The sequence below is a fragment of the Streptomyces sp. NPDC031497 genome, from assembly GCF_055580905.1.
On record NZ_JBVIKO010000021.1, the window covers coordinates 1 to 57,404 of the forward strand.

The following is a 57,404-nucleotide window of genomic DNA, read 5'->3' on the forward strand; positions in this document are numbered from 1 at the left end:
CTCCGGCCGCTGGGTCTCTATCGGCGGCTCCATGAATGTGTCCACGTCGTCCGCGAGCGCTATCACCTCGACCGGGTCCACCCCCCCCCCCCCCCCCCCCCACCTCCCCCCCCCCCCCCCCCCCCCCCCCCCCGAACCCGTTCATCACCGGGACGGCCGGGTCAGTTCCCGTTCCAGCCCGGGACCGTCTGCAACACCTGCTCCGCGACCCGTTCGAGAGCCGTGTCGTCGGGCAGCACGTCGTCCTGCCGCCAGATCGCGACCTCGAACGTGCCCTTGCCGTCGTCCTTCGCGTGCTTCGAGACCAGGAGGCAGCGCGCCGTGCCGCCGGGCCCCGTGGTCGCCTTCCCGCCGCCGAGGTTGAAGCCGATGGAGATGGTCGGGCTGGAGTAGAGGACGGCCGGGTGACCGAGGACGGTCGTCTTGCGTGCGCCGCCCATCAGGTCGCCGACCTCGGCGACGGACAGGTCGTCGTAGGACGCCGACAGCTTCACGGAGTACGTCTTCAGGGTCACCGTGGCGTCGGGCGAAGGGATCTTGGTGCCCCCGGCGAGCGTGATCCAGTCCCCGCTGCCGCTGGCGGTCTCGGCCTGTTCCCGCGGTGTCCCAAGCAGGGCCGGCAGGTCCGGGCGGTTCAGCGCCTTGCACAGGCGTGCGCCCGAGACATAGCGGGCGGGCAGCCGCTCGGTCGACTTCGAGCAGGCCGCCGGTTCACTGCTCGCGTCCTGCGGGTGGACGAACGCCTTCTGAGCCCACAGGACCCCCACCACACCCAGGAACACGGCCACCGCCGCGATCGCCTGAACGACCGGTCTGCCTTCCTTTTCAGGCTCACTGAATCCTTCGGTCATGCCCCCACCCCCACTGTGCGTCCCCTGTGCGCGGTGGAGCCTAACTGATGTTCGCGGTACTGAAGTTCACGGGGATGGCACGGCCCGCTCAGGCTCCTCGGTGGCTGCGGATTCCCCCGGCGGTGTTTGATGGCGGCAGCACGCTCCAGGCCGGAGGAAGCAGAGGTGGACGCGGTGGCCGACGGACGGGTCGTCGAGGCGGGCGGGAACGCCCTGGTGGTGCGTCGCGCACCGCGGGACCGGACGCGGGCGGCGGTGCTGGTCCTGCACGGCGGGCAGGAGAACGGGCGCCGGCCGGCGCGCCCCTGGCAGCCGGCGGCCCTGCGCATGCGTCCCTTCCTGAGCTCCGCCGCGTCGGTCTCCTCGCCCCGCGACGTTCTGGTCGGCCAGGTGCGCTACCGGTACCGCGGCTGGAACGACGCCGCCGACCCGCTCCAGGACACCCTGCGCGCCCTCGACGAGCTGCGTGGCCGGGCGGGGGACGTGTCCGTGGTGCTGGTCGGCCACTCGATGGGCGGCCGGGCGGCGCTGCGCGCGGCGGCCGACCCCGCGGTACGCGGTGTCCTCGCGCTGGCGCCCTGGTGCCCGCCCGCCGACCCCGTGGACGATCTCACCGGGACCCGGATCGTCGTCCTGCACGGCGACCGTGACCGGGTCACCAAGCCCGCCGAGTCGTCCGCGTACGTACGGCAGGCCCGTGCGGCGGGTGCGCAGGCCGGAATGGTGCTGCTCAGGGGCAGCGATCACGCGATGCTCCGCCGCAGCCACGACTGGCACCGGGCCGCGGCCGCCGCCATCCGTCGACTGCTGCGCCCCGAACGTGATCTGGAGGGCTGGACGGCCGAGGCCTGTGGGGCCGATGAGCCGCTTCTGCGTTGACGCGCGCCCTGATAAATTGCGGCGCCCCCACGCGGCATCCACTCCAAGGACGGCTGATGTCGATCACTAAATTCGTCAGGCTTGTCACGTACCTGACAGCACCACTCATGGTTCTCGCCCTGTCCGGCACCGCCCCGGCGACCGCCGCACCACGGTCCGCCGCCCCGGCACCGTCCGCGTCCGCCACCGGCACCTGGCAGCCGCCCCTGTCCACCCGGGGCCGCTACATCGTCGACGCCGCCGGGAACCGCTTCCGCCTGAAGGCCGCCAACTGGGACGGCGCCCAGGGCTCCTGGAACGGCAGCGGCAGCATCACCGACCCCGCCGACCACCACGCCGGCCAGGACTCCTACGGCATCCCCCTGGGCCTGGACCGCGCATCCCTCCCCCAGTTGATGTCGGACTTCCAAGCGCTCGGCATCAACAGCATCCGGCTGCCGTTCTCGAACGAGATGATCCATACGACGACCCCGGTACCGGACGCGGCGGTCACCGCCAATCCGCAGCTGCACGGAAAGACCCCCCTGGAGGTCTACGACGCAGTCGTGGCCGCCCTGACCGGCGCGGGCTTCGCCGTCATCCTCAACAACCACACCAACACCTCCCGCTGGTGCTGCGGCATCGACGGCAACGAGCGGTGGAACAGCAGCCAGTCGACCCAGCAGTGGGCCGACGACTGGGTCTTCATGGCCCGGCACTACGCGGGCAACTCCCGTGTCGTGGGCGCCGACCTCTACAACGAGGTACGCCGCGATGTCCTCAACGACCCCGACTGGGGACTGGGCGACGACCACGACTGGTACGCGGCCGCCCAGCTCGCCGCCGACCGCATCCTCACCGAGGCCGCTCCGAACCTCCTCATCGTCATCGAGGGCATCAACTGGACCGGGCTGCCGGTGGACGGCCTTCCGCACGACCGCCCCACCCTCGCCCCCGTCCGCACCCTCTCCCACACCCTGGTCGACGCTCACAAACTGGTGTACTCCGCACACTTCTACGGCTACACCGGCCCCCACCACAGCGGCGCCACCGGCATCGGCGAGACCAGTGACCCCCGCTACCAGGACCTGACCCGCGACGAGCTGTACCAGGTCCTCGCCGACCAGGCCTTCTTCGTCACCACCGAGGGAAAGCACTACACGGCACCGGTGTGGATCAGCGAGTTCGGCATCGGCGCCGGCGAGACGGGTACGGCCGCCCGCACCTGGTTCGGCAACATCACCGACTACTTCGCCGACCACGACACCGACTTCGCCTACTGGCCGCTGGTCGGCTGGGAGGGCCACGACGACTGGGCACTGCTGCGCTACGACACCGCCGGGCACCGGTCCGGCCTCCTCGACGGCGGCGACTGGCGGGCCACGGCCTGGGATCACCTCGTGAACTCCCCCGGCCGCACCGGCTACATCGAGCCGGGGACGACCTGGCGGATGCTGGCCACGGACCACGGCGACGCGGTCCAGTCCCTGCGGGTACGGGCGGGCGGCGACTGGGACTCGGGCGCCTACAAGGCGGTCTGCCCCGACGGGCTGCGGCTGATCGGCCTCGCCCACTCCGGCGGACGCGGCCTGTGCACCGACGCGACGACGGGCGATCTGCGGGCCACAGGCAACGCCCAGACGGTCGTCACGGACGAGCGGTACGTCCCGGCGGGCGGCGACTGGGCTTCCGGGTACACCAAACTCCAGTGCCCGGCGGGCCAGTTCGCGATCGGCTACAGCCGTCGCGGGGAGCGGGTGTCGACGCTGCTGTGCGCGCCCGCGCGCGCCGCGTTGAGCGCGAGCGGCCGCACGGTGTGGTTCGACCGGTCCGACAACCGCCCCGCGGACGGGGCGGGCGACGACTTCGCCTCCGGCGCCTACAAGGGCCAGTGCGCCGTCGGCGAGTACATCGCCGGAGTCGCGTTCACGACCCGGGTGGGCAGCACGCCCGGGCCCGCCGCCGTGCTGTGCGCGCCGGCGCCGTCCTGACCCCGTCCGTCACCGGCCCGCCGCCACCCGGGTGACGGCGGGCCGGCCGCGCACGTCCCAGAAGTCGTCCTCGTACTCCGACGGGTGCTCCCCGGCGTCCGCCGGCGCAGCCGCAGCGATCCAGACGACCACCACGGGCCGGTCGTCGAGATGTTTTCCGCTCCGGCGCCTGGCCGGCTCGGTGCTGCCGCCCCCATCCGACTCCTCGTCTTCGGCTTGGTGACCGGCCCTTCGCCGTTCGGTCGCCGCACGGCCCTTCGACAAGGGGCTGTGCGACGAATCGGCGCGGCCCCGTCCGCTCAGGGCACGCGCGCCAGTCCGCCGCCCGGGGCCGGTACCGCCAGGTCGTCGTGGTGTGCCGGAGAGTCGGGGTGCTCGGCGGTGGCCGTGAGGACGGACTGCTGGAGGCGGCGCAGTCGTGCCGAGGGTTCCAGGCCGAGGTCCCTGACGAGGAGGGTGCGCAACTGCTGGTAGACGTGGAGCGCCTCGCCGCGCCGGCCCGAGCGGTAGAGGGCGAGCATGAACTGGGCGTGCAGGTTCTCGTGGGTGCGGTAGCGGCTGGTCAGGACGGTGAGTTCGGCGAGCAGTTCGCGGTGCCGGCCGAGCCGTAGGTCGGCCTCGATGCGCTGGTCCAGGGCGCACAGCCGGCTCTCCTCCAGCCGCCGCGCCTCCATGGCGAGATGGGCTCCGGTGTGCACGTCGGCGAAGGGCGGCCCGGTCCACAGGTCCAGCGCCTGGCGAAGGGTACGGGAGGCGTCCGCGAAGTTCTCGTCGTCCATGGCCCGGCAGCCCAGTTCGCGGAGCCGCTCGAACTCCTGGATGTCGCTGCGGCCGCCTCCGGTCGCGAGCAGGTAGCCGCCGGGCAGGGTGGTGAGGATGTCCTTCGCGGAGGGCGCGTCCGCACCATCGCAACCGGCGCTCCGGCGCAGTGCCGTCGCGATGAGTTCCCTGAGCTGGAGCACATAGGTCTGCAGAGTGGTGCGGGCGCTGCGCGGTGGGGCGCCCGCCCAGAGTTCCTCGACGAGGGTGGGGACGGGGACCATCTGTCCGGCGCGGAGCGCCAGCAGGGCCAGCACCTGGCGGGGCTTCGGCGCGGTCGGGGCGATGGAGACCCCGTTCTCCCGCACGTTCAGTGCGCCCAGCAGCCCGATGTCCACACGCGTCTCCCTGTTCCTCTCACCTGACACACCGCCAGTAGAAAACAGCACAAGCGGTCTGTCAACAGACCACCCGTCAGCCTGCTTCCAGTTGACGGCCGCAGGGTGCCACACCTCCCGCTGGAAACGCCGAAGTAGCAGCTCCACGCCGTCTTGCCAACGGCCGCCGGAGCGGGACGGCGCCGGCCGGACGGTTCGGACCGAGCTGAGTGCCGTAAAGGTCCAGACCGGATAACAGCCTGAACGAAGCCATTCGGTCGGTTACTTGACCGCGGATCAGGTCGGCACCAGGAGACGGCCCGCGGGCGCTCGCCCAGCACCGTGCCACGCGTCCGCACCTCGGGACACCTGTTGGCACGGAGCACGACCAGTCCGTACGCGGACCAGCGGTCCGAACTGCCTTCGACGCCCCGGGCGGTGGGCGAAACCCGGTGACCGCCGTCGCCGTCCGGTCCTGTCGGATCGGTGATCATCGGCGGCCGTCCGCCGCACGTCAATGACATGATCGAGCCCGCTTGTCGTATGATTCGACCAAGTTTTGGCCAACGTGCGTAGATATCGTTTCCGGGATCCGCCCCATGGGAGAGACTCACCCGCGGAGGGGGGACGAGCACGGCCGAGTCACGCCGGGCGTGCCATCCCGCAGTGTCGCGTCGCCCAGGGGAAGGCGGCGAGCAGACCAGCGGAGGGATCCATGACGGAGTCGCTTCCGGGGCAGCACCCTGCCCAGGAGCAGGCGTTCGCCGGGCACGGACGGCCACCGGTCGTCGTGATCGGCGCCGGGCCGTACGGACTGTCGGTGGCCGCCCACTTACGGGCGGCGGGGGCACCGGTCCGCGTCTTCGGTGATGTGATGGGCAGTTGGCGGCATGCCATGGCCACCGGAATGTTCCTGAAATCGACGCCGGCCGCCACCGATCTGTCGGCACCGGAGCCGGGCGGCCGGCTGGCGGACTTCCGGCGTGAGCACGGTGAGCCGGAGCTGACCGAGCTGACCCCGATCCCGTGCGACGTCTTCGTACGGTACGGGCAGTGGTTCCAGAAGCGGTACGTCGGCGAGGTGGAGTCGGCCCGGGTGACGGCGGTCGAGCGGCCCGGGTCCGGAGCGGGCTTCGTGGTCCGGGCGGACGACGGACAGGAGACGGCGGCCTCGGCCGTCGTGGTGGCGACCGGTCTGAACGGACTCGCCCATGTGCCGGACGAGTTGCGGCACCTCACGCCTGAGGGGCCAGGCCCCCGGGCGCCGGTGTCGCACACCAGCCAGCACACCGATCTGTCCGCGTACGCGGGCCGGCGGGTGGCGGTCGTCGGCGGTGGCCAGTCCGCGCTGGAGAGTGCCGCGCTGCTGCACGAGGCGGGCGCCGAGGTGCAGGTCCTGGTGCGCGAGCGGAAGGTGTTGTGGGGCATGACCCCGGACCTGGCCCGACCCTGGGTTCAGCGGCTGACCAAGCCGGCCTCGCCGCTGGGCACCGGCTGGATCCTGGCCGGGGTCTGCGCGGCACCGGGCGGCGTGCGATGGTTTCCGGCACCCGCGCGGCTGCTGCTGTTCCGGCGGGCGCTCGGCCCCTCGGGCGGCTGGTGGCTGCGGGAGCGGGTGGTGGGCGTCGTTCCGGTGCATACCTCGCGCCGGGTCGCCGGTGCCGTGCTGTCCGGGCCGGTGGTACGCCTGGATGTCGCCGGTCCCGGGGGCGAGCGCGAGTCCCTCACCGTCGACCACGTGCTGGCGGCCACCGGTTACCGGCTGGACCTGGACGCGCTGCCCTTCCTCTCCCCCACGGTGCGCCGCGACGTGGCGTGCGTGCCGGGTTCGAGGGCTCCCGCACTGCGGGGGACGTTCGAGTCGTCGGTGCCGGGTCTGTACTTCACGGGCTCGCTCGCGGCGCCGATGTTCGGGCCGATGATGCGGTTCGTGGCGGGCACGGAGTTCGCGGCCGTCCGGATCGCCCGGCACATCGGCAGCTCCTGAGCAGCGGAATTCGGTTGCGGCGGGGCCGGTGAGCCCGGTGAGCTGGTTCCATGGACGGTGCCGTGGAGCAGCCGCGACGGGCGCGGGCGGGCGGCGACCGCCCGCGGGCGCGGCGACCGGCCCGGTGGCACGGGCCGGCGCTGCTCGGCGCCCTGATGCTGGCCGCGTTCACCTTCAACACCGCCGAGAACCTGCCGGTCGGCCTCCTGGAGGTGATCTCCGCGGGTCTTCGGGTGTCGCTGCCGGTGGGCATGCTCGGCCTGTACTCGGTCGGCGGCCGTCCGGTCGCGGCGGTGGTGTCTTCGGTCCTGATGGGCGGTGCGCTCGGTCCGGTGTTCATGGCCGCCCAGAACGCGATGCTGCACTGCGCCCCGGGCCGCACGGACATGGCTCTCGCGGCGAACTCCGGCTTCTACAACGCCGGTATCGCGGCGGGTGCCGCGCTCGGCGGGCTGATTCTGCCGTCGGCCGGGATACGGGCCGTGTTCCTGGCGGGCGGGCTGCTGACCGCCGGGGCCTGCGCGGTGCTGCTCGGCGGCAGGCTGCCGCGTGCTGGACGCGCGGTCAGCCGACCTGGGTGAGCGGGCCTGCGGCATCGGGCGCCGGTGTGTCGTCCTCGGTGGCCGCCAGGACGGACTGGCGCACCTTGCCCAGCACGGCCGAGGGTTCCAGGCCGAAGTCGCGTACGAGGGTGGTGCGCAGGCGCTGGTAGGCGGCGAGGGCCTCGCTGCGGCGGCCCGAGCGGTGCAGGGCGAGCATGAGCTGGCCGCACAGGCTCTCGTGGGTGGGGTGCCGGCTGACCAGCACGGTGAGTTCGGCGATCAGCTCGCGGTGCCGGCCCAGCCGCAGATCGGCCTCGATGCGCCGGTCCAGGGCGCACAGCCGGCTCTCCTCCAGCCCCCTGATCTCCGCGCGCAGACAGTCTCCGGCGGGGACGTCGGCCAGGGCCGGACCGGTCCACAGGTCGAGCGCCGTACGCAGCAGCCGGGCGGCCTCGCGATGGTCCCCCGCGTCCGCCGCCCGGTACCCGCTCCCAGCGAGCCGCTCGAACTCCCGGACGTCACTGGTGCCTTCACCGCTGTCGAGCAGATAGCCGCCGGGTACGGTGCGCAGCACCTGTTTCGCGGTACGTCCGTCCGCGCCGCCGCCCGTCCCCGCCGACGCTCCGGCGATGAGTTCGCGCAGGTGCATGACGTACGTCTGCAGGGTGGGGCGCGCACTGCGCGGTGGCCGTTGCCCCCAGAGTTCCTCAGTGAGCGTCGCGACGGTCACGGCCCGGTCGGCGTGCAGGGCGAGAAGGGCGAGCACCTGACGCGGCTTGGGCGCGGTCGGGGTGATGGAGACGCCCATCTCGCGCACGTCGAGCGTGCCGAGTATGCCGATGTCCACGCCGTCCCCCTGCCCGTCCGCCACTCGGGTGCTCCGAGGCGAGTCCCGGGCACCCGAGTCAAAAACGGCATGGCCGGTTTGTCAAACCGAACACCCTCGACTTTGTCGGCTCTTGACTCGGAGTCAGGAGTCGGACAGCGCGGCGCCCGCGAACTCGCTGTCGTGCGCGGCCAGTTGGGGAAGCACCAGTGACCAGAACTGCTCGACGTGCTGTGGTGAGATCCGGTCACGGTCCGCCGCGCCGAGCACCTCGAACCCGACCGTCGCGGCGACTATCACCGCGGCGACCCGGTCCGGCGCCACGCCCTCGGCCAGCTCCCCTTGCTGCTGGGCCCGCACCAGTTGTTCGCACACCCAGGTACGCCACCAGCAGCCGAAGCCCATGCCGTTCTTGCGGGAGGGGTCGACGCTCAGTTTGAACCCCGCGCGAACGACGACATCGGTGGCGACCGCGACCAGCAGTTCCCGGGTGACCGCGATCAGCAGGTGCAGCGCGGAGGCGGCCGACGGGCGCCGGTCGGCGACCATGTGCTCGATGGTCCGCCGGGCCGCGCCCTCCACCTCGACCGCGAGGGCGTCCTTGCTGGGAAAGTGGAAGTGCAGCGCTCCGGCGCTCACTCCGGCCCGCCGGCTGATCGCGGGCAGCGAGGACATCGCATAGCCGTCCTCCGCGAAGATCTCGGCTGCGGCATGAACGAGGGCCTGGCGGGTTCGGGCCGCCCGGAGCTGCTTGACCATCGCGTCCCCCTGTTGATCCGGGCGAATCCAGAATTGGACGGTCCGATTCCCCCTGGGCCTGCAACATTGCGATTCGAGAACCCTAGCAAACAGCATGGCTGGTAGGTTTGTCAGCGCTCTGAGGGTGGACGGAGGACCCCGGCGGCCCTCCCGCATCATCGGGAGCACGGCGCTCCCCGCACAACAAACCGGCGAGGTGGTTTGGTCCGGGGCGGGTCAGGCCTCGGTGGCCACCAGCGCTTCCCGTTCCTGTCGCCGACGCTCGACTTCCTCGACGACCCGGGCGCCACGGTCGGGCGCGGTGTCCAGCCGGATCAGGGCCGCGGGAGTGGCTATGGCCGGCAGGACGTGGTTGTAGAGGACGGAGATACGGTCGTTGAGATCCGTCCAGTCGGAGACGACCTCGGACATGAACTGGGTCCCGATCCAGGCCCCGAGGAAGCACTCCGCGGTCTCCTGGGGCGTGACGTGCGGCAGTACCTCGCCGCGTTCCTTGGCCTCCACCAGTTTCTCGGTCACCACCTCGGTCCAGGCGGGCCAGGCACTGCCGAACAGCGAACGCCCCTGAAGGTCCGCCGACAGCCGTATACCGGCGAGCAGGATGACCTCCTTGGGGATGCGGTGGGCCAGCGTCATGCCGATGTCCACCCACTCCTGGAGCTTCAGCTCGCGCGGTACCCAGTAGTCGTCGCTGATCTGGGCGTTGATCACGCCCCGCGCGAGGGCTTCCTTGGAGTCGAAGTGGAAGTACAGGGCCCCCTTGGTCACTCCGGCCCGCTCAAGGATCTCGGCGATCGTGGCCGCCGTGTATCCGCGCTCGGCGAAGACCGCGGCGGCGGCCTCGACAACAGCACGGCGGGTCCGAATCGCACGCTCCTGACGCGCCATGGGGACCCCTCCTCGGTCAAAACAAAACCGGACGTGACGTACCTTACCCCAATCGGGGGCCGGTATTTCGGCCGCACAGGGCCGATTCCCGGCCGGTCCCGCGGCGGCGCCGGAGCGTCGGCGCGGGACTCGTCGGGCAGTTCACCAGGCGGTGCGCCCGCCGTCCACGGTAAGTGTGGCACCCGTGACGAAGCTCGCTCTGTCGCTGCACAGCCAGGCGGCGGCCTCCGCGACCTCCTCGGGGTCGGCGGCGCGTGCCTGCGGGGCGGAGCGGTAGGCCCGTGCCTCGTTCTCGGGCGACTTGGCGAACCAGTCGTCGATCATCTCGGAGCGGGTCAGGCCCGGGGCGATGGCGTTCACACGGATGTGGTGCGGGGCGTACTCGACGGCGGCGGCCTTGGTCAGTCCGATCACCGCGTGCTTGGAGGCGATGTAGGGCGCGGCCGTCGAGGAGGCGACCAGGCCGCCCACGCTGCTGGTGTTGACGATCGAGCCGCCCCCGGACTCCAGCATGGCCGTGATCTCGTGGCGCAGGCAGTTCCACACGCCCCGCACGTTGGTCTCGGTGACCCGCTCGTAGTCGGCGTCGTCGATGAGGTGCATCGGGGTCTTCGGCAGCGCGACGCCCGCGTTGTTGAAGGCGGCGTCGAGGCGGCCGTAGCGCTCGACGGCGAACTCGACGGTCCGGCGCACCGCTTCGCCGTCGCGTACGTCCAGGGTGCGGTGGCTCGCCTCGGCGCCCTCGGCGCGCAGCTCGTCGGCGAGGGCGCGCAGCTTGTCCTCGCGGCGGGCGGTCAGGACGACGGTGGCGCCCTGCCGGGCGAAGACCCGGGCGGCGGCCGCGCCGATACCGCTGCTGGCGCCGGTGATGAGCGCGACCCGGCCGGCCAGCGCGGCTCCTTCCGCTGCGGTCACTTGGCCACCTCCGAGGCGGTGGAGAGGGAGTCGGCATCATGCCAGAAGATGTCGAGCCCGGCCTCCCGGTCGAGGGTGCGCAGGCGGTGTTCGTCGATCTCGGCGAGGCCGCCGACCAGGTGCCGGACGCCGAGTTCGCGCATCAGCTCGCGCTGGAAGCCGTGCTCGAAGGTGCTGGGGTGCCCGACGAACGGCACGTCCAGTTCCTTGGCGTGGCCGGCGAAACGGGCCACGTCGTCGATGAAGAGGACCTGGTGGCGGTCGAGGCCGAAGTGGTCCTCGGCTATCTCCCGGATGCCGGGTCGGAAGTCGTTGGTGCAGATGTAGTGCGGGGCGGTGAACAGCTGCTCCCAGGCGCCGAGATGGCGGCGGAAGTGGTCCTCGTCGAGGCCGCCGTAGCAGACGACGTCCAGACCCAGGGCGCGCAGCCGGTGCAGGAGTTCCTCGGCGCCGTCGAGCGTGCGGACGGGGTGGGTGCGCAGGTAGTGCTCGCGTTCGGCGAAGTAGTCGGTGATGGCCTCCTGCTCGCTCACGTCGGCGCCGGTCTCCTCCAGCAGCACCCGGGCGGCGGCGAGCCGGGACTGGGAGAAGAGCCGCTGTTCCAGCTCCCGGGTGTACGTACCGCCGTACTTGAGGACGAGGCGGTGCAGGACGGGGCTGAAGCTGTCGTTGAGCAGGACGCCGTCGATGTTGACGGCGGCGAGGCGCAGGGTGCGCAGTGGTTCCATCGGGTCTCCCTCTCGCGGGCCGTTCGACCATCATGCAGTGACTGTCGGGACCGGGGCGGCTCGGGTGCCTCGGCGGACGGTGAACTCCCCCGGGAGATGGCCGAAAGAGACCGCTGGACAGGTTTTGCCGGAGGCGAGCCGGGCTCGTCACCCACCCATAACCGGCCGTCGAGATCTGCCAGTTAGTCCGTTTTTCGCCGTGCCTTCAGCTTGATTGAGCGCGAAAATACTTGGCCAAACCACCACTGAGCGGAGTCATGCATGGATGGAGTCCAACCACGCTTGGCGAATCCTTTACCTTGTGGCCGACCCGAGAAAACCGGTAGGTCCGTATCTTATAGGCGTCGAACAGAGCTTCAGCCAGCGAAGAGCTTTCCGACGGGGGGTTGTCGATGAGCCTGTCCGCCAGCGAGATCGGAGTCGGTCTGCCCGCACTGCCCCGGCTGACCACCACGGTTCCCAAGGAGTACGTCCACCGGGCGTCCCTGGCCGAGGTGTTCCTCAGTGGGTGTACCGCGCAGGACGACGGGCTGCGGTTCTCCCTCACCGGACAGTGGCCACGGGCCCACACCTTCTTCAACAGCGCCGACGGTTCGAGTCACGATCCGCTGCAGGCCGCGGAGACGTTTCGGCAGGCCGGCATGTTCGTGACGCACGCCGAACACGGCGTACCGCTCGGGCATCACTTCGTCCTGTGGTCGCTCAGCTGCCACACCGATCTGACGCAGCTGCGGATCGGCTCCCGGCCGACCGACTTCGAGCTGGAGGTGACGTGCCCGGACACCGCGCCGCGCGGCAGGGCGTCCGCGCGCCGGATGGGCATAGGGTTCGCGCTGCGCCGGGACGGCCGGCCCGTGGCCCACGGAGACGGGCTGTACTCCATCGTCACGCCGTCCGTCTACGCGCGTCTGCGGGCCAACCGGCCCGCGAAGCAGGCGACTTCGGCGGAGCCGACGGTCGGGGCCGACCCGATGCCACCGTCCGCCGTGGGCCGCACCTCCCCCGCCGACGTGGTGCTGACGCCCACGGACAGGCCCGGCCGGTGGCTGCTGACCCCGGACCTGGCCCATCCGATCCTGTTCGACCACGGCGGTGACCACCTGCCCGGCATGGTCCTGCTGGAGGGTGCCCGCCAGGCCGCCTGCGCCCGACTGGCACCTCGCGCGCTGATACCGGCGAGCACCTCCACGACGTTCGACCGCTACGTCGAGCTCGACAGCCCGTGCTGGGTGGAGGTGACCGGGGTGACCCCTGGGGGTGACGGCACGGTGACCGTGCAGGTCGTCGGCCGGCAGGGCGGCGAGACCGTCTTCACCTCCACCGTGCACGGACCCGTCGCCGGCTGAAGGCGCCGCGAAACGGCCGCCGCCGGGCCCCGGTTCGGGACCCGGCGGCGGCCGTCGGGCTCGTCAGTGCCGGTGACCGAGGGCGCCCCGGTCGTCGGCGTCCCGGCGGTGGCCGAGGGCGTTGCGGTCATCGGCCTCCCGGCGGTGGCCAGGGACGTGCCGCTCGTCGGCGTCCCGCCGGTGACCGAGGGCGTGGCGGTCGTCGGCGTCCCGGCGGTGGTGCAGACCCCACGAGGCGGAGTCGACGTAACGTCCGTGGTCGTTGCGCAGGGTGGCGGTGTCGGCGCCGTGGTTCCAGACGGACTGGCGGCGGTCCTGGTACAGGTCCGTCAGGCTGTCCCGGCCCTGCCCGGTGTGGACCCGGACCGTGGTGCGGCCGGCCAGCCGGTAGTGACGGAAGGTGTAGCTGTTACCGTCGGCGTCCGACAGCGTCCAGCCGCTCAGGTTCACGTCCCGGCGGGCGGTGTTGGTGACGTCCACCCACTCCCGGTTCAGGGCACGGCCGGAGAAGACCGCACGCCCCTGCAGGTCGTGCTGGACGGCGCTGATGACGACCGCGTCGCGGGGCGGATTCGCGGGGTGCGTGGCGGCGGCCGCGGCGGCGGGCAGCGCCACCGCGCCCACCAGGACGGCCGCCACGGCGGTGACGGAACCGAGACGACGGGCGGTCGCGAAGACGGATACGGACACGAGGTCCCCCTTTACGGGGTTCGGGCACACCCCGACGCGTGCGGTGCGAAGCCGCGGTTCACGAGGGAGCGTGTGGTGCGAGGCGACGGCCGGGCGGCCGCGCAGCCACACCTTGCAACCGGGCGGCGGGACAGGCGCGGCGCGCACCACGCCCGTTACCGATCTTTCGCGCGGCTATGACCCTCGACTGTAATGTCCATTTATTTATTGAATGCACCATTTTGATCCGCCGCGAGGCCCGACCGCCGTGCAGGGAGCGGGTTCATGGCGCCTCTCCGGCCCCACCCGCACCCCGGCAAACAGGGTCCTCTCACCCGAAAGTGAGTAACAGTCAGCGGCCGGTCGGACCGCCGACAGAAGTTGATCTTCTGGTCGTCATATGGAATTCCCCGATTGGTCGGCCGCGACAGGGGCGCGGGGAAAGCGTTTGCCACTACGTTTTGGGTTGCCTTTTTTGGCATGCTCACACCCTCTCGGCGCACACCTCCCCGTAGGAGACACCCCCATGCGCAGACTTGTCGCCTGTCTGGCGGCCGCGGTTGCCGCCCTCGGCGGGCTCACGGCGACGGCCACTCCGGCCGCGGCGGCCGGCTCGGGCACGTTCAGTGTGCTCACGTACAACGTCGCCGGACTTCCGGAGTCGCTGTCGAGCGCATCCACACCGCGCGACACCAGCACCACCGAGATCGGCCGGCGGATCGCGCCGTACGACATCGTCAACGTCCAGGAGGACTTCAACTACCACGCGTACCTGTACTCGACGGACACCCATCCGTACCGCACCGCGACCAGCGGCGGCGCGGGTATCGGCAGCGGGCTGAACACCGTCTCCGACTACGCCTGGGACGGCGACGACTTCGAGCGCGTCGGCTGGAACTCCTGCCAGCTCGACTCGGGTGACTGCCTGACCCCCAAGGGCTTCACCTTCATGCGCGAGCGCCTCGCCGAGGGCGTCTACGTCGACTTCTACAACCTGCACACCAACGCGGGTACGAACGACGGCGACGAGGCCTCCCGGGCCGACAACCTCAGCCAGCTGACATCGTTCATCAGCACCCACTCGGCCGGGAACGCCGTCGTGGTCATGGGTGACACCAACACCCGCTACACCCGCACCGCCGACACCATCGCGGAGTTCGCCTCCGCCAACGGGCTGACCGACGCCTGGGTCAAGCTGATCCGCGGCGGCAGCGCACCGGCCAAGGGCAGCGACACCCTGCTCTGCGACCAGACCGGGGCCACCGTGCCCAACACGTGCGAGGTCGTCGACAAGGTCCTGTACCGCAGCAGCAAGCTGGTCACCCTCAACGCGACCTCGTACAACAACGAGCACGCCAAGTTCCTCAACGACGACGGTCTGATGCTCTCCGACCACGACCCGATCACGGTCGGCTTCTCCTGGTCGCAGAACCCGGACTTCCAGCTCAGCGACCAGTTCGGCGGTCCGCACGGCGACTACTACCAGGACCTTCCGAGCGTCCCGGCCGCCGCCCGCGCCACCAGCATCTCGCTGCGCTCCGGCTCCCGCGTCGACCAGGTCGGCATCACCCTGGGCAACGGCACCACGCTGACCCACGGCGGCACCGGCGGCACGGCGTCCTCGCTGACGCTGGGCAGCGGCGAGTACGTGACCACGGCGTACCTGTGCGAGGCCAAGTACAACAACACCACCCGCATCTTCTACGCCAAGTTCACCACCAACCTGGGCAACACCCTCGCCGGTGGTACGACGACCTCGGACTGCGTGACCCGCACCGCGCCGACGGGCTGGCAGATCGCCGGCTTCCACGGCCGCTCCGGTGACGAGCTCGACAAGGTCGGCTTCATCTACACCAAGCGCTGACCACGCCCCTACGGCCGGCGAACGTCACGAACGCTTCGCCGGCCGTACGGAGCAGCCGTACGGGACCGTCTGCTGGTCGGCAGGCTCGGTCCGACCAACGCCCGTGGCATGCCCCGGCGCGCGTGCCCGTACCACAGCGGGCCAGACCGTCTCCATCGCCCCGGGGTCGGCGTCGTAGGCCCCATCGGCCAGAAGGGCGAGCCGCGCGTACTCAGCCGCCGGCGCGGTCCTGGCGATGCGGGCGACCCTGAAACGTACGGCGGCTTCGGGGTCGTGCAGCCACTGCTTCACCCGGCCGGGGAGCCTGGCAGCCGGGGCGCGAAGGGCGAGGGTCACCGCCGCCTCCGCCGGGCAGGCACGCGCGAGCGCGTGTGGCTCGGCTGCTTCGGCCGCGAGCAGCAGGTCGAGATCGGCCGTCCACTCGACGGACGCGTCACCCACCAGGGCCGCGGCCATGGACCGTACTTCCGGGTCGCGGTCCGCCGACGAGGGGCGGACGACGTCGAGGCCCGGGGCCAGGAGCTCCGCCACGGCGGTCTCCCGGCCGCCCCAGACGTCATACCGCCAGGGCAATGAGGGTCGCCGCCCTCGTCTCAGGGCGCGAAGTCCGGGTCCTCCAGATCCACTGTGAGCGTGTTGCCCAGGCTGTTGGTGAACGTGGCCAGAGATCCGTCGACGGAAACCTGTTCGAAGGGGTTGGAGTCGCTGAGGAACACCAGCCACACGACGTCGTGGTCCTTGTCGAACCGGGCGAAGAACCCGTCGGCGCCCAAGGCCCCCTCGCCGCAGCCGACGTACCCGGAACCATCCTGCAGTGCCGCGACGCGGTCGGGAGGCGCCCCAACCTGGGTGACATGATCCGGACTCGCCGCCAGCAACGCGTCGAGGTCGAGTGGTTCTCCGAGTTCGAACCAGGACAGTTCGTCGCCGTCCACCTGCGCGCTGCGAGCCGACCCGTCGGCGCGGTACAGGCCGTCCCACGCCGGCGCCTTGCCGCTCCGCCACAGCTCGACGATGGTGGTGGGGTTCGCTGTTCTCACCTCATCTCACCTCTTCTTCTTGTTCGAGACGTGCTGCGGCCGATCCGGCAGGCCCTCATACGGTACCCGGCAGCCTTCCTCGTCCCGGTTGCGCGGATCCTTCATGCGTATCTCGAAGCTCTCCTCCCAGCTCGCCCCGCTGGTCTTCGCCGGATTGGCGGCCGACGGGTCCAGCCTCTCGACGCGTACCCGGTAGGAGGGGTCCTCTGCGCGGACCTCTCGGGCCGCGTCCAGGCGCCGGTTGTCGTAGCTGACCAGTTGACCGTTGCGTTCGATCACCTTCAGCGCGGTGCCCGGCCTGCTCCAGTCCCAGTCGCCGGACCGCATGGCCTCCGCGTGGTTGTTGGGCGAGACCGTCCGCTGGGAGAAGTTGATCTGGTTCGGATCGACCCAGTCGCCCTCATCGTCGGGCTCGGGCATGCACATGCCCTGGTCGGTCCCGTCGCCGTCACCCGCACCGGAACCGTCCGACGCCGTCTGGGGTCCGGTGGCTCCGTCGGGAAGGTCTGCGCCGCCTCTTGGCAGGCAGCTGCCCGGGGTGCCGCCGCTGCCGCACTGGCCACCGGCCGGGGCGCTGCCGTTGATCCGGGGGGCCGTCGGTTTGGCCGCCGCGTCCGTGTCCACCTTGACCGTGTGGTCGAGGTCGATCAGCGGCTGGGCGTCGATCTTCCAGGTGTGCTTGGTGGGACTGTTCCACCAGTTGTAGGCGGTGGTGCCGTTGTCGTAGTAGGTCCACTGACGGGTGGTGGTGTAGCTGTAGGAGTCGGTGCGGGTGTACAGGTAGGTGTCGTCGAACCACTTGGTGGTGGTCTGCCAGGAGGTCGTGGACGTCGTCGTCTTGGTGCCGGTGACGATCGGTTTGGTGGGATGCGGCGGCTGCTTGGTCGGGGTGTCGTCGGGCTTGGTGTCGTCGGCGGGTGAGACGACGTACGGATCGTCCGAGTAGTCGCCGAGGGACGTGGTGCCCGACGCGGCAGCCTGTCCGAGCAGGTACGTTCCCCCGACCACGACGGCCACGCCGGCGATGATCACGACCTCTTCGGGGATGCCGGCCACCACGACAACGCCCTCGACGACCTCCGGCGCCACATCGACCACGGCCCCCGCCGCCGCGCGGGTGATGGCTTCGGCGGCTTCGACGACGTCACTGCCGGTCACCGCTTTCAGCGGATTCAACAGGGTGCCCAGGCTGAAGCGTCCGGTGGGGTCGGAGAGGCTGGTCGGGTTGGCGTTTCCGTAGAGATACGCGTTGGCCGACGTGGCGGAGGTGAGGTGGGTCGCCTCCGGGTCGTGGGAGGCGAAGGTACCGGTGGTGGGGTCGTACCAACGGGCTTCGGCGGAGACCCGGCCGGTGGTGTCCGTCCAGCTGCCCTGGTAGCCGACGCTCGGCTGCGAACCGGACGTCTGGGCGGTCACGTTGCCGAAGGCGTCGTAGGCCCGCGAGGAGGAGACGTCGCCGAAGTCCAGGCCCAGTCCGGCCACCACGTCGCCGTGGCTGTCCTCCATCAGGCGCTGGGCGGAGTCGGTGCCCTTCTTCGCGGACAGCGGAGTGCCGTCCTGGGAGCGGGCGTAGGTCCAGGTGCCGTCGCTGCTCGGTTCTGCTTCGGTGCCGCCGTAGGTCAGGTGCTGGGCAGTGGTTCCGGTCGCGGCGGTCAGCAGCCGGTCGAGGCTGTCGTAGGAGTAGGTGTGCTGTCCGTCGCCGACCAGCCGGTCGAAGGAGTCGAAGACCGACGCCGTGTCGGTGGTGGTGCCGGCGGTGGTGGTGCTGGTTCTGGAGAGGGTATCGCGCGCGGTCCAGGTGTAGTGGGTGCTCGTGTCGCCGGGTCCGCTGGTGGAGGTGACACGGTTGCGTTCGTCGTAACTCGCCGTGGTCTTACCGGTGGTGGTGTCGGCGGTGCCGGTCCAGGAAGTGCCGGCCTTACGGTTGCCGACCGCGTCCCAGGTGTAGTCGGTGCCGGTCGGAGTGGATCCGGTGGCCGAGGCGAGGGTGGCTGAGCGGGTGAGCCGGTTGTCCTCGTCGTAGGTGTTGGTGGTGGTGCCGGCGGCGGTCAGATGACCGGAACGGGTGGTGGTGAGCAGGTTGCCGTTCTTGTCCCAGGTGTAGGCGAGCGAGCTCTGCTGGTCCTGGAACGGCTCGGCGGGGACCACGGTCTCGGATGTGAGCCGGCCGAGCGCGTCGTAGGTGAGGTTCCGTGTCGGGTAGGAGCCCTCGCCCGCGGCGGTGCCCGTGATCTGCTTCACCTGGCCGGCGGCGTCCCGGTGGTAGGAGACGGTGTCGCCGGTGACGCTGTCGCTGAGGCTGCCGACGTCCTCCAGGCCCGTGTAGCCGTAGGTGACGGTGGCACCGGGGTCCTGCTGCACACTGAGCCGACCGAGCGAGTCGTAGCGGTAACTGGAGCTGCCCTGCGGTCCGTTCGCGCTGACCAGCAGGTTCCGGTCGTCGTAGGAGTAGGTCTCGTCGGCGCCGGGCGCGCCGGCCGTGATCGTGCGCCCGTCGGCGTCGTAGGAGAAGGTGCGGCTCGCGGTCCCGCCCTCGGCGCCGTTGGCGGCCTCTGCGGTGACCCGGCTGAAGCCGTCGTAGGTGTAGGTGGTGGTGACGCCGCCCGGCTCGGTGACGGTCTTCGGGCGCTTGAAGTCGTCGTAGGTGTAGCTCGTGGTGCGGTCGGCCGTGCTGGTCTGGCCGGTGGTGGCGGGCTCGACCCTGGTCAGCGGCAGTCCGTTGGTGCCGTAGGTCTCGTAGGTCGTGTGCGCGTCGGCGTCGGTGACCCGGGTGGCGTCGCCGAGGACGTCGTAGCCGACGGTGGTTACCGGCGCGGCGGCCTTGGTCCCGTCGGCGGCGGTGGGCGCCGGGTCGGTCAGGGAGGTCAGCCGGTTCTCGGCGTCGTAGGCGGCCTGCCAGACGTTGCGGTTCGGGTCGGTGACGGCCGTGGCGTTGCCGGCAGCGTCCACCGTGTAGTCGGTACGGGCGAGTTCCGTGCCGTCCTTGTCGTGGTTGACGACGGCGCTCGGGCGGCCGGCCAGGTCGTACTCGGTCTCGGTGTACCGGCCCAGCGGGTCCGTCGTCCGGATCAGCCGGCCGGCCAGGTCGTACTTGTAGTTGGTGGTGTCCCGGCCCGTCTCGGACTGCGAGGCCAGCTCACCGGCCGCGTCGTAACCGTACTTGGCCTCGAAAGTGGTCCCGGAGATCGTCTGCCAGCTGCGCAGCAGTTCACCGAAGTCGTCGTAGCGGTACTGCGTGATGTCCTGGTCGGGCGTGGCGGTCCCGTTGCGGACGACCTCGTCCAGGGTCTGCGCGCGGTCCATGTCGTCGTAGGTGTGCAGGGTCTGCGCGCCGGTAGGGGTGACGCTGGACAGCAGGTTGGAGTTGTCGTCCCAGGCATAGGTGAAACCGCCGTAGGACAGGTTGGTGTTCCTGTCGTACGGGGTGGCGGTGTGGACGCGGTTGCGGGAGTCGTACGTGAACACCGTCCGGCCGGACCGCACGGTCTCGGTGAGTACGTTGCCCGCCCAGTCGTAGGTCCAGTTGCCGCTGTCGCCGTCCGGCTTGCTGCGCGACGCCAGGCCGCCCCGGGTGTTGTAGGCCATCGTGGTGGCGGCGCCCGCGGGGTTGCGGATCTGGGTGTTCTCGTCGAAGGCGTTGTAGGCGTAGGTGGTGACCGGGGAGGATTTCACGGCCGCCGCGCCGGTGCCGCTCTCGGTCATGACCGGCGGGTCCGTCTTCGTGGCCAGCCGTCCCATGGCGTCATAGGTGAAGGTCGTGGTGTACGCCGGGTCCGGTGCGGCGGTGGAGGTCAGGGACGCCACCCCGCGCGGGTCGGTGACGGTCAGCACCCGGCCGAAGGCGTCCCGGGTGTACTGGGTAACCAGGTCCTTGCCGGTGGCCAGGTGCACACCCGACTTCAGCAGTGCCCCGGTGGTGGTGTCGTAGACGTTGGCGGCCGACTCGGTGCGGGTCCCGTCAGTGGTCGAGGTGCCGGTGAGCAGCCCGGCGGGGTCGTAGCTGTAGGTGGTGGCCCGCTTCAGACCGGCCGGATCGACGGTGACCTTGGTGTTCTCGTTGGCCGCGTCGTACCCGTAGGTGGTGGTGCGGGCCGCGCTTCCGCTGCCCTGTGTGTCGCTGGTGAGGTTGCCGGCCAGGTCGTAGCCGTAGCTGTGGAGCAGGACGTCGCGGCTGGTCGCCGGGGTGTCGGGGTCGACGTGGGCGATGTAGGTCTGGGTGAGCGGCAGGTCGTCGTGGGTGTAGGTGTACGAGACGACGTGTCCCTTGGCGTCCCAGTAGTCGGACAGCCGGCCGGCGTTGTCGTAGTCGTACGCGCTCAGCCGCACGTTGCGGGTGGCCGCGCCGGAGACGCCGGGGGTGTCGGAGTACGCGGGCATGCCGACCGCGGAGAGCTGACCGCGCGAGTCGTACGTGTAGTGGGTCTGCACACCGTTGGCGTCCCAGGCGTCCGCGACATGGCCCGCGCCGTCGTAGAGCCGCCGGGAGAGCTGATGACCCTCCTGGACGGTGCCGGTCAGGCGGTCCTGGGCGTCGTAGGTGTAGGTCTGGACCCGGGCGTCGTCAGGATCGCCCTCCGCCACGAGGACGTCGTCGGACTTGACGGACGCGAGGTTGCCGTCCTCGTCGTAGGTCCGGGTCACCGCCGACTGGTCGTTCAGCCCGAGGATCGGGTTGTAGACGTAATCGCCCTGCTCCGCGGTCACGCGGCCGTGCGTGTCGTACGCGTAGGACGTGGTGTAGCCGGTGCCCCCCACGGTGGCGGACACCGTCCGGTACTTGACGGTTCCGAGCGGGTTGTAATAGCTGTTCACGACGCCGCCGGCCGGCGTCTGCTCCATGGTGCGGTCGCCGTAGCGGTCGTAGCCGTAGCGGGTGACATGCCCGTCCGGGTCGGTCACGGAGGCGAGCAGGCCGCACGGCTGGGTGCTGCCCGCCGGCGCGGCGGGATCGTTGACGACCGCGGGGGCCGTACCGCCGTCGCAGGTGTACGCGTAGGTCGTCTTCGCGCCGTTCGGGGCAGCGGCGGTGGGCGGTGTGGTGCGGCTGCGCAGCAGCTCACCGCTGTACGTCATCGTCGTGGCGTGGTGGTTGCCGTCCGCGACGGACAGCGGGTTGTGGTACGCCGTCGAGTCGTACTCGTAGTGGGTGTTGACGATCGTCCCGCCGGTGTCGCGGTAGCGGTTCTCGTCCTGGAGGCGGCCGCTGATCGAGTCCCACAGGTACTCGGTGATGTTGTCGTTCTCGTCCATCAGCGAGGCGACCCGGCCGAGGACGTCGTACTGCCAGCTCCTGGTGTTCCCGTGCGTCGGCGTGGTGCCGCCGCTCCAGCGCGCCCACAACCGGCCCAAGTCGTCGAACTCGTACCAGAGGTTGACGCCGGTCGGATCCGAGGTCTCCACCACCGCCGTGGCGTTGGTGTCGGCCGCCGGCGGGTCCATGCGGTGGTAGAACCAGGTGTCCCAGCCGCCGCTGACCAGGTCGGATGGGGTGCTGAGGGTGTAGAGGTAGTCGCCCTGGTAGGTGAGCTTGGTGGTGTTGCCCGTCTTGGGCTTGTCCACCTGGGTCAGCCGGGCGACGGTGTGGGCGGAGTCGGTGGCACCGTAGGTGTACGAGGTGCAGCGCGGGGTGGGTTCCGCGTCGCAGACCTTCTTCAACTGGTCGCCAGAGTACGTGTAGTTCCAGGTGTAGTAGCGGTCCGTCCCCGTGGCGTCGGAGCCGGCCGATACCGAGGTGATGTGGTTGCCGGTCCACGTCAGGTGGAGCGAGCGCTGTGACGGTGTCTGGCTGATCTCGGTGATGTGGCCGGCGGTGGAGGTGAACGTGAGTTTGCTGCCGTCCGGTGAGAAGTAGGCGGCGATGGGCGACTTGCCGGTGCTCCCGGCGAACTCCGCGGAGCTGCCGTCGGAGAAGCGCAGCCAGGTGACGGTGGTGCCGAGCGTTCCTTCGAACTTCACCGAGTCGCCCTCGCCGTACGAGGGCGCCCAGGTGCCGTCGGGGTTCTTGCCGAACTGGATCTGCTTGCCGTCCTTGAACGTCACCTTGGCCCACCCCTCCGCGGTGGGCTGGACCGCCATGTCCAGGAGCGACGACCAACCGGTGCCGAACGCGCCGGAGAAGGTGGAGGCGCTGTTGTACACCCGCTCCACCGCCAGCGGTTGTTCGCCGCTGGGCACCGGCAGGCTCAGGTCGGTCTCGTCCCGCGTGTAGTTGCCCGCGAAGAGACTGACGCCGGCCGGGTCCAGGCTCGCGGCGTCGACACCGTACTGCGCGCCGCCCGCGGCCGGCGTGACGACCGGGGTGAAGGAACTGATCTCGGACCAGGGGGCGGTCACCGAGTCCTTGACTCTGGCCCGCCAGTAGTAGGTGGTGTTCCACTTCAGGTATCCGGCGGGGACCCGCCAGACGGCGGCCGCGGCGAAGCTGTCCCCCATGGTGACGGTCTGCCAACCGGAGTCGTGGCAGCCGGTGCTGACCGCCTCGTCCTGGCACACCTGGAGCTGGGAGGAGACCGTCGCGGTCTTGTCCGCGGAGAGGTTGATCTCCAGCTCGGGCGTGAGGGTCGCGACGGTCGCGTTCTTCAGCGGGTAGACGAGCTTCGCGGTGGGCGCGGTGTGCGGGATGGTGAACGACAGGGTCGCGGAGGCGGGTACGCCGTGCGCGGTGAACCACTTGGTGTCGTCGCCCACGCTGCTGACCGCGACGTCCCAGGCCAGTTTGAAGGAACCGGCCGGGAGCGGCTCGACATAGGCGAGCACCCGGACGGAGGCGCCGACCTTCACCGTGGTGGTGATGTCGGCGCCGTAGCCGTTGAAGCTGTAGACGGAGTTGTCCGACTTGTACAGATGGTAGCCGAGGTAGACGCTGTGCGCGGCCCAGTTCGCCGTCGAGGTGTTCTTGACCGTCACCCACATGTAGCCGTCGACGTTGTGCGCGGGCTGCACGGCGAAGGGGGTCTCGGGCACATACGTGGCGCCGTAGATCGTGGTCGCGGCGGCGACCGCCCGACCGGGCGCGGGGTCGGCGGCCACGGCACCGTTCACCGCCGTGGCACCGGCCGCCTTGGCGGTCGGCGTCCCCCAGGTCGCCGCGCCGGGAGCCGACGCCGCGGACTCCGGGGCATCGGGCTTCGGATCCCCGGCAGGCGCGGAGGCATGGGGCAGCCGGTCCAGCGTCGGCCCCTTCGTCACCCGCTTCAGACCGGAAGGGTGCTTGGGCAGTAGATGTGCCGCGCGTAGTTCGGCGGTTTTCGACGCAGCCCTGCGCTCGGCGGCTGATGCGGGCGTCCGGCTGGGCGCGTGCGCGGCGTTACGTTCCTTCAGCCCCTCCTCGAACGAGGAAACCGCCTTGTGCCAGGCATCGTTCGCCTTTCCCCGACTCTGCGTCGGGCGGTCGGGGTCAGGACGCGGGGTCGCCGACACCCGCCCTGGCGGCAACGGATCGGAGAGCGTCGGAGACGCCGACGCGGTACCCGGATACAACCCCAGCAGACCGCCCAGCAGGGCGAGGACCACCGCGAAAATGACACGTGTACGGCCGACCGTCCGACGCACGGCTGCTTCCCCCCAGAACACGGTGATCCCGAACGCAGGGATCCAATCACCGCATGTCCATGTCCAGAGAGGTATTGATCGCCCACCAAGTGAACGGCTTTCGAACAACCGTCTAGAGGGTTCCGAGGATGGCCAGGCCCGAGCGACGGCAGCTCAATGGACGAGACCGGGACTCGAACATCCGGTCATGGCCGGAAGGTTGGGCGGCCCGAGAAAGCCGAGCCGCCCGACCTGGCTGGAGAAGATGTTCGGCAGGCGCGGGGTTGGGTGGCTGCCTCTGGTGAACCGCTTTAGCCTCGTGGTTCTGCGTTGGGAGGAGCGCGGTCAGCACGGCGACGGTCCCGGTGGCGTCGGCGCCCCGGACGATCAGCGAGGCCGGGTGGTCCGGTTCGGTTCCTCGAGCCGCCTGGCGGGGCGGGCCGGGGTGTCCTGGGCGAGGCTCACCCGTGGTGGTCCTTCCAGAACCGGGCGATCCATTCGGAGGTGGTCCGCAGCCCGCCGAACGTGTAGAAGTGGATCTTCACCTCGCCGTGGCGGACCGGGTCGTAGCCCTCGGCCAGGGCGTGCAGGAACCTGTCCGGTCCCGCGGTGCCCATCAGGTTGGTGAGGGAGAGGCCGTACTTCTTGGCGATGGCGGCGCTGGTGCCGACGCCGAACCGGGCCGCGTAGGCCATCAGGCGGCGTACGCCGGCCGGGCCGGGGACGCCGATGCGGACCGGGAGCGCGATGCCCTCGTCCCGGACCCGTTCGATCCAGGCGAGGACGGGATCGACGTCGAAGCCGAACTGCGTGATGACCCCGCCGTCCAGGCCCTGCGCGGCGAGCGCGGCGCTCTTGTCGCGGAGCGCGGACCACAGGACGTCCCCGGGTATGGCGGGGTGGCCCTCCGGGTAGCCGCTGATGCCGACGTGCCGGACGCCGTACTCCTGGAGCAGGCCGGACTCGATCAGGGAGAGGGAGTCCTCGTAGGGTCCCTCGGGGCTCGCCGGGTCGCCGCCGACGGCGAAGACGTTGTCGCCGGTGCCGTCGGTGCGCAGGCCGGTGAGGAACCGCTCGAAGTCGGCGCGGGAGCCGAGCCGCCGGGCGGAGACGTGCGGCACGGGCACGAAGCCGAGCCGCTTGACCGCGCGGGCCGCGTCCAGCCGCATCCGCAGGTCCTCGTTGCCGAGGAAGGTGACGTTGATACGGGTGCCCTGCGGGATGGTGTCGCGGGCCTCCTCCAGCCTGGGGACGTCCTTGCCGGTCATCTCCAGGGAGTAGTCCTCCAGCAGTGCGGTGCTCACCGCCGCCGAGGCCGTGTCGAGGGTCGTCATCGTGCTCCTTGCCGGACGTGGAACTCCGATTTTCGAACATCGAGAGCCGGGGGTTGCATCCGGGACTCCCTCTCAGGCGTCGCGGCGGTACCGGGTGCGGGCGTGCCGGTCGAAGGGGCTCGGCTGCACCGTGGCCCGGATGCGCGGGAAGCCCAGGTCGGCGCCGGGGTCGGTGCCGGGGCCGGGGTGCTCGCCCCAGACGATGCTCACCTCGGTGCCGGGCACGGCGTGCGCGGGGTCGATCAGGGTCTGGGCCAGCACGGTGCCGACCGGGTCGATCGACGCGGACTGCATGGTCACGCCGACCAGGCCGGCGCCGTTCTCCACCCGGTGGCGGGCGTAGCTGAGCACGAACCCTGGGTCGGTGCCGTCGCCGAGCACCCGGTGCACGTCGCCCGGGTCGAGCACCAGGGTGACCTTCTTGCGGAGTTCCCCGCCCTTCGCCTTCAGCAGGGCGTCCCGGCCCAGGAAGTCGTGGCCGAAGTGGATCATCTTTCCGTAGCCGAGTTCGTAGGGTGAGACGTAGTAGTCCTCGATGTCGGGCGAGAACCAGCTGCCGCCCAGCGGCCGCCGGCCCTCGATGCCGAACAGCGGCAGGTACCGTCGGTATTCCGCCAGCTCGGGGTCGGTGTAGATGCCCGGCACCGGGGAGGGGATCCAGCCGCTCTCCACGCTCGGGGTGGTGTACGCCAGGGCGCCGACCCGGACCAGCCCGAGCGGCTCACCGGCTTTGAGGAAGGCCTCGTGGACAGGGGCCGCGTGCTCCCAGGGGCCGACGAACTCGAAACCGGCCTGGCCCGCCATGCCGTGGCGCAGCGCCTTGAAGATGCGGCCGTCCAGGGTGACCGGGGTGGAGTGGAAGAACCTGGTCTCGCGGAGCGGCCCGCCGAAGACGCGTGCCACCACCTCCAGTGCCAGCGGTCCCTGGATCTGGTAGCGGAAGAGCCTCGGGTCTCCCCCACCGGGCCGGAAGGCGCTGGAGGGGTCGGTGACGAAGGCGACGTCGTAGCCGCCCCGCTCGGCGTGGTACCGCACCCAGTGCTGCGCAGCGGGGATGCCGCTGAGCAGGTAGCGGTTCCCGTCCTCGCGCAGCAGGATCCCGTCGGTGACGATGTGGCCGGCGCGGGTCACCGGCACGTACTGCTTGGCCTGGCCGATCGCGAACCGCTCGAAGTTGTTGGCGCCGTGCTCGGCCAGCAGCCGGGTGGCGTCCGGGCCCTCGATCCACAGGTCGTACATGTGGTGCGACAGATCGAGCAGCGCGACACCCTCGTGCCAGGCCGCCTGCTCCTGCCGCCAGCCCGTGTACTCACGCGCGACCACCTCGGGCGTCCACGGCTCGGCACCGGGCTTCCACAGCAGGGCGACGGGCGAACCGGCCTTGTCGATGCCGTCCTGGAGGCTGGGAACGGTCATGCGGCTCCTTCCCTTTGCTTAATCGATCTAGTACACCGACCCAGTACTTAAACGTTCTAGCTCGGACGCTAACAGCGCCGCTCCCGGCTTGGCGAGCGTCGGGATCCGCACCCTTTGCTTGCGTACGGGGCAGTCCCCGGGCCCCGCGGTCACTGGCGCGTCGACCCCGTGGGCGCGTCGACCCCGTGCGGTCACACGGCCGGCGTCCATGGCTGGATCTCGGTCCGCATGATCGGCGAGGAGGCGGAGATCCGCGGCCGGGAGGTCGGGCCGGCCCCAGGGGAGGCGAACGGCGGATCCGGCAACCCGGCGATGGAACGGCACGCGCAGACCACCCTCCGCGCCACCGTCTCCCGCCGTCCTTCCACCGGGGGCAAGCGCCGACTGTTCGCCCGGCCGTACGAGCCACCGGATGCAGGAGATCCGGCCGTGGTACGTGCGTTGACCACCGATGGTTTTGATTGAGCTTTGTACCACTTCACTGGAAACCGCTTCCCAGAAACACCGGCCGGAACCGATCGCCGGGTGTTAGAACTTGGCCACAGAACGTCGGGCTGTAACAGCCCTGCACACCCTCCCTGTTGTGAAGTGGATCGACCTTGCCCAAGTTCAGACCCCTGACCGGCAACTGGCGCGTCGCAAGGCGCCTCCAGGCCATTCTGCTCATCCCCGTGCTCGTCGCACTCGGTCTCGGCGGTGTCCGGGTGAAGAACTCCGTCGACACCCTGCGGGACGCCGACGACGCCGTGCGGGTGGCGGAGTTGGTGCAGGCGGCGAACGCCTACGCCAGTGACGCGATCAACGAACGGGACGTTTCGGTCATCCCGCTGCTGGAGGGCGAGCGGAACGCGCCGGCGGTGGTGGCGGCGCGCAAGGTGACCGACGCGGACGCCGAGGCGTTCGACCGGGCGGTGGCCCGCGCGCCCAGGACCGCGGGGCTCACCAGGCGGATCGAGCTGGTCCGGGCGGGCGAGAAGCAGCTTCCGGTGGTACGGGCCAACGCGTTCACGGGCCGGCTGACGGGGGTCCAGACCGAGGAGAGCTATCACGCCGTCCAGCACCCGCTGATGGAGCTCTCCAACGAACTGGGCTTCGGCAGCAACAACCAGGCGAGCTTCGGACGCACCCTCTACGCCATCTCCCTGACCCAGGCGGCCGAGTCCCTGATCCGTTCCATCGGCACGCATCTGCTGGTCGAGGACCGCACCGCCCTCGCGGAGGGCGAACTCCCCACCCAGCTCGGCTCGTTCAGCTCGTACGCCTATCTGGAGCAGGTGGCTCTCCAGGAGTACGCGGGCGCCGGTACCGCGCAGGACATGACCCGGCTGCGGGCGGCGTTCGCGGACGCGGAGAAGAAGGGCGCGGAGCAGACCGCGAAGGCGGCCGAGGAGGCCAAGGCGGCCGGGCGGCCGTTCGTGGCACCGCCGGAGCTGGCCAAGATGATCAGTGAGATCGCCACCGGGAAGCCGCCCGAGCAGCTGGCCGCCGAGGGCATCACACCCGAGTCGTTCTTCGCCGCGTCCACCCTCGCCTTCGACGCCTGCCGGGGCATCGAGGTCCACCTCACCGACACGGCGCTCGCCGACGCCCGGAGCGTCGCCGCCGAGGCGAGGCGGGACGCGATCACCAACGGCTCGCTCGCGCTCGGCGCCGTCCTCGCGGCGCTGCTGCTCGCGGCCTGGGTGGCCCGTTCGATGAGCCGGGGCATGCGTCTGCTGAGCGCCTCGGCGATGGAGATCGCGGAGCAGCGGCTGCCTGCGGTGATCACCCAGCTGTCCCGGGCCGTGCCCGGCGAGGTGGACACCAAGGTCACGCCGATCCCGATCACCACCACGGACGAGATCGGCGAGGTGGCCCGGGCCTTCGACCTCGTGCACCGGGAGGCGGTCCGGCTCGCCGCCGAACAGGCCCTGCTGCGCGGCAACATCAACACGGTCTTCACCAACCTCTCCAGCCGCAACCAGTCGCTGGTCGAGCGTCAGCTGGCCCTGATCACCGATCTGGAGGGCCGTGAGGCCGACCCCGAGCAGCTGGCCAACCTGTTCAGGCTGGACCACCTGGCCACGCGGGTGCGGCGCAACGGCGAGAACCTCCTGGTGCTCGGCGGTGAGCGGCCCACCCAGCAGTGGGACCACCCGCTCCCCCTGGTGGACGTCATCCGCGCGGCGGCCTCCGAGGTGGAGCAGTACGAGCGGATCGAACTGTCGGGCATCCCGGAGACCCAGATCCACGGCCGGGCCGTCACCGACCTCGTGCATCTGCTGGCGGAGCTTCTGGAGAACGCCACCGCGTTCTCCTCGCCGCGGTCCACGGTCCGCGTCACGGCGACCCGGCTGCCCGACACCCAGACCATGATCGAGATCCATGACCGGGGCATCGGCCTGATGCCCGAGGACTTCGCGCTGATCAACCACAAGCTGGCGAACCCGCCGACCGTCGACGCCGGCGTCTACCAGCACATGGGCCTGTTCGTGGTCGGCAGGCTGGCCGACCTGCACGGTGTCCGGGTCCAGCTGCGGCCGGCCGCCACGGAGTCCGGTACGACCTCGCTGGTGATGCTCCCGGGCACCGTCCTGTGGCGCGACGGCGCGGAGTCCGACGCCGACACCCTGGCCCTGGCCGCGGTCAAGGCGCGCGCCAGGCCCGGCCTGGACATCGAGGCGCTGCTCGCCGAGGGGTCCACCGACCCGTTCGGCGCACACGAGGCGTGGGACGACGGCATCCCGCCCCCGGCCCCGGCCCCGGCCCCGGCGTCCGAGCCTGTGGCCCCGTCCGGGGTTCCCGCGCCGTCCGGCCGGTCCCGCCGTGCCCCGAGGCGCACCCGGCGCACCGCCAAGGACGGCTGAGCCCCGGGAGCCGGGTCAGGGCGGCGTCGTCCGCAGGGCCCGCACCACCGCCCAGACGACGGAGATGAACGGCACGGCCACGACGGCGCCGATCACCCCCGCGACGATGCTGCCCGCGATGACGGAGACGGCGACGACGAGGGGGTGCAGGCGCACCGCCCAGCTCATCACCAGGGGGTGCAGCACATGTCCCTCCAGCTGGCCGATGACGACGATGAGGACGAGGACGCCCACGGCGGTGAGCGGCCCGCGCCCGGCCAGCGCGACCACGGTGGCGACGCCCAGTGCGACCGGTGAGCCGACCAGCGGGACGAACGCGGCGAAGAACTCCAGCAGGGTGAGCGGCAGCGCGAGCGGCACCCGCAGCACCAGCAGGGCGATGCCGACGAGTACGGCGTTGGTGGCGGCCACGATGATGATGCCCCGGGTGTACCCGGCGAACGTCCGCCAGGCGGCGTGCCCGGCCCGGTCCCATGCGTTCCGGGCGCCGTCGGGCAGCAGCTCGCGGCTTGTCCAGGTCCACAGCCGATCGCCGGAGTTGATGAAGAAGACGGAGGCGAAGAGCGCGAGCGCGCCCCCGGTGATCACTTCGACGAGTGTGCCGAAGCCGCTGAGCGCCCTGCTGACCAGGTTGGAGCGGTGGGCCTGGATGTAGTTCACGATCTGCTGCTGGAGATGCGACAGGGCGCCGGGGCCGAGCCGGAAGGGCGGGCGCTGGAGCCAGACCTCGATGCGGTGGATGCCACCGCGGAACTCCTCGGCCAGCGTCGCCGACTCCTGGGCGACCGCGTTGCCGACCAGCGCCAGCAGCCCCAGGAACACGCAGATGCTGCCGACCAGGCTCACGGCCACCGACAGGGGTCTGGGCAGCCAGCGGCTCAGCAGGTCGGTGAACGGGCGCAGCACCGAGGTGATGACCAGGCCCAGGAACAGGGCGACGGCGATCAGCTGGAAGCGGCCCAGGACGATGAAGACGCCGTAGACGACGATGCCGAGCACGATGAGCCGCCAGGCGTACGCGGCGGCGATCCGCAGGGCGGGGACGACGAGCGGGCTGACGGAGGCGGAGGCACGCGGATCGCGGGCGCGCTTGGGGATCCACGCCGCGCGGGCGGACCTGGCGCCCCGCGTCGTGCCCCGTGCCGGGCGCGCCCGGCCCCGCCCGGCCGCCGGTCCGCCCGAACCCGCCACCGCGCCTCCCGTTGCCGGCCTCCGTCACCTCGGGTGCGCGTCAGGGCACCTCTAGTGCACGTTAGGGGCAATGCGGGCGGCGGGCGGGGTGTGCTGGGCCAAGGGGGTCAGTGTGCCGCCGTTGCGGTGACGGCCGTACGGGCGGCTCGTTCGACCAGTTTCACGCCGTCCGGCATGGACGCGTTGCCGTTGGAGAGGACCGCGACGAGGTAGTGGTGGCCGCCGGCCGTGACGCGTCCGACGCTGTTGATGTCCCACAGGTCGGTGGTGGTGCGCATGAGCCAGCCGTTCTTCAGCGCCCATCCGGAGTCGGCGGCGGCCGAGACGCCCCAGGACTGGTCGGCGGCGATCTCGGTCATCAGGGTGCCGATACGGCTTCGGGACGCCGTGTCGAGCGGTGTGGGGCCGGAGCCGAAGACCGCGCGCAGCAGTCGTATCTGGTCGCCTGCCGTGGTCCGGGTGAGCCCCCAGCGGCCGCCGGGGCCGGGCGTGGTGGAGGTCAGGCCGAGTCGCTTGTTCGCCGACGCCAGGCCGGGGGCTCCGCCGATGGAGTGCCACAGGGCGTTGGCCGCGTCGTTGTCGCTGTCGCGGATCATCAGCTGCGCCAGAGCGCTCTCCCGCGCGGTGAGGGCGCGCCGGTGGTCACGCGCATGGAGCAGCAGCGAGGCGAGAATGTCGACCTTGACGATGCTCGCGGTGTCGTACGGCGTGTCGTCGCCGTAGACCACGGGTTCCCGGCCGCTGCCGTCCAGGTCGAGGACGGCAGCGGTCACGCGTGCCTCGGCAGGTGCCTGCACGGCCGTACGGAACGTGGCGGTGGAACCGGAGGCGGCATCGGCCGCCAGGGCCGCCGGTGCGGCGCCGGCCAGAAGGGTCACCACTGTGGCCACGACGGCGAGGGGGCGGTTGAGCATGCGGGGCCTCGGCAGTTCAGGTCGGAGGGACACAGAACTGCGAACATAGACAAAATGCCCGGTCGGCGACGTGACCACCGCCACGAAAAGGGCGTTTCCGGGCACATTGTGAGCAGAGCAACAAGGCCGCAGGCGAGGCGGGCGTTCCGGGGGGCGGAACAGAGATTCCGCAGGCCTCATCCGGGCCTTTCCGGGGGAAGAATGTGACCAGAGTGACGGACCGACCCCTGGGAGGTGCCATGAGCACATCGGCGGAACCGCGGGTGAGCGGTCTGGAGGTCCGGTCCATCGACTATGTGCCGCTGGACGAGCGGCACGGCAAGCTGTGGCATCTGGGTCCGCTGTGGTTCATGTCGAACGCGCAGATCGCCACCCTGGCCGTGGGGCTGATCAGCATCACGGAGGGCGGCAATCTGATCTGGTCGCTCCTTGCGATCGTCGCGGGCACCGTGATCGGCACCTTCTTCATGGCCTTCCACTCGGCGCAGGGACCGCAGCTGGGGCTGCCGCAGATGATCCAGTCGCGGCCCCAGTTCGGCTATGTCGGGGCGCTGCTGGTGTGGCTGTTCGCGTACGTGCAGTACGCGGGGTTCAACGTGTTCAACACCAGCCTGGCCGGTGAGGCGCTGGACTCCACGATCCACGGCGGCGTGAAGCTGTGGGTGATCGTGGTCACCGCGGTCGCGTTCGTCATCGCGCTGGTGGGCTACGACATCATCCACAAGGCCGAACGGTTCCTGACCTACGCCTTCCTCGTCATCTTCGGCATCTTCACCGTCGGTGTCCTGGTCACCCTGCACTACCCGGCGGGCTCCTTCGATCTCGGCGCCTTCAAGTGGACGCCGTTCCTGGCCCAGTTCGGCGTGGTCGCCGGATACCAGATCAGCTGGGCCATCTACGTCTCGGACTACTCCCGCTATCTGCCGCCGGACGTGACGGTCCGCAAGACGTTCTACTGGACCTACTTCGGCTCGGCGCTCGGCGGTATCTGGCTGATGGTGCTCGGGACGCTGCTGGCCGCCTGGGCGGGCGACAGCTTCGACACGATCCCCTCGATCAACGCCGCCGGCGACAAGGTCTTCGACGGCTTCGGCGCGATCGTGCTGCTGTTCGCCGCCCTGGGCCTGATCTCCGTCACCGCGCTGAACATGTACGGCGGTTCACTGACGCTGATCAGCGCCATCGACTCGTTCAAGCGGGTGCGGCCGACGCTCGGCGTGCGTCTGATCACCATCGGCGTGACCGCGGCGCTCTCCCTGGTCGGCGCGCTGGCGGCGACCTCGAACTTCCTGACGAACTTCAACAACTTCCTGCTGCTGGTGCTCTACCTGTTCATCCCGTGGACCTCGGTGAACCTGATGGACTACTACGTGGTGCGCCGCGGCCACTACGCGATCGCCGAGATCTTCAAGCCGAACGGCATCTACGGCCGTTGGGGCTGGCAGGGGATCATCTCCTACCTGGTCGGGTTCGCGGTCATGATCCCGTTCTTCTCCGTGGGCACGCTCTTCGTCGGCCCCGCCGCCAAGGCCCTCGACGGCGCCGACATCTCGCTGTTCGTCGGGCTGCCGGTCTCGGCGCTGCTGTACTGGTGGCTGACCCGCTCGATCGACGTCGAGGCGGAGATCCGCATCGCCGAGGCGGAGGCCGCGGCCCTGGAACAGGCGGCGCACGAGCATCGGGAGCCCTTCTAGCCGGTAGGCGTCACAGCCGGCAGCTGATCTCCATGCCGTCCTCGACCGGGAAACCGACGCTGCGGTAGCCGTTCGCCGGGTCGCGGACGTAGTCGAGGTAGGGCCGCATGCTCGCGAAGCTGGAGTCGTCGCCGACGACGAGCGTGCCGGGGGCGAGGCGCGGGTCCAGCAGTTTCAGCACGGGCAGGCAGAGGTCCTTCCAGCCGTCGAGGAGCACGAAGTCGGCGGGCGGACGGCGCGGACCAGGCTGTAGAGGAGGTCACCGCCGGCGGCCGAGACCGGCAGGTAGATCTCCGCGGCCGCGTCGGCGTGTTCCTGGGGAGACATCGACTCCGACCCGGCCCCCCAGTCGACCCGTTGCGCGACCACGTCGTCCTGCTCGGCCCGCGCGAACATCCGGCGCAGGGCGTCCTCGACCCGGGGGTCGGCGAGTGAGGGACGCCTTCCTCCAGGACACGGACGACGATCTGATCCCGCCCGACTCCGGGGACTTCGTGGCCGATCTGCGGGACTGGTTGCGCCGGCTCGCCGGGTTTCTCGGCGAGTCCGATTCCGGCGCCGTCTTCCGGGCGCTGCTCGCGCAGGCCCAGCATGATCCGGCATTCGCCGGGGAGTTCAGGTCGCGTTGCCTCGACCCGCAGCGCCGGCGCGATCGCGCTCTGCTGGAACGGGCCGTGACGGCGGGCCGGTTGCCCGCCGGGCTCGACCTGGAGACCGAGACGGACCAGTTGGTGGGCCCGCTCTACTACCGGGCGCTGGTGTCGGCCGGGCCGGTCGGCGAGGAGTTCACCGACGCCCTTGCCGACGCGTTCCTGCTGCGGCACGGCGGGCCGGCATCGGCCCGCTGAGTCACCGCCGCGCTCAGTACGCGGAGTTGACGTTGTCGATCGAGCCGTAGCGGTGGGCGGCGTAGTTGGCGGCCGCGGTGATGTTGGCCACCGGGTCGGTGACGCTCTTCGCGGTGCCGTTGACGTGGTAAGCGTTGAAGGTGGGGTCGATCACCTGGAGCAGACCCTTGGAAGGGGTGCCCTTCTGCGCGTTGACGTCCCAGTTGTTCTGGGCGGAGGGGTTGCCGCCGGACTCGCGCATGATGTTGCGCTTGAGGCCGTCGTAGCTGCCCGGAATGCCCTTGGACTTCATGATCTGCAGGGACTGCTTGATCCAGCCGTCGAGGTTGTTCGAGTAGCCGGACTTCCGGCTGTCGTTGCTGGAGGCCGTGACCGCTGTGGAGGTGTGCGCCTGCGTCGCTTCGGCGGCCTGCGCGGTCGTCGGCATCAGGGTGAGGGCGGCCGCCGCGGCACCGGTGGTGGCGAGGCCGGTGAGGCCGATGGTGCGGAGGCGAGCGATGCGGGTGCGAGTGGTCATGGTCATGTGAGCGAATCTCCGGTGGGGACGGCGTCGGCGCCGCCGCTGTGTGCGGCGGCGTGGGGCGGAGCCCCGTACAACCGGCGGGAGTGGACGGACTTGGCGGGGATCCGCTCGGTCCATCGCCTGTCTCCCGGCGACGACAGCAATGGTTAGCGGTGGCCGGAGCAGGACGCAATGATGTGACGTACTACGTAACTTCGTATAAACCGGCGAAATGCACCTTTTGATGCGGCTTGCATGGTGTTCAGGGCGTTTCCCGTCTACTACCCCCGATAGGATGTGATCTGGCTCCTATGGGTGGCGTCACGCCTCCGGGGCCCTTCGGACGGCGAAAACCGAGTGGTCCGCCATGATCCCGAGGGGTCCCGGCGAGGTCGTTCCGCAGCTCGCGTACAGCCCGCCGGGAGAGCATCGGGGGCATGTCCGACACCCCCACACTCGCGGCCGACGCGATCCGTGTGCTGATCGTCGACGACGAACCCGAGCTGACCGAGCTGCTCTCGGTGGCGGTCACCGCGGCGGGCTGGCGGCCGTTCGTGGCGCGGGACGGGTACGGCGCCCTGCGCACCGCCCGCACGCCGTCGTGCTGGACGGCATGCTGCCCGACCTGGACGGGATCCAGGTGCTGCGCCGGCTGCGGTACGAGAACGCCAGGCTGCCCGTGCTCATGCTGACCGCCCGGGACGCCGTGGAGTACCGGCTCGACGGACTGTCCTCCGGTGCCGACGACTATGTGACCAAGCCCTTCTCCCTGGAGGAGGTGATGCTCCGGCTGCGCGGGCTGCTGCGCCGCTCCGGGGCGGGCGAGGTCGCCGAGGAGGAAGGGGTGCGGGTCGTCGGCGACCTGGTGCTCGGCGAGAAGACCCGCGAGGTGCGCCGGGGCGGTACGCCGATCTCGCTCACCGCGAAGGAGTTCGACCTGCTGCGGTTCCTGATGAGCCACCCCGCCAGGTGCTCAGCAAGACGCAGATCCTCGACCACGTGTGGAACAGCTCGTTCGACGGCGGCGGGAATCTGATGGAGGTGGATGTCTACGGCCTGCGGGCGAAGATCGACAGAGAGCGCAGGCCGATGATCCATACCGTGCGGGGCGCCGGATACGTCCTCAGACCGGCGGACGACGAGGCATGACGGCGGTCCGCCGCGCTCTGGCTCATCTCCGCGGGCGCTCGCTGCGGGCCCGTATGGTCCTCGTCCACGCCGTCACCCTGGCCGTCGTCTGCACGGCGATGGCCGTCGCCACCGTGCTCGTCCAGCGCTGGTACCTGATCCGGGACCTGGACCAGCGGGTGACCGACTCGGCCGAGCACAGCCAGGGCGGCCGGGAGCACGGGCCGCCCGGCGCGAGCCTCGGTTTCCTGAACGAACGGGGTCAGCACACCGGCACCCTGGCCGCCCTCGTCGAAGGGGGCCGGATCACCGCGGCCGAGGTGGTGACCGACGAGGGCCCGCGCACCCTCACCACCGTTGAGCGCGCCGCCCTCGGCGGCCTCCCCGCGGACGGGACCCTGCACACCCGGACCATCCCCGGCCTGGGCGCCTACCGGCTGACCGCCGTCGCCGAGACCTGGGCACGGCCCTGCTGGAGGCCGCGCTGAGCGCCGACGGCCTGGAGACCACGGAGAAGATCCGGAAGATCAACCAGGCGGCCGGCGAGGCGATCGGCAACACCAGGTCCTTCAACGAGGACGCCTACTACTGGACGCTCATGGGCACCCCGTCCGCCACCGAGCCCTGGGGTTTCCAGTTCGACGGCCACCACCTGGTCATCAACTACTTCGTGCTCGGCGACCAGGTCGTCATGAGCCCCTGCTTCTGGGGCTCGGAGCCGACCTCGATGGAGATCGACGGCGAGACGGTCACCGTCTGCCACGAGGAGGTGCTGGCGAGTCTCGCCTTCGTCAACTCGCTCACCTCCGACCAGCGGTCGGTCGCGATCGCCTCGGCCACCAAGACCAACGAGTCGATGAAGGCGGGCGCCTTCTCCGACAACGCGGTCCAGGCCTACGAGGGCATCCGCGGCAACGCCCTCACCCGGACGCAGAAGCGGAAGCTGCTCGGCATCGTCGAGGCGTTCACCGGCCGGGCCAGGGCGGACGCGGCCAGGGTGCGCCTGGCCGAGGTGCGGGCTCACCTCGACGACACGTATATGACCTGGGCCGGCGGCACGGGTACCGACGACGCCTTCTACGTCCGGGTGCACAGCCCGGTGGTCTGGGTCGAGGTCGACTGCCAGGGCCCCGGCCCGCTCGCCGGGGCGTACGGCGCGAGCCAGGGCAGCGGCCCGACCCAGATGCACGTGCACTCGGTCATCCGCACGCCCAACGGCAACGACTACGGCAAGGAGCTGATCCGCCAGCACTACCTGACCTCACCCCACCACCGGTAGTCCCTCCCCCAGGGGCTTCCACCGCAGGTGCACGCTCTCCCCCGCCGGGTCCGCCCGCAGCAGGGACAGGCGGGGGCGAACGGCGTCGGTGCGTGCGGTGGGCGGTTTGCGGCGCCCGGCCCCGAACTGGACCGGCCATTCGGCGGCGGGTCCCCGGTAGTCCTGGTCGGCGGCCGCGTGCAGGGTCCAGTGCGGGTCGTACAGATGGGTGCGTCCTACGGCGCACAGGTCGGCCCGGCCCGCCAGCAGGATCGAGTTCACGTCGTCGTAGGAGGCGATGGCGCCGACCGCGATCACCGCCGCGCCGCTCTCGGCGGCCACCTCGTGGCGGATCCGGTCGGCGAAGGGGGTCTGGTACGAGCGGCCGTAGGCGGGGCGCTCGTCCTTGGTGACCTGGCCGGTGGAGACGTCGATGGCGGCCGCGCCGTGCGCGACGAAGGCGCGGGCGATCTCCACGGCGTCGTGTTCGGTGTTGCCGTCGGGGGCCCAGTCGGTGGCGGAGATCCGCACGGTCAGCGGCCGTTCGGCGGGCCAGACCTCCCGGACCGCGTCGAAGACCTCCAGGGGGTAGCGCAGCCGGTTCTCCAGCGGGCCCCCGTACTCGTCGGTGCGCTGGTTGGCGAGGGGCGAGAGGAAGGAGGAGAGCAGGTAACCGTGGGCGCAGTGGAGTTCGAGGAGGTCGAAGCCGGCTTCGGCGCCACGGCGGGCCGCCTCGACGAACTCCTCGGTGATGGCGTCGAGTTCGGCGCGGGTGAGTTCGCGAGGGACGGGCGATCCGGGGCCGTACGGCAGCCCGGACGGGCCCACGACCTCCCAGTTGCCGTCAGGGAGGGGCTCGTCCATGCCCTCCCACATCAGGCGGGTCGAGCCCTTGCGGCCGGAGTGGCCGAGCTGGAGGCCGATGCGCGCGGTGCTGCGGTCGTGGACGAAGGAGACGATCCGCTGCCAGGAGCCGAGCTGTTCGTCGTTCCACAGGCCGGTGCAGCCGGGGGTGATACGGCCCTCGGGCGAGACGCACACCATCTCCGTCATCACCAGCCCCGCCCCGCCCATCGCCTTCGACCCCAGATGGACCAGATGGAAGTCACCGGGCACGCCGTCGACGGCGGAGTACATGTCCATCGGGGAGACGATCACCCGGTTCTTCAGTTCCAGACGCCCGATGCGGAACGGCTGGAACATCGCGGGCGCCTCGGTGTCCAGTCCCTGCGCCGCGGCGAAGGCGGCGTCGACGCGGTCGGCGAACTCCTGGTCCCGGGTGCGCAGGTTGTCGTAGGTGATACGGCGCGAACGGGTCAGGAGGTTGAAGCAGAACTGGGTGGGTTCCTGGCCGGCGTACATGCCGATGTTCTCGAACCACTCCAGGGATGCCTGCGCGGCCCGCTGGGTGGACTCCACGACCGGGCGGCGCTCGCTCTCGTAGGCGGTCAACGCGCTTTCCGCGTCGGGGTGTTCGTGCAGACAGGCGGCGAGCGCGAGGGCGTCCTCCATGGCCAGCTTGGTGCCGGAGCCGATGGAGAAGTGGGCGGTGTGGGCGGCGTCGCCGATGAGGACGAGGTTGCCGTGATGCCAGTGCTCGTTGCGGACGGTGGTGAAGTTCAGCCACTTGGAGTTGTTGGCGAACACCTGGTGGCCGTCGAGTTCCTCGGCGAACAGCTCCCGGATGCGGGCCACGGCCTGCTCGTCGGAGAGGCCCGGCGCGAACACCGTGTCCTCGGTGACGTCGAAGCCGGCCCGGCGCCAGACGTCCTCGTGCATCTCCACGATGAAGGTCGAGCCGGTGTCGGAGTAGGGGTAGCCGTGGACCTGTACGACCCCCCACTCGGTCTCCTTGACGAAGAACTGGAAGGCCTCGAAGACGCGGTCCGTGCCCAGCCACATGTACTTGCTGCGCCGCCGGTCCAGAGAGGGGCGGAAGGCGTCCGCGTAGGCCGCCCGGACGGCCGAGTTGACGCCGTCCGCGCCGACGACGAGGTCGTGCGAGGCACGCAGCGCGGCCACCTCGGGTGCCGGGGTCGAGAAGTGCAGGGCGACACCCAGCTCCCGGCAGCGCTCCTGGAGGAGGTGCAGCAGCTCTTTGCGGCTCATGGCGGCGAAGCCCTGGCCGCCGACGGTGTGGCTCTCGCCCCGGTAGTGGATGTCGATGTCCGTCCAGCGGGCGAAGCGGCGGGACATGGCGTCGGAGAAGACGGTGTCGGCGTTCTCGATGCCGCCGAGTGTCTCGTCGGAGAACACCACGCCGAAGCCGAAGGTGTCGTCGGGGGCGTTGCGCTCCCACACGGTGATCTCGTGGGCGGGGTCCAGCTGCTTCAGCAGCGCCGCGAGGTAGAGCCCTCCCGGGCCACCGCCGATGATCGCGATCTTCAAGGGAGTTCCTCTCACTGCTCAGCGGTCTGTTCGGCTTCGATGATCTTGCGGAGCGCGAACCGCTGGAGTTTTCCGCTGGTGTTGCGCGGCAGGGCGTCGTGGAAGCGGACGTCACGCGGGTATTTGTAGGGCGCCAGGACCTGTTTGACGTGGTTCTGGATCTCCTTGGCCTTCGCCGGGTCCCCGGTGACCCCCTCGCGCAGGACGACGAAGGCACAGACGACCGAGCCGCGTTCGGGATCGGGGCGCGCCACCACCGCCGACTCGACGACATCCGGGTGGGTGTCGATGGCGGCCTCCACCTCGGGGCCGCCGATGTTGTACCCGGAGGAGACGATCATGTTGTCGCTGCGGGCGTGGTAGTGGAAGTAGCCGTCCTCGTCGCGGTGGAAGATGTCGCCGGTGACGTTCCATCCGTTGACGACGTAGTCCTGCTGGCGTCTGTCGTCGAGGTAGCGGCAGCCGACCGGGCCGATGACGCCGAGCCGTCCCGGCTCACCCGGGCCGAGTTCCTCGCCGTCGAGGCCGAGGATCGTGGCGCGGTAACCGGGCACGGGACGCCCGGTGGCGCCGGGCCGGATGTCGTCGCCCGCGGCGGAGATGAAGATGTGCAGCAGCTCGGTCGCGCCGATGCCGTCGATGACCTTCAGCCCGATGCGGTCCCGCAGTTCCTGCCAGGTGGTGAGCGGTATGTGCTCGCCCGCCGACACCCCGATTCGGACGCTGCTCAGCTGCCCTTCCTTGCCGTCGCGGACGATCGCCTTGTAGGCGGTGGGCGCCGTCGCGAGGACGGTGACGCCGTGCTTCTCGACGAGGTCGGCGAGCTGGGCCGGGGTCGCCGTCTCGGTCAGCAGGGCGCAGGCGCCGGCCCGCAGCGGGAAGACGACCAGCATGCCGAGGCCGAAGGTGAAGGCGAACGGCGCGGTGCAGGCCACCAGATCGTTCTCACGCAGCCCCAGCAGATGGCGGCCGAAGGTGTTGTCGATGGACAGGATGTCCCGGTGGAAGTGCATGGTGATCTTGGGGACGCCGGTGCTTCCGGAGGTGGGGCCGAGCAGCGCCACGTCGTCTGCGGCCGTCTCCACGTCCCTGAACTCGCCGGACTTGGCGGCGCACCGGGCCACCAGGTCGTCGGGGCCGGGGCCGCCGTACTCGACCAGCGTCAGGCCGGGCAGGACGGTGCGGAGCTCGTCGGTGAAGCGGTGGTCCACGAGGGCGACGGCGGGCTGGGTGCGTTCGGCGATCGGGGTGATCTCGCGGGCGCGCAGGGCGGCCATGGTGGTGACCACGACCCCGCCGGCCTTCAGTACGCCGAGCCAGCAGGCCACCGTCCAGGGGGTGTTGGGTGCGCGCAGCAGGACGCGCCGGCCAGGTACCAGGCCGAGGTCCTCGGTGAGGACCTGGGCGACCTGGTTGGCGCGGGTGCGCAGTTCGCCGTACGTCCACAGCTCCCCGGCGGGGGTGCGCAGGGCGGGGCGGTCGGGGCCGTGGCGTTCGACGGCCGCGTCGATGAGTTCGGTGGCCGCGTTCAGGCGGGCGGGGTAGCTCAGTTCGGGCGTGCTGAACTCGATCGTGGGCCACAGTTCGGCGGGCGGGAGATGGTCCCGGGCGAAGGTGTCCAGGTGCGAGGTCGGTGAGAGCGGAACAGCCAACGTGGGGTTCCTTCCGGGAGCCCGCCGGTGGAATGCGGCGGGCGGTCAGGCGGGGCGGATCATGCCCTCCTGGACGACGGTGGCCAGGTGACGGTGGTCGCGGGTGAAGAAGCGTCCGGCGCCGAGGCCGCGGCCCGCGTCGGCGGCCACCGCTTCCTGGGCGTAGAGCAGCCAGTCGTCCACCGGTGCGGGACGGTGGAACCACATGGCGTGGTCGAGGCTTGCGGTGATCAGGCCGGGGTCGGCCCAGGCCAGGCCGAGGACCCGCAGGACGGGTTCGAGGATCGTGTAGTCGCAGACGTAGGCGAGGGCGGCGAGGTCGCGCTGGGCGTCGGTGAGTCCCTCGACGGGGCGCAGCGCGTCGAACGGCCGTAGCCAGACCGCCTGGTGGCGCAGCCGCTCACCTTCGACGGTGAGGTAGACGGGACCGGGGACGTGGCGCATGTCGAAGCCGCGGCCGCCGCGCCAGTAGGCCCTGGACTCGGCGGTCATGGTGCCGCCGGTGCGCTCGGCGAGGTACTCGGCCGAGCTGGGCAGCGTCTCGGGGGCGGGGATCTCCCCGGCGAACTCGGTGTGGAAGGAGCCGCCCGGCTCCCCCGCCGCGAAGTTGGCGAGGCAGACGTAGAGCGCCTTGCCGTTCTGGTAGCCGCGTACCTGGCGGGTGCTGTAGCCGCGGCCGTCGCGCACCACCTCCACCTCGTAGCGGACCTCGGCGCCGATGTCGGCCGGGCGCAGGAAGTAACTGTGCATCGAGTGCAGCGCCTTGCCGTCGGTCACCGAGCGCATCGCGGCCGCGGCGGCCTGGGCGACGAGGTCGCCGCCGTAGGCCTTGGGCCAGGGGCAGGGCTGGGTGGTGGCGGTGAAGGCGAGGTCGAAGTGCTCGGGCGCGGCGGGCTTGAGGGTGAGGGCCGCGGTGACGATCGCGGAGGTCGGGGCGGCGGTCATCGGTTCAGCCAGTCGCGCAGGTCGGTGTCGGCCACGTCGGGCAGGTTCACCACGATGTTCTCCGGGGTCCGGGTGGTCATCCACACCAGCGGCTTGCTCCGGGAGAGGTTGCACTCGACGTGCGGCATGAAGGGCGGGACGAAGACCCAGTCGCCCTCGGTCATGTCGACGTAGTCCTCGAACTTCTCGCCGAAGTAGATCCGGGCCCGGCCCGAGAGGACGTATCCGCCGGTCTCGGCCTCGCCGTGGTGGTGGGTGACCGAGCGGTAGCCGGGCTCGTTGCTGACCTTGCCGTACCAGAGACGGCGCGCCGGGGTGTGCTGGGCGCTGACGCCCGACACGCGGACGGCGCCGCCCGAGTCGGCGGTGTTCACGTCCTCCTGGCCGGCCCGGGTGACGACGGGCGCGACGATGCCGCTGGGCAGCCGGTACATCTCGCTGTCGCCTTCGAGTCGGTACTTGCTGAGGTCGGGCTCCATGGAACGGCTCCGTTTCCGTGGGCTTGCCGGGATCGTCGGCCTGTCGGGGCGTCGGCGCGTCGGGGGCGTCGGCCTGTCGGGTCCGGGGCCGCGCCCTATCTCGTATTTTTCACGGTCGTCATTTATTGTCAATACGACCGGCCGTGCGGCCGGAGCCGGACACCACCGAACCGGAGGCCTCATGACTCCCGTCGCCGTGAACCCGCCCGAACTGCCCGCCCCGAGCGGCTACTCGCACGGAACGCTCGCGGGGAACACGCTCCATCTGGGCGGCCAGACCGCGCTCGACGCCGACATGAAGATCGTTCCGGGTGGCATCGTGGAGCAGTTCCGCCAGGCGTTCGGCAATGTGCTCACCACCCTGCGGGCGGCGGGCGGTGAGCCGGCGGACCTGGTGAGCGTGACGATCTATCTCACCGACATCCCCGACTACCAGGCCCACGGCAAGGAGATCGGCAAGGTGTGGCGGGAGCTCGCGGGGCCGGTGTATCCGGCGATGGCGGGCATCGGCTGCACCGCGCTCTGGCAGCCGGAGGCGATGATCGAGATCCTCGGGGTGGCTGTGATCCCGGAGGAACGGCTGGTCAGGCCGTAGGCCCGGGGCGGCCGGCTGCGAGGCGGAGGAAGGCGGCGACTCGGTGGGGCACCTACCGGCCGAGGCTGACCCCGCGTCCGCGGCATGATCCGCCGACTGGCTCTAAGCCGTGTGGATGACCGCCAGGGCGTGCTCGCGGGCGGGCGCCCGGAGCATCCTGTCGAGATCTTCGAAGAGCGCGCCGGCGGTCTCGCCGCGCCAGCCCTGCGGCAGCAGGGAGAGCGGCAGGCCGGGGTCACGGTACGGGAGCCGGCGCCATTCTGTGAGCATCGGCAGATAGATTCCGAACGCCTCCCGCGGCGCGATCCCGCCCGCGGCGGCGCGCTCGCGCACCGGCGCGTACCGCGCGAGGAAGTCCGCGTACAGCGCGGTCAGCTCGTCGAGGTCCCACCACTCGCGGACCTTCGCCGACAGGTCGCCGAAGGCGAAGTGGTCGCCGGTGAAGATGTCGACGTACGGCGTCAGTTCGAGGCGTTGCAGGGTGCGGCGGGTCTCGTCGGCGAGGATGCCGGGGGCCACCCACACGCCGGGGGCGGCGGTGCCGAAGCCCAGCCGGGTCAGGGCCGTGCGCAGGGCGTGGCGCTTGTCCCGCTCGGACTCGGGCACGGAGAAGACGACGACGAGCCAGCCGTCGTCGGCCGCGGCCCGGTTCCGCTCGAAGATGCGTATGTCGCCCTCCGCCAGCACCTCCAGCGCGGTGTCGGCGACGGCGTATCCGGCGGCGCCCTCGTGGCGCTCACTCCGCAGCACCCCGCGCCGCTTCAGCCGGGAGACCGCCGAGCGGACGGCCTGGCCTTCGACACCGAGGTCGGCCATGAGGCGTATCACCGAGGCCACGGAGAGCCAGTTGTGCTCACCGCGCGCGTACAACCCGAAGAGGGTGATGATCAGCGGGCCCAGCCGGCTGTCCCGGCCGCCCGCGCCGACGGCGGACGACGGCTCGACCTCCGCTGTCATGTCCACCCACCTCCGGCCGACGTCGCCCTTCTGATCGCCAAGCAGCCTACCGCGCAAGCCGGCACACCACCGGCGCCGTGGATCGCCGCTCCGCCCGTGCGGGTCCCTCTCCCCGGCCCGCCCGTGCGGGTCCCTGCTCCCCGGCCCTGTCGAGGGCCACTCCCCCGGCCCCGCGCCCGCCCGTGTCGCGCTGCGCGTCGGTGCGTCGCGGCACATCGTGGTGGTACGGCGCGGGAAAGCGGCATGGCATGCCTCTCGCCTGAGCGGAACGAGTGACCTGCGCGGGCGAAGCGCGAGAGACTGCGTGGCGTCCGCACCGGGCACCGTGTTCTTCCGCGCCACCATTGCCGCAGATGCCTCTGCCGCCATCTTTGTTGGGGAGTCCGACATGACCACACCCCGGGACCTGTTCATCGTCACCGTCTACGACGCCGCGGCCCGGCCCGTCGAGCAGGGCGACCTCTCACTGGCGCTCGCGGGAGCCGAACTGGTCGATCTCCTCGACGCCGGGACGGCCACCCTCGACGACGAGACCGTCGTGCCCGCCACCGAGGGCGGGACGGGCGACCGGCTCCTCGACCAGGCGGTGGCGGCGCTCAAGCGCGAGGCGCCGTACGAATCGGTCGAGGACTGGCTGTGGCGCCGGGGGCGCGGCCTGTCCGCCGCCTATCTCGCCGAACTGGAGGAGGACGGCACGGTCACCCGGCAGCGGCGGCGCTGGCTGCCGCTGCCGACCGGCCGGACGGCGCCGGCCGACTCGCCCGAGCACGCCCGGGCGCGTGAGCGCTGGACGTCGGGTGAGCCCGTGCTCTCCGCCTTCGCGGCCGCGGTGGGCATCCAGGACGAGACGCCCAAGGACCTCGCGAGCACCGTCTCCGACGCGACCGTGACGGTGGTGGCCGCCGTGGACGGCGCCGTGACGGAACTGGCCGCCGTCCGGCAGCGTCGGGAGATCGAGGACGCGGCCTTCGACAACGTGTGGCGCGGTCTGTGAGGGTCGCCGTACGCGGCTGCCCGCCACTGGGTCGCCCTCTCCCCGGTGGACCCGACCGTGAACCACTTCCCGTCGGGGCCCCGGCCGTTCAGGTCACCCCGCTTTGCGGTGGAGCCGACCACCTGGAGCGCCGAGTCGCCCGCTCCCCGGCCGGGCGTCGTGGCGGAGGAGGACGGGGACGGTGGCCCGGCGGGTCGGGTCAGGTGTCGTCGAGGTAGTCCCGCAGTACCCGGGAACGGGACGGGTGACGGAGCTTGCTCATCGTCTTGGCCTCGATCTGCCGGATGCGTTCGCGGGTCACGCCGTAGACGACGCCGATCTCCTCCAGGGTGTGCGGGCGGCCGTCGGTGAGTCCGTAGCGCAGCGCGATGATGCCGGCCTCGCGGGCGGTCATGCCGGTGAGCAGGCCGCGGATGGTGTCCTGGAGGAGGTGGTGGGCGACGGCCTCCCAGGGGGCGGGCGTGTCGGTGTCCTCGATGAGGTCGCCGAACTCGCCGTCGCCCTCCTCGTTGAGCGTGGCGTGCAGGGAGACGGGCTCCCTGGTGTAGGCGTCGAGTTCGACGAGCCGTGCGACCGGGATCTCGGCCTTCGCGGCGACCTCCTGCGGGGTGGGTAGGACACCCGCGTCCAGCATCAGTTCCCTGCGCGCCCGGGCCACCCGGTTGATGAGCTCCACGGTGTGGACCGGGATCCGTATGGTGCGGCTCTGGTCGGCCAGGGCGCGGGTGACCGCCTGCTTGATCCACCAGGTCGCGTACGTGGAGAACTTGAAGCCCTTGGTGTAGTCGAACTTCTCCACCGCGCGGATGAGACCGGAGTTGCCTTCCTGGATGAGGTCCAGGAAGTCCAGGCCCCGGCCGGTGAAGCGCTTGGCCACGGAGACGACCAGGCGGAGGTTGGCCTCGGTGAGGTGGGCCTTCGCCCGGAGGCCGTCCTCGGAGAGCTGGACCAGTTCCTCCCGGGGGTGGCGGTTCTCGCCCTCCGCCAGCAGCCGCTGCGCGTACAGTCCGGCCTCGACGCGCCGGGCGAGGTCCACCTCCTGCTCCGCGGTGAGCAGCTTGACCCGGGCGATGAGGCGCAGGTAGTCCTTCACGGGGTCGGTGCTGCCGCCGTCCGCCGGGAGCCGCGGTTCAGGACCGTCGGTCTCGTCGTCGAACGGGGACAGCGCCCGCGTCGTCGCGGCTTCCATGGGGGCAAGGCTCATTGGGTCTCCTCCAGCAACGCACCGAGATACCCGCCGGTGTGCGATCCCGGGTGGGCCGCGATCTGTTCCCGGGTGCCCGCGACGATCACCTGTCCGCTCCGGTGGCCCTCTTGCGGGCCCATGCCGATCAGCCGGTCGGCCGTCGTGACGGCGTCCGGGTCGTGCTCGATGACGCCGACCGAGTTCCCGTCGTCGACGAGTCGATGCACGGCCGACGGCCGACGTTCCGCGTCGACGGAGTGCGGACCGGTGGTGGGTTCGTCGAGAAGGACGCCGGCATCGGGCTCGTCCAGCTGTCCGAGGAATCGCCCTGCGTACGCGGACAGCGATTCCATATACCTCGGCCGGCCTTCCGTGAATACGGTGTCGGACGCCCGGCTCGACTTACCCGAACCGGAAACTCCTTTGAATACGGTGAGCGAGTTCCCGGGAAATTCCGCGGAGACATCGCGAAGGCTGTATCGGCCGGCGTCGTTCGACGAGGAGTCGATTGCCCACTCATTTGAGGTTACCACCGCAAAACTGCCGCAGACGGCCGCCCTGGTGCCGCTTTTTCCTGTGAGGAACATCGCGCTTGACATGTCTTTTCGAGGTGTGTGCAGAGAAACCACACGAGGGTGGCGACCATTTCGGTCACGGGACCCAGGTGCCACACGAGCCCCGGGGGTCGCCCCCGTACCCTCGTTCGGTACAGGCCTCACCCATCCGTATATCGGCCGGCTGCCGAGAACGAGAGGAATCCGTATGAGGATCGCCATCCTGGACGACTACCAAGACGTGGCCCTGAGCCTGGCCGACTGGGACTCGCTCCAGGCCGAGGTGCACGTCTTCAGGGATGCCTTCGAGGACGAGGAGGCGGTGGTGACGGCGCTCGCCGAGTACGAGGTGGTGGTCGCCATGCGGGAGCGGACGCGTTTCCCGTCCTCGACCCTGGGCAGGTTGCCGCGCCTGAAGCTGCTCGTGACCACCGGGCCGGTCAACGCGGCGATCGACCTGGAGGCCGCTCGCCGTGCGGGGATCACCGTCTGCGGCACGGGTTATTTCGGGTATCCGACGGTCGAACTCACCTGGGCTCTCATCCTCTCCGCGGCCCGGATGGTCCCGCAGCAGGTGGACTCCGTACGCCGGGGCGGTTGGCAGGTGGGTCTGGGGACGAGCCTCAGGGGTACCACTCTCGGGGTGCTGGGTCTCGGCCGGCTCGGGACCGCGGTGGCGGAGATCGGGCGCGCCTTCGGCATGCGGACCATCGCCTGGAGCCAGAATCTGACGCCCGCGGACGCGCAGGCGAAGGGGGCGGAATACGTCTCGCAGGACGAACTGTTCGCCCGCTCCGACGTGCTGAGCATTCACCTCGTACTCAGCGACCGCACCCGGGGCCTGGTCGGCGAGCGCGAACTGGGCCTCATGAAATCGACGGCGATCCTGGTGAACACCTCGCGCGGGCCCCTGGTGGACGAGGCGGCGCTGATCGCCGCGTTGACCGAGCGCAGGATCGCGTCGGCGGCGCTGGACGTCTTCGACCGGGAACCCCTGCCCGCCGGCCATCCGCTGCGCACCCTTCCGAACGCCGTGGTCACTCCCCACATCGGGTACGTCAGCCGGGATCTTTACGAGGTCTTCTACCGGGACGCGGTCGAGGACATCGCGGCCTGGAGCGCAGGAACGCCCGTGCGCACACTGTTCTGACTCCCGGTCCCCGGGCCGGCACGCCGCGGCTGCGGCATGCCGGCCGTCACGGGAGGGCGGTTCAGGACGGCAGCGTCCAGTTCTGGTTGGCGGAACCGGAGCACGACCAGATCTGCAGCCGGGTGCCGTTGGCCGAGCTGGGACCGGTCGCGTCGAGGCACTTGCCCGACTGCGGGTTGACCAGTGAGCCGTTGGCGCCGGGCTGCCAGACCTGGGAGCCGGTGCCGTTGCAGTCGTAGAGCTGTACCTTCGCGCCGTTGGCGGTGGAGGCCCCGGTCACGTCCATGCACTTGCCGAGCGCGCCGAGGGTCCCGGCCGTGGAGACCGTCCAGTTCTGCGCGCTGCTGCCGTTGCAGTCGTAGAGCTGTACGGCGGTGCCGTTGGCGGTGGCGGCGCCTGCCACGTCCACGCACTTGCCGCCGTATCCGTGGATCGGGCCGGTGGTGGTCGTGGGCGGGGTGACCGGACCGGACTGGCCGGACGCCCACTTGATCTCCTGGAGCAGGAGCTGGTTCTGCTGGGCGCTGCCGAACGTCGAGGACAGGGTGGTGTTGGTCGCGTAGTCCATCGCGTTGTGGCCGAAGTTGTTGTAGACCATCTTGTAGTTGCGGTTGGACCAGACGATCGGGTAATAGCCGCTGTACCAGGTCTGGTTGGGGTCGGTGCCGATCGGGAAGGTGGACGGCGCCATCGAGGCGAGGATGTCGATGGCGGGGTTCTGCCGCAGGTCGTTCTGCCAGCTGTACCACTCGCTGACCGAGGACGTGATGGTGGTCGGCAGGTTCGCCGTCGCGGGGTGGGTGGGGTCGTCGATCTGAAGGGTCTCCGCGGTCGGACCCCAGCTGTTGCTCTTGAAGGTGCCGGTGCCGAGGAACGTGTTGTGGTACCAGGGCCAGTCACTGGTGTTGTCGTTGTACGCCGAGACGTGGAAGCCGATGAATCCGCCGCCGCCCGCCACGTAGTTCTGGAAGGCGGACTGCTGCGACGCGGTGTGCGGGTAGTCGTCGAGGAACATGACCACCTGGTAGTTGGCGAGCGTCGCGGTGTTGAGCCGGCTCCAGTCCGTGGTCTGGGTGTAGGTGAAGCCGTTCTGGGCGCCGGCCTGCGGGAACCAGGTGGCGGCCTCGTGGTCGAAGCTGATGTGTGCCGCGTCGTAGGTGCCGTTGTAGAAGGCGATCACATTGACGGGCGCGGCGGCCCGGGCGATGCCCGCGGGTGCGGCCTGGACGCCGAGCACCACGGCGACCAGGGCGAGGAGTCTTAACAGGGTGCGGGGCCAGGCCACGTCCGGGTGGGGGGTGTTCATACCAGGACCTTCCTCATACGTGAACGTCGGAAGACATACGTAGACGTGCCGCATTGAAGGCCCTGGTCCGTGGGCATGTCAATGGTTCAGACCAAACATCGACGGGTACCGGGCCGGCGGGAACCGCGACCCCGCCGGCTCGCGCTCACGCCGTGCGGAAGCGGTGGATGGCCGGCTCGTGCCGTGCCCGCAGTTCGGGGTCGGTGACGCCGAGACCCTCTCGCGGCGCCAGGCACAGCACGCCGACCTTGCCGTGGTGGTGGTTGCGGTGGACGTCGGTGACGGCCCGGCCGGTCTCGGTGAGCGGGTAGGTACGCGAGAGGGTGGGGTGGATACGGCCCTTGACGACAAGCCGGTTGGCCTCCCAGGCCTCCCGGTAGTTGGCGAAGTGGGAACCGATGATCCGCTTGAGGTGCATCCAGAGGTAGCGGTTGTCGAACTCGTGGCGGTAGCCGGACGTGGAGGCGCAGGTGACGATCGTGCCGCCCCTGCGGGCCACGTACACGGAGGCGCCGAAGGTCTCCCGGCCCGGGTGCTCGAAGACGATGTCCACGTCGTCGCCGCCGGTCAGTTCACGGATGCGCTTGCCGAACCGCTTCCACTCCCGCTGGTCCTGGGTCTCCTCGTCGCGCCAGAACCGGTAGTTCTCCGCGTCGCGGTCGATGATCGCCTCGACACCCATCGCCCGGCAGATCTCCGCCTTCTGCTCGCTGGAGACCACGCAGATCGGTATCGCGCCGCCCGCCAGCGCGTACTGGGTGGCGTACGAGCCCAGACCGCCGCCCGCGCCCCAGATCAGCACGGTGTCGCCGACCTTCATGGCGGCGCCGTTGCGCGAGACGAGCTGACGGTAGGCGGTGGAGTTGACCAGGCCGGGGGCTGCGGCCTCCTCCCAGGTCAGGTGCCCGGCCTTGGGCATCAGCTGGTTGGCCTTCACCAGCGCCAGCTCGGCCAGCCCGCCGTAGTTGGTCTCGAAGCCCCAGATCCGCTGCTCCGGGTCGAGCATGGTGTCGTCGTGGCCGGCCGCGTCCTCCAGCTCGACGGACAGACAGTGCGCGACCACCCGGTCCCCGGGCCGCCAACGGCGCACCCCGGGCCCGGTGCGCAGGACCACACCGGACAGGTCGGAGCCGATCACGTGGTACGGCAGGTCGTGCCGGGCGGCCGGACCGCCGGTGCGGGCGTAGCGTTCGAGGAACGCGAACGTCGGCACGGGCGAGAACAGCGCGCTCCACACCGTGTTGTAGTTGACGGAGCTCGCCATGACGGCGATCAGGGCCTCGCCGGGGCCGGGCTCCGGGGTCGGTACGTCAGCGATGTGCAGGGCCTTGGCTGGGTCGCGGTCGTCGACCGGGACACCGTCGAACATGTGCTGGTCGTCCTTGCGCAGCACGGTGGCCCGGTAGGACTCCGGTACCGGCAGGGACGCGAAGTCACGTGACCGTGCGTCCGGGGACTCGATCGCGGCGGCCAGGTCGGTCATCACCACAGGCTTCCTTCGGTCTGGGGGGCGTGCTCGGGGACGGTTCGGTCAGGCGTCGCGTTCCGGGCCGCGGCGGAAGGCCGCCAGGTCCTCGGTCAGCGCCCGGGCCACCCCGGCCTGCTGTTCGGCCAGGTAGAAGTGGCCGCCGGGGAAGTCGCGCAGGGTGAAGGCGCCGGCGGTGTGGTCGCGCCACTCCTCGGCCTCGGCGAGGGTGACCTGCGGGTCGTCGTCGCCGACGAGCACACTGATCGGACAGCGCAGCGGCGGCCCGGGCAGGTATCGGTAGGTCTCCACCGCCGTGTAGTCACCACGGACGGCCGGCATGATCATCTGGATGACGTCCTCGTCGAGGAGCAGCCGCTCGTCGGTGCCGTTCAGGCGGCGGATCTCGGCGACGACACCGGCGTCGTCCATCGAACGGACCCCGCGGTCACGCACCTTGGGCGGGGCGGTGCGGCCGGAGGCGACCAGCCCGAGCAGATCGAGCGAGGAGCCCCGCTCGATCCGGCGGGCCACTTCGAACGCCACGCACGCGCCCATGCTGTGCCCGAACAGCACGAGCCGGCGCCGCGGCAGGGACTCCAGCACGGTGAGGATCTCGTCGGCCAGTTGCGAGATCGCCGTGCGGGGCGGTTCGGCGCGCCGGTCCTGGCGGCCCGGGTACTGCACGGACAGGACGTCGGCGACGGGGGCCAACGCGTCGGCGAGCGGCCGGAAGTAGCTGGCGGAGCCGCCCGCGTGCGGGAAGCAGACCAGCGCCAGGTCGGTGTGCCGGGGCGCCGGCCGGTAGCGGCGGATCCAGAGTTCTGGTGCGGTCAGTGTGTCGGTCATCCCCGTACTCTCCGTGTGCGGTGGGGCCGCGGCCGGGCGGCCGGGATCGGTGGGGCCGTCGGCGGTTGGTCGGGAGCGGCGAGGCCGTCGCCGTGTGATCGGGAGCGGTGAGGCCGTCGGCAGGCGGTCGGGAGGGGTGAGGCCGTCGGCGGGGGGGCGGGTGCGGGGCGCTGTGTGGATGCGGGGCGTGCCCACCGGAGGGTTCCGGTGGGCATCCGCCCGGTGGCGTGCGGGTCAGGCGGTGACCCGGACGGGCAGTTCGGCCAGGCCGCGCATGATGATGTTGGGGACCCGGGCCGGTGAACCGGTGACCGGTTCCAGGTCCAGCGCGGCCAGCGCGGAGACCGCGGCCTGTGCGGTGAGCCGGGCCAGCGGGGCGCCGACGCAGAAGTGGATGCCGAGCCCGAAGCCGAGGTTGCGGCCGGCGGGCCGGTCCAGCTTCAGCTCGTCGGGGTCGTCGTAGACGTCCGGGTCGTGGCTGGCGGCGCCGATCATCAGCATGACCTGCTCGCCCGGCTGGATGGTGTGCCCGGCGATCTCGGCCTCGGCCAGGGCGACCCGGGAGATCATCTGCACCGGCGTGTCGAAGCGCAGCATCTCCTCGACCGCGGCGGGCACCTGGCCGGGGTGGGCACGCAGCCAGTCCCGCTGGTCGGGTCGGCCCAGCAGCGCGAACATGCCGTTGCCGATCAGGTTCACGGTGGTGGCGTACCCGGCGGAGAGCAGCAGGGTGCAGGTGACCTCAAGCTCCTCGGGGGTCAGCGTGTCGCCGCCCTCCTCGACGGCGACCAGTTCGCTGATGAGATCGGTGCCCGGCTTCGCCCGGCGCTGCTCGGCCAGTTCGCCGATGTACCGGTACAGCTCGGCGCGGGCGTTGTCGCGTTTGGCGATCTCCTCGGGCCCGAGCAGGAAGCTCGGGTCCAGGCCGCGGGCGATGTCCCCGGACAACTCGTCGAAACGGGCCGCGTGCTCGGCCGGGACGTCCAGGAGCGCGTTCTGCATCCGGCCGGGCAGCGGGTGCGCCACCGCGCTCATCAGGTCGATCGGACCGTCGCCGGCCTCCGCGCGCGCGGTCTCGATCAGCTCGCGCACGACCTGTTCGGCGGTGCTGCGCATCCGGTCCACCTGGCGAGCCGCGAACGCCTTGCTCACCAGGGCGCGGATCCGGGTGTGCTCGGGCGGGTCGGAGAAGATGAACGGCCGCACCACCGTGCCGTCGGCCTCGGTGCGGAAGTGGTCGGCGACGGTGGCGCCGTCGCCCCAGCCGAAGCGCTGGTCGCGCAGTACGGCCGAGCAGGCCTCGTGCCCGGTCACCGCCCACAGTCCCAGCGGGGTGCGGGTCACCGGGCCCTTCTCCCGGATCTGCGCATAGACCGGGTAGGGGTCGGCCAGGAAGGCCGGGTCGAAGGGGTCGAAGGGCAGCAGCTGGGCTATGAAGCCCGGGTCCAGCATCGGTGCCTCGGTCATCGCTGTCGTTCCCAACCCCGCGCGGTGACCGCCGTCACCGCGCGGAAAAGAGTCTCGGTACGGAGAGGGGCGAGGGGTGGGCGGGAGAGGTCAGCCCGTGGTGGCCGGGGTGGCCGCGGTGAACGTCACCGGCAGGTGGTCCAGGCTGTTGGCCACCAGGCTGGGGGTCCAGGTCAGCTTCTCGTCGGGGACGGCGAGTCGGAGGTCGTCGAACCGGTCGAACAGGGTGCGCAGCGCGATCCGGGCCTTGAGCCTGGCCAGGGGGGCGCCGATGCAGAAGTGGGTGCCGTGGCCGAGTGCCAGGTGCTTGGAGGCGTCGCGGTGGATGTCCAGCGTCTCCGGGTCGCTGAACTGGCCCGGGTCGTGGTTGGCCGCGGCCAGCGAGATCATCACGTGCTCGCCCGCCTTGACCCGCGCGCCGCCCAGCTCCATGTCCTCCGTCGCGAAGCGGTACACCACCGTGAACACCGGGCTGGTCAGCCGCAGCAGTTCCTCAATGGCCGGGGCGAGCCTCTCGGGGTCGTCCCTGAGCTCGGCCAGCTGCTCCGGGTTGCGCAGCAGCGCGAGAATGCCGTTGGAGAGCAGGTTGATGGTGGTCTCGGCGCCGGCCAGGAGCAGCAGCATGACTGTGGAGCGGATCTCCAGGTCGGCGAGGGCGTCGCCGTCCTCGTTGGCCTGCACCAGACCGGAGATGAGGTCGGGGCCGGGGTCGGCACGGCGCTGCGCGGTCAGTTTGGTCAGGTACTCCTCGAACCAGCCGACCGAGGCGACGACCTCCTCGGGGCTGGAGGAGTTGCCGAGGCCGACGAAAATGTAGGTGTTGCGTTCGAACTCCTCGACGTCGGCGAGCGGCACGCCGAGCATCTCGTAGAGCACCGTGGAGATCAGCGGCGAGATGAACGAGGCCTTCAGGTCCGCGGTGCCGGCCTCGGCGACCGCGTCGAGCAGTTCGTCGGTGATCTGCTGGATCCGCTCGCCGAGGTCGGCGACCCGGCGCGGGGTGAACGCCTTGGAGACCAGTCTGCGCAGCCGGGTGTGCTCGGGCGGGTCGGCGAGGTTCATGTGCTGGTTGAGGATGGACTTACCGCCGTCGTAGCCCACGGAGGGCCACAGCTCGGGCAGCGCGTTGTCGAAGTGCTTGCTGAGCTTGCGGTTGTTGAGGGCGGCGAGCGCGTCGTCGTAACGGGTGATCATCCAGACGGGGTTGCCGTCGGGCAGCAACAGCTGCTCCACCGGGCCTGGTTCGGGCAGCCCGGGCGCCCAGGGGCGGGGGGCCGCCGCGGCGTCGGCGTGCACGGGACAGCCGGTGGCCGGTGCGCCGTCGGGGTTGGGCATGTCGTGTCCTCTCGTCGTGGGTGCTCAGCTCGTGGGGTGCCCGGCCGTCACCGGGCGGTCGTGGCCGGGGACGCCGGGGTGGGGACCAGTGCGGCGAGCTTCGCGGCGGCGCCGGGGAACCGGTCGGCGGGCCCGGCGGCGGCCACATAGCCGTCCGGGCGCAGCAGCACGTACTTCTCGGTGGGGCCGTCCAGCGGGAAGTGCGCGACCAGTTCGGGCAGCCGGTCGGTCAACTCCGCCGCCTCGGTGGCCAGTCGGGTGTCCTTGCCGCCGTAGGTGATCAGCTGGAACCGGCCGGCCAGTTCGTCGGCCGGCTTGGGGATCCACCGGGGGTCCCGGGTGCCGGGGCGCGGCCGGGCGCGTTCCGTGCCGCCGAAGAGCACGTCCGGGTAGTGGCTGCGCCAGCCGGCCAGCATCGGCGCATAGCCGCGGGCCAGTACGCCGGTGGCGTCGAACAACCGCCAGGTCAGGTTACGGATCTGACGGGCCAGCGGGCCGACCACGGCCTGCCGGGCCATCCGGCCGGTGGCCTGGAGGGTCTGCTCGATCGCGGCCCGGCGCTCGGGGTCGTAGGTGTCCAGGACCGACTCGTCGAGCCGGCCATGCACCACGCCGGCGAGCTTCCAGGCCAGGTTGCGGGTGTCGGGGATCCCGAGGTTGAGGCCCTGGCCGCCGATCGGGCTGTGCACGTGGGCGGCGTCGCCGACCAGGAAGCAGCGGCCGGATCGCAGGGCGCCGGCCACTCGCTCGTCGCTGGCGAACAGGGTCACGGTGCGCACCTCGGTGAAGCGGAGCCCGCCGGGGCCGCGTTCGTCCAGCAGCGCCTGGGCCTGCTCGGCGGTGGCCTCCGTGCCGTCCGGGACCGCGCCGGAGATGCGGAACTCGCCGCCGGGCAGCGGGGCGATCAGCGCGACTCCGCTGTCGGCGAGGAAGTAGTGGATCTCCTCGGTGCTGATCCCGGCGGTGCCGTGCTCGCCGGCGATGCGTCCCTCGGCGAGCAGGAAGGTGGCCGGGAACCGGGCCCCGGAGAAGTCGATGCCCAGCTGGGCGCGGACCTGGCTGTGCAGGCCGTCCGCGCCCACCACCCAGTCGGCCTCGATCTCGGTGGTGGTGCCGTCGGCGCGGCTCGCGGTGACGGTGACCGTGTGCGCGTCAGGGGCGACCTTGGTGACCCGGGTGCCCCACTCGACGTCGACGCCCCGGTCGGCCAAGGCCTCCGCGAGCAGCCGGCCGGTGTGCTCCTGGGGCAGCACCAGCGGGGCGTTGGCCTCGCTGAGCGGCACGCGCACGCTGCCGCCGGAGCCCAGGTGGTAGTGGAGCGCGGCGGGCTGCACGCTGTCGCGGGCGGCCCGCTCGGCGAGCCCCAGTTCGCCGAGGACCTCCCGTACCGGCGGCCACAGCAGGATCGCCCGGGAGCCGGTGTGCGGGTGGTCCGCCGCGTCGACCACGGTGACCGCCACGCCGAGCCGGCTGAGCTGTGCGGCCATGGCCAGGCCGCACGGGCCCGCGCCGACGACCAGAACGGTGGTACGTCGTTGTGTCACTGTTTCTCCAACCACTCGTGCACCGCCTGGGCAGTACGGTCGGCATGCTCTTCGAGGACGGTGAAGTGGTCGCCGGCCAGCTCCACCACGTCGTGCGGGTACGCCCAGGACGCGGGCGGGCGGTCGAACCCGGTGAGCGGCTCGGTGGCACGGGCCACCAGGACCGGCGTGCCGGAGTCGGCGGGCTCCCAGTCGGTGAGCAGCCGCAGATAGCCGCCCATGGCCGTGAGCCGGGCGTCGGTGACCGCGCCGCTCTCGGCCAGCCGGGCGCGCATCTGCTCGAACAGGGCGGCGCCTTCGGTGGGGAGTTCGGGGCCGAAGACGAAGGTGTCGACGAGGACCAGCCCGGCGGCCGGCCGGCCCCGTGCGGCCAGTTCGGCGGCGACGCCGTCGGCCAGCAGGCCGCCGGAGGAGTAGCCGACCAGCACCACCGGCCGCTCCCCCGCCGCCGCCTCCACCTGCCGGGTGGTGGCCGCGATGGCGGCGGGCCGGTCGGCGGGCAGCGGTTCGCCGTCGAGGTAGCCGGGCAGGGCGAGTGCCGAGACCGCGCGCCGGCCGCGCAGTCCGGCGGCGAACCGGGCGTACTGGTGCGGGCCGGAGGTGGCCAGCACGGTGGGCAGGCAGACCAGGAGCGGGCCCTCGTCGCGGGCGGTCAGCTCCACCGGGCCGGGCAGCGGGCCGGCCTCGTCGGCGGAGCCGAAGGTGGTGCGCAACTTGGCTGCGGCGCCGAGGAATTCGACGAACTCGCCGGTCTTCCCGGCTTCGGCCGCCTCGCGCCACAGGCCCGTGAACACCCCGGTCTCGGGGGTGGCGGCCGGGTCCGGGCCGAGTTCGTCCCGCAGGTGCCGGGCGAGCGCCTCGGGGGTGTCGTGCTCGAACAGGGTGGCGGCGGTCAGCCGTAACCCGGTGGCCGCCGAGAGCCGGTTGCGCAGCTCCAGGGTGGTCAGCGAGTCGAAGCCGTGTTCCAGGAAGCGGCGGCCCGGGTCGATCGCGGAGCCGTCGGCGAAGCCCAGGACGGCGGCGGCCTGTCCGGCGATCGCGGCCAGCAGCGCGCCGTACCGCTCGGCGGCGGGCAGGGCGGCCAGCCGGCCGGCGTCCGGGGTGTCCGGGCCGGTGGGCTCGCGGCGGCCACGGTCGGGGGTGAACTCGGCGATGAGCGGGCGCGGTCCGGTGACGGTGTACGCGGCGCGGAACCGCGGCCAGTCCACGTCGGCGAGCAGCAGCCGGGTGTCCCCGGCGGTGAGCGCGGCGCCGAGCGCGGCCAGGGCCCGCTGCTCGTCGAGGACCGCGATGCCCCGGCCGGCCAGCCGTTCCCGGCGGGTGGCCGCCACCCCGGTGGTGTCGGCAGGGTCGTCCCACGGTGCCCAGGCCACCGACAGGGCGGGCAGTCCGGCGGCGGCGCGGTGTTCGGCCAGCGCGTCCAGGGCGGCGGCGGCCGCGGCGTAGCCGGCCTGGCCGACGCCGCCGAAGGTGCCGG

45 protein-coding genes and 3 pseudogenes (1 of these 48 running past the window's edge) are annotated in these 57,404 nt (G+C 71.0%); 16 read left to right on the forward strand and 32 right to left on the reverse strand.

The window, feature by feature from the left end:
- Positions 1–161 precede the first annotated feature (161 nt).
- On the reverse strand, positions 162–851 hold the full coding sequence (locus tag ACZ5K7_RS34540; protein WP_468919754.1) for a DUF6215 domain-containing protein: 690 nt from the start codon (positions 849–851) through the stop codon (positions 162–164).
- Positions 852–980: 129 nt separating this feature from the next.
- Between ACZ5K7_RS34540 and ACZ5K7_RS34545 the strand changes: the two genes are divergently transcribed.
- Complete coding sequence (locus ACZ5K7_RS34545; RefSeq protein WP_468919757.1) at positions 981–1,730, forward strand: alpha/beta fold hydrolase; 750 nt, start codon at positions 981–983, stop codon at positions 1,728–1,730.
- Between the two features lie 107 nt (positions 1,731–1,837).
- Entirely contained in the window at positions 1,838–3,700 is a 1,863-nt protein-coding gene (locus ACZ5K7_RS34550; protein WP_468920004.1) for a glycoside hydrolase family 5 protein, read from the forward strand.
- A gap of 9 nt (positions 3,701–3,709) precedes the next feature.
- On the opposite strand, the gene ACZ5K7_RS34555 is transcribed toward ACZ5K7_RS34550, so the two are convergent.
- Both ACZ5K7_RS34555 and ACZ5K7_RS34560 read right to left on the reverse strand, forming a co-directional pair.
- Positions 3,710–3,835 (reverse strand): hypothetical protein, encoded by a 126-nt coding sequence (locus ACZ5K7_RS34555; RefSeq protein WP_351702152.1) that lies wholly within the window; start codon positions 3,833–3,835, stop codon positions 3,710–3,712.
- Positions 3,836–3,999: 164 nt separating this feature from the next.
- Entirely contained in the window at positions 4,000–4,857 is an 858-nt protein-coding gene (locus tag ACZ5K7_RS34560; RefSeq protein ID WP_468919760.1) for an AfsR/SARP family transcriptional regulator, read from the reverse strand.
- Positions 4,858–5,551: 694 nt separating this feature from the next.
- Between ACZ5K7_RS34560 and ACZ5K7_RS34565 the strand changes: the two genes are divergently transcribed.
- A complete protein-coding gene (locus ACZ5K7_RS34565) occupies positions 5,552–6,823 on the forward strand; it encodes an FAD-dependent oxidoreductase (RefSeq protein WP_351702158.1) in 1,272 nt (423 codons plus the stop codon).
- Positions 6,824–7,068: 245 nt separating this feature from the next.
- Positions 7,069–7,404 (forward strand): annotated as a pseudogene (locus ACZ5K7_RS34570) (MFS transporter); the annotation flags it as partial.
- On the opposite strand, the gene ACZ5K7_RS34575 reads toward ACZ5K7_RS34570, so the two are convergent.
- From ACZ5K7_RS34575 to ACZ5K7_RS34595, 5 genes are all read right to left on the reverse strand, one after another.
- Complete coding sequence (locus ACZ5K7_RS34575) at positions 7,388–8,212, reverse strand: AfsR/SARP family transcriptional regulator (protein ID WP_468919764.1); 825 nt, start codon at positions 8,210–8,212, stop codon at positions 7,388–7,390. The pseudogene ACZ5K7_RS34570 and the gene ACZ5K7_RS34575 sit on opposite strands and share 17 nt — an antisense overlap.
- A 123-nt stretch (positions 8,213–8,335) precedes the next feature.
- Positions 8,336–8,950: a ScbR family autoregulator-binding transcription factor gene (locus tag ACZ5K7_RS34580; protein WP_468919767.1), complete on the reverse strand. Its 615-nt coding sequence runs from the start codon at positions 8,948–8,950 to the stop codon at positions 8,336–8,338.
- 216 nt (positions 8,951–9,166) lie between these two features.
- Positions 9,167–9,838: a ScbR family autoregulator-binding transcription factor gene (locus ACZ5K7_RS34585; RefSeq protein WP_351702167.1), complete on the reverse strand. Its 672-nt coding sequence runs from the start codon at positions 9,836–9,838 to the stop codon at positions 9,167–9,169.
- A 141-nt stretch (positions 9,839–9,979) separates the two neighbouring features.
- Positions 9,980–10,753 carry an SDR family NAD(P)-dependent oxidoreductase gene (locus ACZ5K7_RS34590; RefSeq protein ID WP_468919771.1) on the reverse strand — a complete coding sequence of 258 codons (774 nt, stop codon included), beginning with the start codon at positions 10,751–10,753 and terminating at the stop codon, positions 9,980–9,982.
- Positions 10,750–11,481, reverse strand: coding sequence for an HAD family phosphatase (locus ACZ5K7_RS34595; protein WP_468919774.1), 732 nt, complete (start codon positions 11,479–11,481; stop codon positions 10,750–10,752). Before ACZ5K7_RS34595 ends, ACZ5K7_RS34590 begins: the two co-directional genes overlap by 4 nt.
- Before the next feature lie 392 nt (positions 11,482–11,873).
- Between ACZ5K7_RS34595 and ACZ5K7_RS34600 the strand changes: the two genes are divergently transcribed.
- Complete coding sequence (locus tag ACZ5K7_RS34600; protein ID WP_351702176.1) at positions 11,874–12,827, forward strand: ScbA/BarX family gamma-butyrolactone biosynthesis protein; 954 nt, start codon at positions 11,874–11,876, stop codon at positions 12,825–12,827.
- A 63-nt stretch (positions 12,828–12,890) separates the two neighbouring features.
- Here ACZ5K7_RS34600 and ACZ5K7_RS34605 read toward each other — a convergent pair whose 3' ends face one another.
- Positions 12,891–13,517, reverse strand: coding sequence for a lamin tail domain-containing protein (locus ACZ5K7_RS34605; RefSeq protein WP_468919778.1), 627 nt, complete (start codon positions 13,515–13,517; stop codon positions 12,891–12,893).
- Positions 13,518–14,022: 505 nt separating this feature from the next.
- On the opposite strand from ACZ5K7_RS34605, the gene ACZ5K7_RS34610 reads away from it, so the two are divergent.
- Entirely contained in the window at positions 14,023–15,360 is a 1,338-nt protein-coding gene (locus tag ACZ5K7_RS34610) for a jacalin-like lectin (RefSeq protein WP_468919780.1), read from the forward strand.
- 24 nt (positions 15,361–15,384) lie between these two features.
- Here ACZ5K7_RS34610 and ACZ5K7_RS34615 read toward each other — a convergent pair whose 3' ends face one another.
- From ACZ5K7_RS34615 to ACZ5K7_RS34635, 5 genes are all read right to left on the reverse strand, one after another.
- Positions 15,385–15,891, reverse strand: coding sequence for a hypothetical protein (locus ACZ5K7_RS34615; protein ID WP_468919782.1), 507 nt, complete (start codon positions 15,889–15,891; stop codon positions 15,385–15,387).
- A gap of 62 nt (positions 15,892–15,953) precedes the next feature.
- Positions 15,954–16,400 carry a hypothetical protein gene (locus ACZ5K7_RS34620; RefSeq protein ID WP_351702185.1) on the reverse strand — a complete coding sequence of 149 codons (447 nt, stop codon included), beginning with the start codon at positions 16,398–16,400 and terminating at the stop codon, positions 15,954–15,956.
- Positions 16,401–16,406: 6 nt separating this feature from the next.
- Positions 16,407–23,588, reverse strand: coding sequence for an RHS repeat-associated core domain-containing protein (locus tag ACZ5K7_RS34625; protein ID WP_468919786.1), 7,182 nt, complete (start codon positions 23,586–23,588; stop codon positions 16,407–16,409).
- An 803-nt stretch (positions 23,589–24,391) separates the two neighbouring features.
- A complete protein-coding gene (locus ACZ5K7_RS34630) occupies positions 24,392–25,264 on the reverse strand; it encodes a methylenetetrahydrofolate reductase (RefSeq protein WP_468919789.1) in 873 nt (290 codons plus the stop codon).
- Positions 25,265–25,336: 72 nt separating this feature from the next.
- Positions 25,337–26,680, reverse strand: a complete 1,344-nt coding sequence (locus ACZ5K7_RS34635; RefSeq protein WP_468919792.1) for an aminomethyl transferase family protein — start codon at positions 26,678–26,680, stop codon at positions 25,337–25,339.
- Positions 26,681–26,908: 228 nt separating this feature from the next.
- Here ACZ5K7_RS34635 and ACZ5K7_RS34640 point away from each other — a divergent pair, with 228 nt between their 5' ends.
- Positions 26,909–27,145, forward strand: coding sequence for a hypothetical protein (locus tag ACZ5K7_RS34640; protein WP_468919795.1), 237 nt, complete (start codon positions 26,909–26,911; stop codon positions 27,143–27,145).
- 134 nt (positions 27,146–27,279) lie between these two features.
- A complete protein-coding gene (locus ACZ5K7_RS34645) occupies positions 27,280–29,526 on the forward strand; it encodes a sensor histidine kinase (protein ID WP_468919797.1) in 2,247 nt (748 codons plus the stop codon).
- A 15-nt stretch (positions 29,527–29,541) separates the two neighbouring features.
- Here ACZ5K7_RS34645 and ACZ5K7_RS34650 read toward each other — a convergent pair whose 3' ends face one another.
- Together ACZ5K7_RS34650 and ACZ5K7_RS34655 are read right to left on the reverse strand one after the other, a co-directional pair.
- Positions 29,542–30,717, reverse strand: coding sequence for an AI-2E family transporter (locus ACZ5K7_RS34650; RefSeq protein ID WP_468919800.1), 1,176 nt, complete (start codon positions 30,715–30,717; stop codon positions 29,542–29,544).
- A 107-nt stretch (positions 30,718–30,824) separates the two neighbouring features.
- Positions 30,825–31,631: a serine hydrolase gene (locus ACZ5K7_RS34655; RefSeq protein WP_468919803.1), complete on the reverse strand. Its 807-nt coding sequence runs from the start codon at positions 31,629–31,631 to the stop codon at positions 30,825–30,827.
- A gap of 239 nt (positions 31,632–31,870) precedes the next feature.
- Here ACZ5K7_RS34655 and ACZ5K7_RS34660 point away from each other — a divergent pair, with 239 nt between their 5' ends.
- Entirely contained in the window at positions 31,871–33,325 is a 1,455-nt protein-coding gene (locus tag ACZ5K7_RS34660; protein ID WP_468919806.1) for a purine-cytosine permease family protein, read from the forward strand.
- 10 nt (positions 33,326–33,335) lie between these two features.
- On the opposite strand, the gene ACZ5K7_RS34665 is transcribed toward ACZ5K7_RS34660, so the two are convergent.
- Positions 33,336–33,506, reverse strand: a complete 171-nt coding sequence (locus ACZ5K7_RS34665) for a methyltransferase (protein ID WP_468919809.1) — start codon at positions 33,504–33,506, stop codon at positions 33,336–33,338.
- Positions 33,500–33,721 carry a hypothetical protein gene (locus ACZ5K7_RS34670; RefSeq protein ID WP_468919811.1) on the reverse strand — a complete coding sequence of 74 codons (222 nt, stop codon included), beginning with the start codon at positions 33,719–33,721 and terminating at the stop codon, positions 33,500–33,502. The genes ACZ5K7_RS34665 and ACZ5K7_RS34670 overlap by 7 nt, the downstream gene beginning before the upstream one ends.
- A 35-nt stretch (positions 33,722–33,756) precedes the next feature.
- Between ACZ5K7_RS34670 and ACZ5K7_RS34675 the strand changes: the two genes are divergently transcribed.
- Positions 33,757–34,173: a TetR-like C-terminal domain-containing protein gene (locus ACZ5K7_RS34675; protein ID WP_468919814.1), complete on the forward strand. Its 417-nt coding sequence runs from the start codon at positions 33,757–33,759 to the stop codon at positions 34,171–34,173.
- Between the two features lie 13 nt (positions 34,174–34,186).
- On the opposite strand, the gene ACZ5K7_RS34680 is transcribed toward ACZ5K7_RS34675, so the two are convergent.
- Positions 34,187–34,690 carry a transglycosylase SLT domain-containing protein gene (locus tag ACZ5K7_RS34680; RefSeq protein ID WP_450972754.1) on the reverse strand — a complete coding sequence of 168 codons (504 nt, stop codon included), beginning with the start codon at positions 34,688–34,690 and terminating at the stop codon, positions 34,187–34,189.
- Positions 34,691–35,112: 422 nt separating this feature from the next.
- On the opposite strand from ACZ5K7_RS34680, the pseudogene ACZ5K7_RS34685 reads away from it, so the two are divergent.
- The 3 genes and pseudogenes from ACZ5K7_RS34685 to ACZ5K7_RS34695 all read left to right on the forward strand — a co-directional run bounded on the left by ACZ5K7_RS34685 (position 35,113) and on the right by ACZ5K7_RS34695 (position 37,082).
- Positions 35,113–35,824, forward strand: a pseudogene (locus tag ACZ5K7_RS34685) (response regulator transcription factor).
- The gene (locus ACZ5K7_RS34690) at positions 35,821–36,291 is read left to right on the forward strand and encodes a hypothetical protein (protein WP_468919817.1); all 471 of its coding nucleotides are present in this window, start codon (positions 35,821–35,823) and stop codon (positions 36,289–36,291) included. Before ACZ5K7_RS34685 ends, ACZ5K7_RS34690 begins: the two are co-directional and overlap by 4 nt.
- Positions 36,292–36,302: 11 nt before the next feature.
- Entirely contained in the window at positions 36,303–37,082 is a 780-nt protein-coding gene (locus ACZ5K7_RS34695; RefSeq protein WP_468920007.1) for a DUF3500 domain-containing protein, read from the forward strand.
- Here ACZ5K7_RS34695 and ACZ5K7_RS34700 read toward each other — a convergent pair.
- From ACZ5K7_RS34700 to ACZ5K7_RS34715, 4 genes are read right to left on the reverse strand one after another with little or no spacing between them, the layout of a single operon-like run.
- Positions 37,065–39,449, reverse strand: coding sequence for a bifunctional salicylyl-CoA 5-hydroxylase/oxidoreductase (locus tag ACZ5K7_RS34700; protein ID WP_468919820.1), 2,385 nt, complete (start codon positions 39,447–39,449; stop codon positions 37,065–37,067). The two genes, ACZ5K7_RS34695 and ACZ5K7_RS34700, sit on opposite strands and share 18 nt — an antisense overlap.
- Before the next feature lie 11 nt (positions 39,450–39,460).
- A complete protein-coding gene (locus tag ACZ5K7_RS34705) occupies positions 39,461–41,101 on the reverse strand; it encodes an AMP-binding protein (protein ID WP_468919823.1) in 1,641 nt (546 codons plus the stop codon).
- Between the two features lie 45 nt (positions 41,102–41,146).
- Entirely contained in the window at positions 41,147–42,046 is a 900-nt protein-coding gene (locus tag ACZ5K7_RS34710) for an acyl-CoA thioesterase (protein WP_468919826.1), read from the reverse strand.
- Positions 42,043–42,525, reverse strand: a complete 483-nt coding sequence (locus tag ACZ5K7_RS34715; RefSeq protein WP_360496034.1) for a cupin domain-containing protein — start codon at positions 42,523–42,525, stop codon at positions 42,043–42,045. The genes ACZ5K7_RS34710 and ACZ5K7_RS34715 overlap by 4 nt, the downstream gene beginning before the upstream one ends.
- Positions 42,526–42,706: 181 nt before the next feature.
- Between ACZ5K7_RS34715 and ACZ5K7_RS34720 the strand changes: the two genes are divergently transcribed.
- Positions 42,707–43,120 carry a RidA family protein gene (locus ACZ5K7_RS34720; protein WP_351702235.1) on the forward strand — a complete coding sequence of 138 codons (414 nt, stop codon included), beginning with the start codon at positions 42,707–42,709 and terminating at the stop codon, positions 43,118–43,120.
- A gap of 102 nt (positions 43,121–43,222) precedes the next feature.
- Here ACZ5K7_RS34720 and ACZ5K7_RS34725 read toward each other — a convergent pair whose 3' ends face one another.
- On the reverse strand, positions 43,223–44,077 hold the full coding sequence (locus ACZ5K7_RS34725) for a PaaX family transcriptional regulator (protein WP_468919830.1): 855 nt from the start codon (positions 44,075–44,077) through the stop codon (positions 43,223–43,225).
- A gap of 388 nt (positions 44,078–44,465) precedes the next feature.
- Here ACZ5K7_RS34725 and ACZ5K7_RS34730 point away from each other — a divergent pair, with 388 nt between their 5' ends.
- The gene (locus ACZ5K7_RS34730) at positions 44,466–45,071 is read left to right on the forward strand and encodes a GOLPH3/VPS74 family protein (protein WP_351702241.1); all 606 of its coding nucleotides are present in this window, start codon (positions 44,466–44,468) and stop codon (positions 45,069–45,071) included.
- 199 nt (positions 45,072–45,270) lie between these two features.
- On the opposite strand, the gene ACZ5K7_RS34735 is transcribed toward ACZ5K7_RS34730, so the two are convergent.
- On the reverse strand, positions 45,271–46,581 hold the full coding sequence (locus tag ACZ5K7_RS34735) for an RNA polymerase sigma factor (protein ID WP_450972756.1): 1,311 nt from the start codon (positions 46,579–46,581) through the stop codon (positions 45,271–45,273).
- A gap of 438 nt (positions 46,582–47,019) precedes the next feature.
- Here ACZ5K7_RS34735 and ACZ5K7_RS34740 point away from each other — a divergent pair, with 438 nt between their 5' ends.
- Positions 47,020–47,961 (forward strand): D-2-hydroxyacid dehydrogenase family protein, encoded by a 942-nt coding sequence (locus ACZ5K7_RS34740; RefSeq protein ID WP_468919834.1) that lies wholly within the window; start codon positions 47,020–47,022, stop codon positions 47,959–47,961.
- A gap of 61 nt (positions 47,962–48,022) precedes the next feature.
- Here the strand turns inward: ACZ5K7_RS34740 and ACZ5K7_RS34745 are convergent, their stop codons facing one another.
- From ACZ5K7_RS34745 to ACZ5K7_RS34775, 7 genes and pseudogenes are all read right to left on the reverse strand, one after another.
- Positions 48,023–49,267: a ThuA domain-containing protein gene (locus tag ACZ5K7_RS34745; protein WP_468919837.1), complete on the reverse strand. Its 1,245-nt coding sequence runs from the start codon at positions 49,265–49,267 to the stop codon at positions 48,023–48,025.
- A gap of 145 nt (positions 49,268–49,412) precedes the next feature.
- Positions 49,413–50,750 carry a crotonyl-CoA carboxylase/reductase gene (gene ccrA / locus ACZ5K7_RS34750; RefSeq protein WP_468919840.1) on the reverse strand — a complete coding sequence of 446 codons (1,338 nt, stop codon included), beginning with the start codon at positions 50,748–50,750 and terminating at the stop codon, positions 49,413–49,415.
- 48 nt (positions 50,751–50,798) lie between these two features.
- Positions 50,799–51,581 carry a thioesterase II family protein gene (locus tag ACZ5K7_RS34755; RefSeq protein WP_351702259.1) on the reverse strand — a complete coding sequence of 261 codons (783 nt, stop codon included), beginning with the start codon at positions 51,579–51,581 and terminating at the stop codon, positions 50,799–50,801.
- A gap of 234 nt (positions 51,582–51,815) precedes the next feature.
- Positions 51,816–53,048 (reverse strand): cytochrome P450, encoded by a 1,233-nt coding sequence (locus ACZ5K7_RS34760; protein WP_468919843.1) that lies wholly within the window; start codon positions 53,046–53,048, stop codon positions 51,816–51,818.
- 90 nt (positions 53,049–53,138) lie between these two features.
- On the reverse strand, positions 53,139–54,383 hold the full coding sequence (locus ACZ5K7_RS34765; protein WP_468919846.1) for a cytochrome P450 family protein: 1,245 nt from the start codon (positions 54,381–54,383) through the stop codon (positions 53,139–53,141).
- Between the two features lie 47 nt (positions 54,384–54,430).
- The gene (locus ACZ5K7_RS34770; protein ID WP_468919849.1) at positions 54,431–55,927 is read right to left on the reverse strand and encodes an FAD-dependent oxidoreductase; all 1,497 of its coding nucleotides are present in this window, start codon (positions 55,925–55,927) and stop codon (positions 54,431–54,433) included.
- A 23-nt stretch (positions 55,928–55,950) separates the two neighbouring features.
- Positions 55,951–57,404: pseudogene (locus tag ACZ5K7_RS34775) on the reverse strand (type I polyketide synthase); its annotated part runs 3,931 nt beyond the window's last position; the annotation flags it as partial.

Bases quoted from the DNA above. Each gene is read 5' to 3' on its own strand.
- ACZ5K7_RS34540 (WP_468919754.1), bottom strand. From the start codon at position 851: ATGACCGAAGGATTCAGTGAGCCTGAAAAGGAAGGCAGACCGGTCGTT.
- ACZ5K7_RS34545 (WP_468919757.1), top strand. From the start codon at position 981: ATGGCGGCAGCACGCTCCAGGCCGGAGGAAGCAGAGGTGGACGCGGTG.
- ACZ5K7_RS34550 (WP_468920004.1), top strand. From the start codon at position 1,838: ATGGTTCTCGCCCTGTCCGGCACCGCCCCGGCGACCGCCGCACCACGG.
- ACZ5K7_RS34565 (WP_351702158.1), top strand. From the start codon at position 5,552: ATGACGGAGTCGCTTCCGGGGCAGCACCCTGCCCAGGAGCAGGCGTTC.
- ACZ5K7_RS34580 (WP_468919767.1), bottom strand. From the start codon at position 8,950: ATGGTCAAGCAGCTCCGGGCGGCCCGAACCCGCCAGGCCCTCGTTCAT.
- ACZ5K7_RS34585 (WP_351702167.1), bottom strand. From the start codon at position 9,838: ATGGCGCGTCAGGAGCGTGCGATTCGGACCCGCCGTGCTGTTGTCGAG.
- ACZ5K7_RS34595 (WP_468919774.1), bottom strand. From the start codon at position 11,481: ATGGAACCACTGCGCACCCTGCGCCTCGCCGCCGTCAACATCGACGGC.
- ACZ5K7_RS34600 (WP_351702176.1), top strand. From the start codon at position 11,874: ATGAGCCTGTCCGCCAGCGAGATCGGAGTCGGTCTGCCCGCACTGCCC.
- ACZ5K7_RS34610 (WP_468919780.1), top strand. From the start codon at position 14,023: ATGCGCAGACTTGTCGCCTGTCTGGCGGCCGCGGTTGCCGCCCTCGGC.
- ACZ5K7_RS34630 (WP_468919789.1), bottom strand. From the start codon at position 25,264: ATGACGACCCTCGACACGGCCTCGGCGGCGGTGAGCACCGCACTGCTG.
- ACZ5K7_RS34635 (WP_468919792.1), bottom strand. From the start codon at position 26,680: ATGACCGTTCCCAGCCTCCAGGACGGCATCGACAAGGCCGGTTCGCCC.
- ACZ5K7_RS34640 (WP_468919795.1), top strand. From the start codon at position 26,909: ATGATCGGCGAGGAGGCGGAGATCCGCGGCCGGGAGGTCGGGCCGGCC.
- ACZ5K7_RS34655 (WP_468919803.1), bottom strand. From the start codon at position 31,631: ATGCTCAACCGCCCCCTCGCCGTCGTGGCCACAGTGGTGACCCTTCTG.
- ACZ5K7_RS34660 (WP_468919806.1), top strand. From the start codon at position 31,871: ATGAGCACATCGGCGGAACCGCGGGTGAGCGGTCTGGAGGTCCGGTCC.
- ACZ5K7_RS34670 (WP_468919811.1), bottom strand. From the start codon at position 33,721: ATGTTCGCGCGGGCCGAGCAGGACGACGTGGTCGCGCAACGGGTCGAC.
- ACZ5K7_RS34680 (WP_450972754.1), bottom strand. From the start codon at position 34,690: ATGACCACTCGCACCCGCATCGCTCGCCTCCGCACCATCGGCCTCACC.
- ACZ5K7_RS34690 (WP_468919817.1), top strand. From the start codon at position 35,821: ATGACGGCGGTCCGCCGCGCTCTGGCTCATCTCCGCGGGCGCTCGCTG.
- ACZ5K7_RS34710 (WP_468919826.1), bottom strand. From the start codon at position 42,046: ATGACCGCCGCCCCGACCTCCGCGATCGTCACCGCGGCCCTCACCCTC.
- ACZ5K7_RS34715 (WP_360496034.1), bottom strand. From the start codon at position 42,525: ATGGAGCCCGACCTCAGCAAGTACCGACTCGAAGGCGACAGCGAGATG.
- ACZ5K7_RS34720 (WP_351702235.1), top strand. From the start codon at position 42,707: ATGACTCCCGTCGCCGTGAACCCGCCCGAACTGCCCGCCCCGAGCGGC.
- ACZ5K7_RS34725 (WP_468919830.1), bottom strand. From the start codon at position 44,077: ATGACAGCGGAGGTCGAGCCGTCGTCCGCCGTCGGCGCGGGCGGCCGG.
- ACZ5K7_RS34730 (WP_351702241.1), top strand. From the start codon at position 44,466: ATGACCACACCCCGGGACCTGTTCATCGTCACCGTCTACGACGCCGCG.
- ACZ5K7_RS34740 (WP_468919834.1), top strand. From the start codon at position 47,020: ATGAGGATCGCCATCCTGGACGACTACCAAGACGTGGCCCTGAGCCTG.
- ACZ5K7_RS34745 (WP_468919837.1), bottom strand. From the start codon at position 49,267: ATGAACACCCCCCACCCGGACGTGGCCTGGCCCCGCACCCTGTTAAGA.
- ccrA (WP_468919840.1), bottom strand. From the start codon at position 50,750: ATGACCGACCTGGCCGCCGCGATCGAGTCCCCGGACGCACGGTCACGT.
- ACZ5K7_RS34755 (WP_351702259.1), bottom strand. From the start codon at position 51,581: ATGACCGACACACTGACCGCACCAGAACTCTGGATCCGCCGCTACCGG.
- ACZ5K7_RS34760 (WP_468919843.1), bottom strand. From the start codon at position 53,048: ATGACCGAGGCACCGATGCTGGACCCGGGCTTCATAGCCCAGCTGCTG.
- ACZ5K7_RS34765 (WP_468919846.1), bottom strand. From the start codon at position 54,383: ATGCCCAACCCCGACGGCGCACCGGCCACCGGCTGTCCCGTGCACGCC.